General features: G+C 69.4%; 50 protein-coding genes and 1 pseudogene (2 of these 51 only partly in view). 18 read left to right on the top strand and 33 right to left on the bottom strand.

Annotated features, from left to right (window positions below):
* The 5 genes and pseudogenes from ACTWQR_RS01530 to ACTWQR_RS01510 all read right to left on the bottom strand — a co-directional run.
* A protein-coding gene (locus tag ACTWQR_RS01530; RefSeq protein ID WP_443225010.1) for a CU044_5270 family protein crosses the window boundary here: on the bottom strand, window positions 1-953 show its 5' portion. The gene continues 7 nt to the left of window position 1, outside the view; the window shows 953 of its 960 coding nt (coding positions 1-953); it begins with the start codon at window positions 951-953; its stop codon lies off the left edge, out of view.
* 10 nt (window positions 954-963) lie between these two features.
* Window positions 964-1,557 (bottom strand): RNA polymerase sigma factor, encoded by a 594-nt coding sequence (locus ACTWQR_RS01525; RefSeq protein WP_443224993.1) that lies wholly within the window; start codon window positions 1,555-1,557, stop codon window positions 964-966.
* Between the two features lie 127 nt (window positions 1,558-1,684).
* Window positions 1,685-2,221, bottom strand: coding sequence for a TetR/AcrR family transcriptional regulator (locus ACTWQR_RS01520; RefSeq protein ID WP_443224992.1), 537 nt, complete (start codon window positions 2,219-2,221; stop codon window positions 1,685-1,687).
* A 26-nt stretch (window positions 2,222-2,247) separates the two neighbouring features.
* Complete coding sequence (locus ACTWQR_RS01515) at window positions 2,248-2,568, bottom strand: DMT family transporter (RefSeq protein WP_443224991.1); 321 nt, start codon at window positions 2,566-2,568, stop codon at window positions 2,248-2,250.
* Between the two features lie 53 nt (window positions 2,569-2,621).
* Window positions 2,622-3,025 (bottom strand): annotated as a pseudogene (locus ACTWQR_RS01510) (VOC family protein).
* A gap of 194 nt (window positions 3,026-3,219) precedes the next feature.
* Here ACTWQR_RS01510 and ACTWQR_RS01505 point away from each other — a divergent pair.
* Entirely contained in the window at window positions 3,220-4,983 is a 1,764-nt protein-coding gene (locus ACTWQR_RS01505; RefSeq protein WP_443224990.1) for a hypothetical protein, read from the top strand.
* Between the two features lie 331 nt (window positions 4,984-5,314).
* Entirely contained in the window at window positions 5,315-6,166 is an 852-nt protein-coding gene (locus tag ACTWQR_RS01500) for an AbfB domain-containing protein (protein ID WP_443224989.1), read from the top strand.
* Between the two features lie 76 nt (window positions 6,167-6,242).
* Here the strand turns inward: ACTWQR_RS01500 and ACTWQR_RS01495 are convergent, their stop codons facing one another.
* The 8 genes from ACTWQR_RS01495 to ACTWQR_RS01460 form a co-directional block, all read right to left on the bottom strand.
* Window positions 6,243-6,575 carry a metal-sulfur cluster assembly factor gene (locus ACTWQR_RS01495; RefSeq protein WP_443224988.1) on the bottom strand — a complete coding sequence of 111 codons (333 nt, stop codon included), beginning with the start codon at window positions 6,573-6,575 and terminating at the stop codon, window positions 6,243-6,245.
* Entirely contained in the window at window positions 6,572-7,039 is a 468-nt protein-coding gene (sufU, locus tag ACTWQR_RS01490; RefSeq protein WP_443224987.1) for a Fe-S cluster assembly sulfur transfer protein SufU, read from the bottom strand. The genes ACTWQR_RS01495 and sufU overlap by 4 nt, the downstream gene beginning before the upstream one ends.
* Window positions 7,040-7,055: 16 nt before the next feature.
* The gene (locus ACTWQR_RS01485; RefSeq protein WP_443224986.1) at window positions 7,056-8,312 is read right to left on the bottom strand and encodes a cysteine desulfurase; all 1,257 of its coding nucleotides are present in this window, start codon (window positions 8,310-8,312) and stop codon (window positions 7,056-7,058) included.
* A complete protein-coding gene (sufC, locus tag ACTWQR_RS01480; protein WP_443224985.1) occupies window positions 8,309-9,073 on the bottom strand; it encodes a Fe-S cluster assembly ATPase SufC in 765 nt (254 codons plus the stop codon). Before sufC ends, ACTWQR_RS01485 begins: the two co-directional genes overlap by 4 nt.
* Window positions 9,074-9,080: 7 nt before the next feature.
* Entirely contained in the window at window positions 9,081-9,398 is a 318-nt protein-coding gene (locus ACTWQR_RS01475) for a non-heme iron oxygenase ferredoxin subunit (protein WP_048585098.1), read from the bottom strand.
* Entirely contained in the window at window positions 9,398-10,579 is a 1,182-nt protein-coding gene (sufD, locus tag ACTWQR_RS01470; protein WP_443224984.1) for a Fe-S cluster assembly protein SufD, read from the bottom strand. The genes ACTWQR_RS01475 and sufD overlap by 1 nt, the downstream gene beginning before the upstream one ends.
* 88 nt (window positions 10,580-10,667) lie before the next feature.
* Window positions 10,668-12,089, bottom strand: coding sequence for a Fe-S cluster assembly protein SufB (gene sufB, locus ACTWQR_RS01465; protein WP_443224983.1), 1,422 nt, complete (start codon window positions 12,087-12,089; stop codon window positions 10,668-10,670).
* Window positions 12,086-12,826, bottom strand: a complete 741-nt coding sequence (locus ACTWQR_RS01460) for a helix-turn-helix transcriptional regulator (protein WP_443224982.1) — start codon at window positions 12,824-12,826, stop codon at window positions 12,086-12,088. Before ACTWQR_RS01460 ends, sufB begins: the two co-directional genes overlap by 4 nt.
* A 160-nt stretch (window positions 12,827-12,986) precedes the next feature.
* Between ACTWQR_RS01460 and ACTWQR_RS01455 the strand changes: the two genes are divergently transcribed.
* The 4 genes from ACTWQR_RS01455 (at window position 12,987) to ACTWQR_RS01440 (ending at window position 16,661) form a co-directional block, all read left to right on the top strand.
* Window positions 12,987-13,826 carry an aminoglycoside N(3)-acetyltransferase gene (locus ACTWQR_RS01455; protein WP_443224981.1) on the top strand — a complete coding sequence of 280 codons (840 nt, stop codon included), beginning with the start codon at window positions 12,987-12,989 and terminating at the stop codon, window positions 13,824-13,826.
* A gap of 80 nt (window positions 13,827-13,906) precedes the next feature.
* Window positions 13,907-14,830 (top strand): ABC transporter ATP-binding protein, encoded by a 924-nt coding sequence (locus ACTWQR_RS01450; protein WP_443224980.1) that lies wholly within the window; start codon window positions 13,907-13,909, stop codon window positions 14,828-14,830.
* Window positions 14,827-15,597 (top strand): ABC transporter permease, encoded by a 771-nt coding sequence (locus tag ACTWQR_RS01445; protein WP_443224979.1) that lies wholly within the window; start codon window positions 14,827-14,829, stop codon window positions 15,595-15,597. Before ACTWQR_RS01450 ends, ACTWQR_RS01445 begins: the two co-directional genes overlap by 4 nt.
* A 56-nt stretch (window positions 15,598-15,653) precedes the next feature.
* Window positions 15,654-16,661 (top strand): COX15/CtaA family protein, encoded by a 1,008-nt coding sequence (locus ACTWQR_RS01440; RefSeq protein ID WP_443224978.1) that lies wholly within the window; start codon window positions 15,654-15,656, stop codon window positions 16,659-16,661.
* A gap of 69 nt (window positions 16,662-16,730) precedes the next feature.
* On the opposite strand, the gene ACTWQR_RS01435 is transcribed toward ACTWQR_RS01440, so the two are convergent.
* From ACTWQR_RS01435 to ACTWQR_RS01425, 3 genes are all read right to left on the bottom strand, one after another.
* The gene (locus tag ACTWQR_RS01435) at window positions 16,731-17,837 is read right to left on the bottom strand and encodes an amidohydrolase family protein (protein WP_443224977.1); all 1,107 of its coding nucleotides are present in this window, start codon (window positions 17,835-17,837) and stop codon (window positions 16,731-16,733) included.
* Between the two features lie 149 nt (window positions 17,838-17,986).
* On the bottom strand, window positions 17,987-18,355 hold the full coding sequence (locus ACTWQR_RS01430; protein WP_443224976.1) for a hypothetical protein: 369 nt from the start codon (window positions 18,353-18,355) through the stop codon (window positions 17,987-17,989).
* Between the two features lie 108 nt (window positions 18,356-18,463).
* Window positions 18,464-19,417 (bottom strand): heme o synthase, encoded by a 954-nt coding sequence (locus ACTWQR_RS01425; RefSeq protein WP_443225009.1) that lies wholly within the window; start codon window positions 19,415-19,417, stop codon window positions 18,464-18,466.
* Between the two features lie 355 nt (window positions 19,418-19,772).
* Between ACTWQR_RS01425 and tkt the strand changes: the two genes are divergently transcribed.
* Genes tkt through pgl form a run of 5 tightly spaced genes read left to right on the top strand, consistent with a single transcriptional unit; the run spans window position 19,773 to window position 26,447 of the window.
* Window positions 19,773-21,875, top strand: a complete 2,103-nt coding sequence (gene tkt, locus ACTWQR_RS01420; protein ID WP_443224975.1) for a transketolase — start codon at window positions 19,773-19,775, stop codon at window positions 21,873-21,875.
* Between the two features lie 34 nt (window positions 21,876-21,909).
* Complete coding sequence (tal, locus tag ACTWQR_RS01415; RefSeq protein WP_443224974.1) at window positions 21,910-23,028, top strand: transaldolase; 1,119 nt, start codon at window positions 21,910-21,912, stop codon at window positions 23,026-23,028.
* A 1-nt stretch (window position 23,029) separates the two neighbouring features.
* A complete protein-coding gene (gene zwf, locus ACTWQR_RS01410; protein ID WP_443225008.1) occupies window positions 23,030-24,556 on the top strand; it encodes a glucose-6-phosphate dehydrogenase in 1,527 nt (508 codons plus the stop codon).
* Window positions 24,553-25,668: a glucose-6-phosphate dehydrogenase assembly protein OpcA gene (gene opcA, locus ACTWQR_RS01405; RefSeq protein WP_443224973.1), complete on the top strand. Its 1,116-nt coding sequence runs from the start codon at window positions 24,553-24,555 to the stop codon at window positions 25,666-25,668. The genes zwf and opcA overlap by 4 nt, the downstream gene beginning before the upstream one ends.
* Window positions 25,665-26,447, top strand: a complete 783-nt coding sequence (gene pgl, locus ACTWQR_RS01400) for a 6-phosphogluconolactonase (protein WP_443224972.1) — start codon at window positions 25,665-25,667, stop codon at window positions 26,445-26,447. The genes opcA and pgl overlap by 4 nt, the downstream gene beginning before the upstream one ends.
* Window positions 26,448-26,558: 111 nt before the next feature.
* Here pgl and pgi read toward each other — a convergent pair whose 3' ends face one another.
* From pgi to ACTWQR_RS01335, 13 genes are all read right to left on the bottom strand, one after another.
* Window positions 26,559-28,211: a glucose-6-phosphate isomerase gene (gene pgi / locus ACTWQR_RS01395; protein ID WP_443224971.1), complete on the bottom strand. Its 1,653-nt coding sequence runs from the start codon at window positions 28,209-28,211 to the stop codon at window positions 26,559-26,561.
* Window positions 28,212-28,283: 72 nt separating this feature from the next.
* Entirely contained in the window at window positions 28,284-29,552 is a 1,269-nt protein-coding gene (locus tag ACTWQR_RS01390) for an MFS transporter (protein WP_443224970.1), read from the bottom strand.
* Window positions 29,553-29,732: 180 nt separating this feature from the next.
* Complete coding sequence (locus tag ACTWQR_RS01385) at window positions 29,733-30,068, bottom strand: RNA polymerase-binding protein RbpA (protein WP_003957010.1); 336 nt, start codon at window positions 30,066-30,068, stop codon at window positions 29,733-29,735.
* Window positions 30,069-30,303: 235 nt separating this feature from the next.
* Window positions 30,304-30,534, bottom strand: coding sequence for a preprotein translocase subunit SecG (gene secG, locus ACTWQR_RS01380; protein WP_443224969.1), 231 nt, complete (start codon window positions 30,532-30,534; stop codon window positions 30,304-30,306).
* Between the two features lie 135 nt (window positions 30,535-30,669).
* On the bottom strand, window positions 30,670-31,446 hold the full coding sequence (tpiA, locus tag ACTWQR_RS01375) for a triose-phosphate isomerase (RefSeq protein WP_443224968.1): 777 nt from the start codon (window positions 31,444-31,446) through the stop codon (window positions 30,670-30,672).
* Between the two features lie 6 nt (window positions 31,447-31,452).
* Window positions 31,453-32,664, bottom strand: coding sequence for a phosphoglycerate kinase (locus ACTWQR_RS01370; protein WP_443224967.1), 1,212 nt, complete (start codon window positions 32,662-32,664; stop codon window positions 31,453-31,455).
* Between the two features lie 127 nt (window positions 32,665-32,791).
* Window positions 32,792-33,802 carry a type I glyceraldehyde-3-phosphate dehydrogenase gene (gene gap / locus ACTWQR_RS01365; protein ID WP_443224966.1) on the bottom strand — a complete coding sequence of 337 codons (1,011 nt, stop codon included), beginning with the start codon at window positions 33,800-33,802 and terminating at the stop codon, window positions 32,792-32,794.
* A 190-nt stretch (window positions 33,803-33,992) separates the two neighbouring features.
* Window positions 33,993-36,944, bottom strand: coding sequence for a M14 family zinc carboxypeptidase (locus ACTWQR_RS01360; RefSeq protein WP_443224965.1), 2,952 nt, complete (start codon window positions 36,942-36,944; stop codon window positions 33,993-33,995).
* A 173-nt stretch (window positions 36,945-37,117) separates the two neighbouring features.
* Entirely contained in the window at window positions 37,118-38,107 is a 990-nt protein-coding gene (gene whiA, locus ACTWQR_RS01355) for a DNA-binding protein WhiA (RefSeq protein ID WP_443224964.1), read from the bottom strand.
* Complete coding sequence (locus ACTWQR_RS01350; RefSeq protein WP_443224963.1) at window positions 38,098-39,141, bottom strand: gluconeogenesis factor YvcK family protein; 1,044 nt, start codon at window positions 39,139-39,141, stop codon at window positions 38,098-38,100. Before ACTWQR_RS01350 ends, whiA begins: the two co-directional genes overlap by 10 nt.
* Window positions 39,138-40,217 carry an RNase adapter RapZ gene (gene rapZ / locus ACTWQR_RS01345; protein WP_443224962.1) on the bottom strand — a complete coding sequence of 360 codons (1,080 nt, stop codon included), beginning with the start codon at window positions 40,215-40,217 and terminating at the stop codon, window positions 39,138-39,140. Before rapZ ends, ACTWQR_RS01350 begins: the two co-directional genes overlap by 4 nt.
* A complete protein-coding gene (gene uvrC, locus ACTWQR_RS01340; protein ID WP_443224961.1) occupies window positions 40,214-42,259 on the bottom strand; it encodes an excinuclease ABC subunit UvrC in 2,046 nt (681 codons plus the stop codon). The genes rapZ and uvrC overlap by 4 nt, the downstream gene beginning before the upstream one ends.
* A 90-nt stretch (window positions 42,260-42,349) precedes the next feature.
* A complete protein-coding gene (locus ACTWQR_RS01335) occupies window positions 42,350-43,021 on the bottom strand; it encodes a response regulator transcription factor (RefSeq protein WP_443224960.1) in 672 nt (223 codons plus the stop codon).
* Window positions 43,022-43,172: 151 nt separating this feature from the next.
* On the opposite strand from ACTWQR_RS01335, the gene ACTWQR_RS01330 reads away from it, so the two are divergent.
* The gene (locus ACTWQR_RS01330; protein WP_443224959.1) at window positions 43,173-43,424 is read left to right on the top strand and encodes a hypothetical protein; all 252 of its coding nucleotides are present in this window, start codon (window positions 43,173-43,175) and stop codon (window positions 43,422-43,424) included.
* A gap of 113 nt (window positions 43,425-43,537) precedes the next feature.
* Here the strand turns inward: ACTWQR_RS01330 and ACTWQR_RS01325 are convergent, their stop codons facing one another.
* The gene (locus ACTWQR_RS01325) at window positions 43,538-46,360 is read right to left on the bottom strand and encodes a PAS domain S-box protein (protein ID WP_443224958.1); all 2,823 of its coding nucleotides are present in this window, start codon (window positions 46,358-46,360) and stop codon (window positions 43,538-43,540) included.
* On the bottom strand, window positions 46,357-47,748 hold the full coding sequence (locus tag ACTWQR_RS01320; RefSeq protein WP_443224957.1) for an extracellular solute-binding protein: 1,392 nt from the start codon (window positions 47,746-47,748) through the stop codon (window positions 46,357-46,359). Before ACTWQR_RS01320 ends, ACTWQR_RS01325 begins: the two co-directional genes overlap by 4 nt.
* Before the next feature lie 159 nt (window positions 47,749-47,907).
* On the opposite strand from ACTWQR_RS01320, the gene ACTWQR_RS01315 reads away from it, so the two are divergent.
* The 4 genes from ACTWQR_RS01315 to ACTWQR_RS01300 all read left to right on the top strand — a co-directional run bounded on the left by ACTWQR_RS01315 (window position 47,908) and on the right by ACTWQR_RS01300 (window position 51,528).
* Window positions 47,908-48,258 (top strand): response regulator, encoded by a 351-nt coding sequence (locus ACTWQR_RS01315; RefSeq protein ID WP_443224956.1) that lies wholly within the window; start codon window positions 47,908-47,910, stop codon window positions 48,256-48,258.
* A gap of 251 nt (window positions 48,259-48,509) precedes the next feature.
* On the top strand, window positions 48,510-49,457 hold the full coding sequence (locus ACTWQR_RS01310; RefSeq protein ID WP_443224955.1) for a hypothetical protein: 948 nt from the start codon (window positions 48,510-48,512) through the stop codon (window positions 49,455-49,457).
* Between the two features lie 131 nt (window positions 49,458-49,588).
* Entirely contained in the window at window positions 49,589-50,620 is a 1,032-nt protein-coding gene (locus ACTWQR_RS01305) for a LacI family DNA-binding transcriptional regulator (protein ID WP_443224954.1), read from the top strand.
* The gene (locus ACTWQR_RS01300; RefSeq protein WP_443224953.1) at window positions 50,617-51,528 is read left to right on the top strand and encodes a carbohydrate kinase family protein; all 912 of its coding nucleotides are present in this window, start codon (window positions 50,617-50,619) and stop codon (window positions 51,526-51,528) included. Before ACTWQR_RS01305 ends, ACTWQR_RS01300 begins: the two co-directional genes overlap by 4 nt.
* 56 nt (window positions 51,529-51,584) lie before the next feature.
* Here the strand turns inward: ACTWQR_RS01300 and ACTWQR_RS01295 are convergent, their stop codons facing one another.
* Window positions 51,585-52,439: a helix-turn-helix domain-containing protein gene (locus ACTWQR_RS01295; RefSeq protein ID WP_443224952.1), complete on the bottom strand. Its 855-nt coding sequence runs from the start codon at window positions 52,437-52,439 to the stop codon at window positions 51,585-51,587.
* 101 nt (window positions 52,440-52,540) lie between these two features.
* Here ACTWQR_RS01295 and ACTWQR_RS01290 point away from each other — a divergent pair, with 101 nt between their 5' ends.
* Window positions 52,541-53,110 carry a YceI family protein gene (locus ACTWQR_RS01290; RefSeq protein WP_443224951.1) on the top strand — a complete coding sequence of 190 codons (570 nt, stop codon included), beginning with the start codon at window positions 52,541-52,543 and terminating at the stop codon, window positions 53,108-53,110.
* A 131-nt stretch (window positions 53,111-53,241) separates the two neighbouring features.
* Here the strand turns inward: ACTWQR_RS01290 and uvrA are convergent, their stop codons facing one another.
* On the bottom strand, window positions 53,242-56,307 hold the full coding sequence (uvrA, locus tag ACTWQR_RS01285) for an excinuclease ABC subunit UvrA (protein ID WP_443224950.1): 3,066 nt from the start codon (window positions 56,305-56,307) through the stop codon (window positions 53,242-53,244).
* A 223-nt stretch (window positions 56,308-56,530) separates the two neighbouring features.
* Here uvrA and ACTWQR_RS01280 point away from each other — a divergent pair, with 223 nt between their 5' ends.
* Window positions 56,531-57,234 carry the 5' portion of a maleylpyruvate isomerase family mycothiol-dependent enzyme gene (locus ACTWQR_RS01280; RefSeq protein ID WP_443224949.1) on the top strand. The gene runs 25 nt beyond the window's last position, so 704 of the gene's 729 nt are visible here — the first part of the coding sequence; its start codon is at window positions 56,531-56,533; its stop codon lies beyond the right edge, outside the window.

Genomic DNA, 57,234 nt, shown 5'->3' with positions numbered 1-57,234 from the left:
CGCTGCCCCTTGGCGTCGACGACGGCCGCGTCGAGCCGGGCGGACTGGAGGACGATGTCCCCCGCCTTCCACGGCCGGGGCGGGGTCTCGCCGTCGTCGGGGTACTGCTCCTCGTAGTCACGAATGACGACCCAGCGCTGCCCCACGGTCTCGTAGGTGCTCGGGGCGATGAGGATCTCGGTGCGCTCGTTCGCCCGGGCGTTCTCGTCCCGGTACACCGCGATCGCGTCACGTCCGGCGACATCCTGGACCAACTGGTGGCGGACCTCCACACCCGGCACCGTGGCAAGCGCCCGGTACAGCTTGGCGAGCCCCTCCGGGGGCATGGGGTACGTGTCGAGGAGCACACCCAGGGCGCGGAAGTCGTGCTGGGCCCGCGCCTCCTTGTTTCCTTCGCCGGACGGGTAGAACTCGCGCGCCTTCTTCAGAAGCTGTGCCGGGTCGTCCGGCAGCTGCTGAATGAACCGGAACCGCTCCCGGGGCGAGTGGTCGTCGCCCTCCTTCCAGTTCTCGAAGCGCGGGTCCGCGTACTTCACCCAGCCTTCGTTGGTCCGCGGGGGCTCGGTCTCGCCGCCGGGCCAGCCGCCGGCCGACTGCTGCACCGTCTTCTCGTAGATCCACTGGCTGGTGCCGGGCGCGCTGACGGGCTCGTACCCCTCGACGGTGTCCGCGGCCTGGCCGAGGACCTCCTTCGCACTGCCCAGCGCCGTCTGCGAGGTGCCCGGCGTCACCCTGCCCGGCGAGCCGTCGCCACCGACCGTGCCGGCGACGAACAGCGCGGCGGCCGTGACGGCGACGGCCGCTCCGGCCGCGGCGAGCCGCCAGTCGGCGCGCAGGCGGCTGGACCGGCCCTGTCCCCGCGCGGCCGCCTCCATGAGCCGCGTCCGCCCCGGAGCGAGCCGCGCCCGATCGGGAGCGGGCGCATCGGCGCGGAAGTCCCGTACCTGGGTCATCTCGTCCACGTCAGATCACCTCCTGGGTGTCGGGCACGAACGCGGGGTCGGCACCCAGCGACGTACGCACTTTGCGCCGGGCCCTGCTGAGCCGGGAGCGGACCGTCCCGATCGGGATGTCCAGCGCCTCCGCGACCTCCTGGTAGCTGAGGTCGGCCCAGGCGACGAGCAGCAGTACATGCCGGTCACCGGCCGGCAGCGCGGCCAGGGCGCCGGCGAGCGGTGCCTGCGCGGCGACCCGGCTCTCGGTCTCCTCGACCCATGACTCGGCGACAGGATCGTGCCCGGTGCGGGCCAGCGCCTTGAGCGTCCGCACCTCCTTGCGGCGCTGCTTGCCGATGAGGTTGCCCGCGATGCCGTACAGCCAGGGGCGCGCGTTGTCGCGCGTGGGGTCGTAGCGCCCACGGATGCGGAACGCCGTGAGGAAGGTGTCCGCGGTGATGTCGTCGGCCGCGCCCTCCCCGAGACGCCTGGTGACATACCGGTGGATGTCGTGTGCGTACCGGTCGTAGAGCCGGGCGAACAGCTCCGGTTGCTCGAGCGACTGGGCGACGACGTCCGCGTCGTCGTGCACCTCGGCCTCCGGTGGCGGTGGTCCGCTCACAAGTCCTCCCCCTGCTGCGTCCTGCCGAGCCTTCCACCCCTGTTCCCCGCAGGCCCACAGAAAGTTCACAGTTCACGAGAAGCGCGCAGCGGGCGGAGAGGAGAGCGGAGAGCGGAGAGCGGATGGTTCAGGGGATCACCCGCGCCAGCACCTCACGCGCGTACTCCTCGTCGTACTCCGTCCCCGTCAGCAGCACCTGCAGACAGATCCCGTCCACCAGCGCGACGAGCGCCCGCGCGGTGACCGGGTCCGTACGGCGGCCGAGCTGCTCGGCGAAGTCGTGGCCGCACTCGGCGGCGACGGGGCGCAGCACCGGGCGCCGGAGAGCGGCGAGGTACAGCTCGTACTCGAGCTCCACCCCCGTACGGTCACCCGCGAGCCACTCGCCGATCAGGCCGGCGAGTTCGTCGGCGAGGTCGGTCCGGCTGTCATCGAGCGCGCTCCGTGCGGCGACGACCTTGGCGAAGCCCTCGTTGGCCTGGCGCAGCGCCGCGACCAACAGCTCGTCGAGGGTCTTGAAGTGGTACGTCGTCGAGCCCAGCGGCACATCCGCCTCGGCCGCGACCGAGCGATGGCTCAGCCCGCCGATGCCCTTGGCGGCCACGACCCGGATCGCCGCGTCGATGATCCGCTGCCGCCGCTCGGGGTCGTAACGCCGGGCCATCGGCTGTCCTCCTCGTGCGGTGCTCATCAGTGCGCCCCGCCCAGGTTGAGCAGCACGACCCCGCCGATGATCAGCACGATCCCGGCCAGCTTCGCGACACCCAGCCCCTCCCCGAGGAAGACCGTCCCGATGGCCGCGATGGCCGCGGTGCCGACCCCGGCCCAGATCGCGTACGCCGTCCCGACCTGCACGGTCTTCAGCGTCTGCGCGAGCAGCGCGAAGGCGACGAGGTATCCGAGACCGGTCACCAGCGAGGGCCACAGCTTACTGAAGCCCTCGCTGTACTTCATCGCGGTCGTGGCGGCCACCTCGGCGGCGATGGCTCCGGTGAGCAGCAAATATCCCATGTGTACGAGTGTACGCATCGATGCGTACGACCGTACACACAAGGGCCGACGGATCAGTCGAGCAGCGACGTCTTCGGCCGCAGCACGCAGAATTCGTTCCCCTCGGGATCGGCGAGGACGACCCAGGTGACGTCCTCGCCCTGGCCGACGTCCACCCGGCGAGCCCCGAGCGCCAGGATCCTCCCCCAGCCTCCGGCCGGGGGGACCCCCACCTCGCTTCGCTCGCCTCCGCGGCCTGGTCGTCCGGCGTGAGGTCGATGTGCAGCCGGTTCTTGAGCGTCTTGCGCTCACCGACCGGCACGAAGCAGATGCCGGGCAGTGCGTTCGGATCGGAGCCGATGACGATCTCGTGCTCGGTCTCGAACAGCACGCGCCAGTCGAGGACTTGGCACCAGAAGCGGGCGAGCGACGGCAGATCGTGTGCGTCCACGGCGACTTGATAGAAGGAGACAGCCATGCTCCGCAGTCTTCCCACGCATGCCGGGCTCCGTCACCGGACAGAGCCGCACGACGCACGAGGGACCCTGGCGACCCGCTGTCCAGATGTGCGCGGAAGACCGCCCCAGTCTGCTCATTTTCCTTATGGCCCACGGAAGTTACCGCTGCTTACAGTGCGGAACCCCGGACCGCCGTCGTCTCGATGGAGAGATCATGAGCACAGGAGTCCCCCGCCGCCGCAGCCGGTGGCCGCGCGCGCTGGCCGCAGGAGCGCTCGCCTCGGCCGCGCTGACCGTGGCGCCCTCGGCCGACGGAGCGCCGACGTCCTCGACCGACGGGACACCGGCCCGTACCGAGAGGCCGGTGGCCTCCGACTCCCCGGTGAAGGGCGTCGCCGAGACCGAGGTCTCCGTACGGATCCCGCTGCCCGCCTCCGTCGGGAGCCACCCGGCGCGCTGCGACCGGCTGTCGTATCTGCGGTACCGCTCTTCGGACGGGCCGTCGAGGTCCGCCGACGCCGACCGGATCCTGGTCGCCCAGCCCGGCATCCTGGAGGGCGCGGGCGCCTTCGACAGCGTGGCCCGCAACACCGTGCGGGCGGCGGCCGACAAGGGTGAGCACATCGAGTTCTGGGCCTTGGACCGGCGCTCCAACTGCCTTGAGGACAACGCCGGGATCGCGACGGGCAGCGCGGAGAAGGCCGTCGACTACTACTACGAGGGCAGGCAGGTCAACGGCCGTTCCTTTGACGGCTTCCTGACGAGCGATCAGGTGGGCTGGCTCGCCGAGGTCGGCCTGGAGCAGACGGTCCGCGACCAGTACGACCTGCTGACCGCCGAACTGCCCGACCAGAAGCTGCGCAAGGAGAAGTTGCTGTGCGGCGGGCACTCCCTCGGCGGCGTACTCACCGGCATCTTCGCCACCTGGGACTTCGACGGCGACAAGGCGACGACGGCGGACGCGGGCTTCAACCAGTGCGGTGGCTACTTCGCGCTGGACACGACGATTTCCACGTCACTGGACGACCTGAACGGCGGCTCGTCCGGCTCCCAGGGGCCGTTGGACGGACTCGTCCCCAACACGGGCATCGGTTACGCCGCCGTACAGGCCGGACTGCGCCTGGGCACCCTGCGCCGCTTCCTCGCGCTCCCCGCGGTGATCAACCCGGAGACGATGAACCTCCTGGCGGTCAACGGCCTGGCCGCCCGCAACGCGCCGGACGCCGAGGCCACGATCCCGGACCGGCTGCCCACCAGCCCCAACATCGAGACGACGGTCCGCACGCTGTTCTCCAAGAACACGGACGTGTTCCTCGCCGGCAGCCCCACGCTCCGCGACTTCCGGCTCACCAACGCGGCGATCCTCGGCACCTTCATGGACGACAACTCGGCGCCCCTGGCGTTCATCCAGGCCAGCGTGGGTTTCTACGACTCCCCCGGCGGCGGCCGCGTCGTCGACAAGAACTTCCCCTTCCCGAACGATGCCGAGGGCTCACCGGCCGCGTCCGGTACGGAACTCAAGGCGATCCCGGACGAGCCGGGCGGCCCGCTCTACACGTGGCGCAACTTCGACCGTGTGGGCGCCGCCGACGACCCGGTGCACCGCTCCGCCGACGGCACTCCGTTCACCACGGCCGCCAAGGAGGTCACGGACATCCACGAGCTCGCCCGCAGCCTCTCCGACCACCCACTGGACTTCACCGAGGACTACTTCCCGACCAAGCTGGTGACGGACATACAGCTGGTGAACGACCCGCAGATCGCACAGCACATGGCGCACCCCGGCGGCCTGACCGCGAACCCCTCGATCACCTTCGTCGCGGGCGACGGCATCCTGGCGGACCACATCCCCGCGGACAAGAACCCCGTGGTCCTGCCCGGCTACCAGCACCTGGACGTGCTCACGGCGGCTCCGGTCCAGAACGACGGCACCCGTGAGCGGATCGCCGCGCGCCTGTCGGCCTTCGCGACGCGCTGAACCCCGAAACGCCCCTCTCGGGCCCTGAGCTCGATTTCTTAAGCCTTAAACTACTTTCTCGGGGCCCGAGTTCCAAGATCGTCCCCAACTGGCCGGTAAACGCCTCGTGTTCCCTGATGAGACCGCTCTCAGAAACGCCTACGCGCAGACCACGGGGTCCACTACTGTTTCACCCGTCGCACACGCGGATCCCCCGGCCACAGCCGTCCCGCGCGTCCGCGACCTCCGCTTCTTTTTGTGCCCAGGCCCATGACCGACAACTGTCGTGCCGAAGCACATGACCAATCCGCGTGCGCCTCGGGCGACTTGGGCGACGCTGGGGGAACCACGCATGTCAGAGAGAAAACCCGGGACCGAGCTCGAACTGTCCACCCGCCCCCAGAAGGTGTGGGAAACCGGCGAGGCCCTGGACGAGACCCGGATACCCGGGACACGCAGGCTATGGCTGGCCGGAGCGCTCCTCCTGGTGGTACTCACCGCCACCGTGACGGCGGTCGCCGTACTGGAGAGCGGTACGGACACTTCGTCGGAGGACCGGACGGAGAACATCACCTCCGCCGCGAACCAGCCCGTCCTGCCCAGCCCGCCCCCGGCCGCGCCGCCCACGGGGAAGAGCGGTTGGGCCTCCCCGGAACCGTCCGGTACCACCGGGGACGGTTCCACCGCGCCCGAGGCGCAGCAGCAGGGCGGCTCCAAGCCCGATCCGAGCCCTCGGCCGTCGAAGCCGGCCGCCCCCGAGAAGCCCCCCGCGTCCACGCCCTCCTCCTCGCGGAAGTCCGTCCAGGCGGTCAACTACCCCGACCGCTACTGGCACGTGGCCGACGGCCTGGTGAAGCTCGATCCGGTCCGCGGCTCGGAGTCCCGCGAGGACTCCACCTTCGCCGTGGCCAAGGGGCTGTCCAACAGTTCCTGCTACTCGTTCAAGACGCACGACGGCAAGTACCTGCGCCACAGGAACTTCATCCTGCGCGCCGAACGCAACGACGGCTCCTCGCTGTTCAAGCAGGACGCCACCTTCTGCCCCGGGTACTCGGGGCATTCGGGCGCGGTGATGCTCCAGTCGGTGAACTACCCCAACTACGTGCTGCGCCACAGGAACTTCCAGCTGCGCCTGGACCCGTACGGCTACAACACGACCAACCGGGAGGACTTCTCCTTCCGCCTGGTGGACCCGCTGGGCTGAGACGCACACGAAAGCGGCGGCACCCCGGACAGGGTGCCGCCGCTTTCGTGTGCGGTGCGGTGCGCGGAAGAGGACCTCAGACGTTGAAGCCGAGCGCCCGAAGCTGCTCGCGACCGTCGTCCGTGATCTTGTCGGGGCCCCACGGCGGCATCCACACCCAGTTGATGCGGAGCTCGTTGACGATGCCGTCCGTCGCGGACTTGGCCTGGTCCTCGATGACATCGGTCAGCGGACAGGCCGCCGACGTCAGGGTCATGTCGATCGTCGCGATGTTCGCGTCGTCGATCGTGATGCCGTAGATGAGGCCGAGGTTGACGACGTCGATACCCAGCTCGGGGTCGACGACGTCGTACAGCGCCTCGCGGACTTCTTCCTCCGAGGCCGGCTTCATCTCAATGGTCTCGCTCATGCGGTCTTCCTTTCGGCTTCGGCTTCGCCCAGAGCCTGGGCCGTCGCGTCCTTCCACGCCATCCAGCTCAGCAGCGCGCACTTCACACGGGCGGGGTACTTGGAGACCCCGGCGAACGCGACCGCGTCCTCCAGGACCTCCTCCATCGCGTCGTCCGGCTCGATACGGCCCTTGGACTGCATCAGCACCAGGAAGGTCTCCTGGATCTTCTGGGCCTCGGCGAGCTCCTTGCCGACGAGCAGGTCGTTCAGCACGGAGGCCGAGGCCTGGCTGATCGAGCAGCCCTGGCCCTCGTACGAGACATCACTGATCGTCGTGCCGTCGTACTTCACGCGCAGCGTGATCTCGTCGCCGCACGTCGGGTTGACGTGGTGCACCTCGGCGTCGCCATCCCGGAGACCGCGCCCGTGCGGGTGCTTGTAGTGGTCCAGGATGACTTCCTGGTACATCGAATCCAGCTTCACGATCCCAGCCAGCCCCTCAGCCGAAGAAGTTCCGTACGTGCTCCAGTCCGTCGACCAGAGCGTCGATCTCGGCCGGCGTGGAGTACAGATAGAACGACGCTCGCGTGGTCGCAGGAATTCCGTACCGCAGGCAGACCGGGCGTGCGCAGTGGTGTCCGACCCGGACCGCTATGCCCTGCTCGTCCAGCACCTGGCCGACGTCGTGCGGGTGGATGTCTCCGAGTGTGAAGGAGATCGCGGCGCCCCGCTCCTCGGCCGTGGTCGGGCCGATGATGCGCAGGCCGGGGACGTCGTTGAGCTTCTTCACCGCGTACTCGGTGAGCGCGTGCTCGTGGGCGAGGATCTTGTCCATGCCGATCGCGCTCAGATAGTCGATCGCCGCGCCGAGGCCGACCGCCTGCGCGATCGGCGGAGTGCCCGCCTCGAACTTGTGGGGCGCCGGTGCGTACGTCGACGAGTGCATCGACACCGTCTCGATCATCTCGCCGCCGCCCAGGAACGGGGGCAGGTCCTCGAGCAGCTCCTGGCGGCCCCAGAGGACGCCGATGCCGGTCGGGCCGCACATCTTGTGGCCGGTGAACGCCACGAAGTCGGCCTGCAGGGCCTGCACGTCCATCGGCATGTGCGGGGCGGCCTGGGAGGCGTCGATGCAGACCAGCGCGCCGACTTCCTGCGCGCGGCGCACTATCGCCTCGACCGGGTTGACCGTGCCCAGGATGTTCGACACCAGCACGAAGGAGACGATCTTCGTCTTCTCGGTGATGATCTCGTTGATGTTGGACAGGTCGAGCCGGCCGTCGTCCGTGAGGCCGAACCACTTCAGCTTCGCGCCCGTGCGCTGCGACAGCAGCTGCCAGGGAACGATGTTGGAGTGGTGCTCCATCTCGGTGATGACGATCTCGGTCTCGTGGTCGACCCGGTAGGGCTCGTCGGCCCAGCCGAGCATGTTGGCCACGAGGTTGAGCGACTCGGAGGCGTTCTTGGTGAAGATCACCTCGTCGCGGCTCGGCGCGTTGATGAACGCGGCGACCTTGTCGCGCGCGCCCTCGTACAGCGCCGTGGCCTCCTCGGCGAGCACATGCACACCGCGGTGGACGTTGGCGTTGTACTGCTCGTAGTAACCGCTGAGTGCGTCCAGCACCTGGCGCGGCTTCTGTGAAGTCGCCGCGTTGTCCAGGTACACGAGCTTCTTACCGTCGTGGACCTGACGGTCCAGGATGGGGAAGTCCTTGCGGATCGCCTCGGTGTCGAGGAGGCCCGACAGCTGTGTCACGCGGATGCGCCACCCTTCGTGTAACCCTCGTAGCCCTCGTTCTCCAGCTTGTCGGCGAGCTCGGCGCCGCCGGACTCGACGATGCGGCCCGCGGAGAAGACGTGGACGTAGTCGGGCTTGATGTAGCGCAGGATGCGCGTGTAGTGCGTGATGAGCATGGTGCCCACCTCGCCGCTCTCGCGGACGCGGTTGACGCCCTCGGAGACGACGCGCAGGGCGTCGACGTCCAGGCCGGAGTCGGTCTCGTCGAGGATCGCGACCTTCGGCTTGAGGAGCTCCAGCTGAAGGATCTCGTGGCGCTTCTTCTCACCGCCGGAGAAGCCCTCGTTGACGTTGCGCTCGGCGAAGGCCGGGTCCATGTTGAGACGCTCCATGGTCTCCTTGACCTCCTTCACCCACGTCCGCAGCTTGGGAGCCTCACCACGGATGGCGGTGGCGGACGTACGGAGGAAGTTGGAGACCGAGACGCCGGGGACCTCGACCGGGTACTGCATCGCCAGGAACAGGCCCGCGCGGGCGCGCTCGTCGACGGACATCTCCAGGACGTCCTCGCCGTCGAGGGTGACGGTGCCGCTGGTGATCGTGTACTTCGGGTGACCCGCGAGCGAGTAGGCGAGCGTCGACTTGCCGGAGCCGTTCGGGCCCATGATGGCGTGCGTCTCGCCCTGCTTCACGGTCAGGTCGACACCCTTGAGGATCTCCTTCGTGGAGTTGTCCGCCTCGACGGTGACGTGCAGGTCTCGGATTTCAAGCGTTGCCATGGGTGCCTCAGGACTCCTGGGTGAGGGAGACGAGCACATCGTCCCCTTCGATCTTTACGGGATATACGGGGACGGGGCGCGTCGCGGGAAGGCCGGACGGCTTGCCGGTGCGGAGGTCGAAGCTGGAGCCGTGCAGCCAGCACTCGATCTGACAGTCCTCCACCTCGCCCTCGGAGAGCGAGACGTTCGCGTGCGAGCAGATGTCATGGATCGCGAACACCTCCCCCTCGGTCTGCACGACCGAGACCGGCGTGCCGTCGAGTTCCACCCGTTTCGGGGTGTCCTCCTCCAGCTCGCTCAGCCCACAGGCGCGTACGAACGTCATCAGACCGACGCCTCCAGCTCCTCGTCGATCTTCACGAGAAGGCGCTCTTCGATGTCGTCGACACCGATCTGCTGGACCAGTTCGGCGAAGAAGCCGCGGACGACGAGCCGACGGGCCTCGTCGGCCGGGATGCCGCGGGCCATCAGGTAGAAGAGCTGCTCGTCGTCGAAGCGGCCGGTGGCGCTGGCGTGGCCGGCGCCGACGATCTCGCCGGTCTCGATCTCGAGGTTCGGCACGGAGTCGACGCGGGCACCGTCTGTCAGAACCAGGTTCCGGTTCATCTCGTACGTGTCCGTGCCCTCGGCCTTGGCCTCGATGAGGACGTCGCCGATCCATACGGCGTGGGCGTCCTGGCCCTGGAGCGCGCCCTTGTAGGCCACGTTCGACTTGCAGTGCGGGGTGTTGTGGTCGACCAGGAGGCGGTGCTCCTGGTGCTGGCCCGCGTCGGTGAAGTACAGGCCGAAGAGCTCGGCCTCGCCGCCGGGGCCCGCGTAGGCGACGCGCGGGTGGAGACGTACGACATCGCCGCCGAAGGTGACCACGAACGACTTGAAGGTGGCGTCGCGGCCGATCAGCGCGTTGTGCTGGCCCACGTGCACGGCCTTGTCGTCCCAGTCCTGGACGGAGATGACGGTCAGCTTGGCGCCGTCGCCCAGGATGTAGTCGACGTTGGCGGCGAGCACGGCGTCACCGGTGTGGTCGATGACGACGACTGCCTCGGCGAAGGCTCCCAGCTCGACGACCTGGTGGCCGTAGGCGATCCCGCCCTCGCCGTGGACGGCGATGCGGATCGGCTCGGTGAGCACCGCCTCCTTGGGGACGGTGACGACACCGGCCTTCTCGAACGACGAGTACGCCTGGGCGGCGATGCGGTCCACCGGGGTGCCGGCCTTGCCGATCCGGGCGTCGTCACGGCCGACGGTCTCGACGATGACGCCCGCGGGGGCCTCGACGTCGACCTTCACGCCGTCGCCGGTGGCGACCGCGGTGCCGTCGTGCAGCCCGCGCAGTCGCTCCAGCGGCGTGAACCGCCACTCCTCCTCACGGCCGTGCGGGACCGGGAAGTCCCGCACGTCGAAGGACGGGGGCGCACTCATGCGCGTGGCGACGGTCGACTCGGCGGCCACCGCGATCTGGCCGGCGGTGGTGGACCCCACCGGGATGTTCTGAGCCTCAGCCATGGCTGTCGGTCTGCTCTCTTTCCTGCGTCAGTTGCGATCCTCGGCCCGCCCGGAGGGGCGGGCCGTCAGCTGCTGGAACGGGCGGCGGTCAGCCGACCGCGCCTTCCATCTGCAGCTCGATCAGCCGGTTGAGCTCAAGCGCGTACTCCATGGGCAGCTCCTTCGCGATGGGCTCGACGAAGCCGCGCACGATCATGGCCATCGCCTCGAACTCGGAGAGACCGCGGCTCATCAGGTAGAAGAGCTGGTCCTCGGAGACCTTGGAGACGGTCGCCTCGTGGCCCATGGAGACGTCGTCCTCACGGACGTCCACATAGGGGTACGTGTCGGAGCGGGAGATGGTGTCGACCAGCAGCGCGTCGCACAGCACGTTGGACTTCGAGCCGTGCGCACCCTCGCCGATCTCCACCAGACCACGGTAGGAGGTACGGCCGCCACCGCGGGCGACGGACTTCGACACGATGTTGGACGAGGTGTTGGGCGCCATGTGGACCATCTTGGAGCCGGCGTCCTGGTGCTGCCCCTCGCCCGCGAAGGCGATGGACAGGGTCTCGCCCTTGGCGTGCTCGCCCATCAGGTAGACGGCCGGGTACTTCATCGTCACCTTGGAGCCGATGTTGCCGTCGATCCACTCCATGGTCGCGCCCTCGTACGCCACGGCGCGCTTGGTGACCAGGTTGTAGACGTTGTTCGACCAGTTCTGGATGGTCGTGTAACGGCAGCGGGCGCCCTTCTTGACGATGATCTCGACCACCGCGCTGTGCAGCGAGTCGCTCTTGTAGATCGGCGCCGTGCAGCCCTCGACGTAGTGCACGTAGGCGCCCTCGTCGACGATGATCAGGGTCCGCTCGAACTGGCCCATGTTCTCCGTGTTGATACGGAAGTAGGCCTGGAGCGGAATCTCGACGTGCACGCCCTTCGGCACGTAGATGAAGGACCCGCCTGACCACACGGCGGTGTTCAGCGACGCGAACTTGTTGTCGCCGACCGGGATGACGGTCCCGAAGTACTCCTTGAAGAGCTCCGGGTGCTCCTTCAGGGCCGTGTCGGTGTCCAGGAAGATGACGCCCTGCTCCTCCAGGTCCTCGCGGATCTGGTGGTAGACGACCTCGGACTCGTACTGGGCCGCGACGCCGGCGACGAGGCGCTGCTTCTCCGCCTCCGGGATGCCGAGCCTGTCGTACGTGTTCTTGATGTCCTCGGGCAGGTCCTCCCAGGACTCCGCCTGCTTCTCCGTGGAACGCACGAAGTACTTGATGTTGTTGAAGTCGATGCCCGACAGGTCAGAACCCCAGTTGGGCATGGGCTTCTTCTCGAAGAGGCGCAGCCCCTTGAGACGGAGCTTGGTCATCCACTCCGGCTCGGACTTCTTCGCGGAGATGTCCCGGACGACGTCCTCGTCGATGCCGCGCCTCGCAGAGGCACCGGCCGTGTCGGAGTCGGCCCAGCCGTATTCGTACGTACCCAGGCCCTCGAGTTCGGGGTGAGCAGTCTCCGTGGGGAGAGTCATGCGGGGTTCCTCCCGGCCGTGCTTGCAGATGCGTTATCGGTATTGATATCGGTGTGAGTCTGGTGTGTCGCCTTGGGGATGAACGTCGTGCAGACGCCGTCGCCGTGGGCGATGGTCGCCAGTCGCTGCACATGAGTGCCGAGCAACTGGGAGAAGATCTCGGTCTCCGCCTCGCACAGCTGCGGAAACTGCTCGGCGACATGGGCGACCGGGCAGTGGTGCTGGCAGAGCTGCTCGCCGACCGGTGCGTTACGCGCCGTTGCAGCGTACCCGTCCACGCTCAGGGCCTTGGCCAGCGCTTCGGTGCGCTTGTCGGGGGTGGCGGCCTCGATCGCCTTGCGGTACGCGGCGGCCTGGGCTGCCATGCGGGCGCGGGCGAAAGCCACGACGGCCTCGTCCCCACCCTCACGCTCCGCGATCCAGCGCAGGGCGTCGGCGGCGAGCTTGTCGTAGGACTGGTCGAAGGCGTCCCGGCCACAGTCGGTCAGGGCGAACACCTTGGCGGGCCGACCGCGCGTACGAGCGCCGTAGACCCGCTGCTCGCGGGCCTCCACGACGTCGTCGGAGGCGAGCGCGTCAAGGTGCCGTCGCACGGCGGCCTGGGTGAGTCCCAGCCGTCCCGCGAGGTCGGCCACGGTCGACGGGCCGTGGTCCAGGATGGAGCGCGCGACGCGGTTGCGCGTGGAGCGCTCACCGGTCGCGAGTTCCTCCTGCGGAGCCTCGCCAACGTTTTTCACAACACCATTGTTGCGTAATTCCTCAGAGTCTGACAAGCCGCGTCCATGCCACCCGGGGTGCGGTGCGTCACTTAGGTAAAGCTAACCTGACCTGCGGGAATGATCTTTGATCGATCAATTGGGTGGCGCCTCCGCGCGTTCTCCGAGAGACTGCCCAACCATGCCGATACCCCCTCCGACCGGCCCTCTCGTCACGCGAGCCACTCTCGCCGCGGACCTGCGCGCTGTTGGCGTACACCCCGGCGAGACCCTCCTCGCACACTCCTCGCTCAGCTCACTCGGCTGGGTCAACGGCGGCGCGGTCGCCGTCGTCCAGGCACTGCTCGACGCGCTCGGTCCGGACGGCACGCTCGTGGTCCCGACGCAGTCCGGCGACCTCTCCGACCCGGCACTGTGGAGCAATCCGCCCGTGCCCGAGGAGTGGTGGGAGACGATTCGCGCCACGATGCCGGCGTACGACCCGCTCATCACGCCCTCCCGCGGCGTGGGCGTGATCCCGGAGACCGTACGCACCTGGCCTGGCGCCCTGCGCAGCGCGCATCCGCAGACCTCGTTCGCGGCCCTCGGAGCAAGTGCTGCGGCGATCACCGAGGGGCACGCTGCGGACTGCCGGCTGGGCGAGCACAGCCCGCTGGCCCGCCTGGAGGAGCTGGGCGCCCGGGTGCTGCTCCTGGGCGCGGGCTATGACACCTGCACGAGTTTCCACCTGGCCGAGTACCGGATTCCGTCACCGCGCTCCGAGGTGGGACGACCGGTCCCAACCCCGGAGGGGCCCCGCTGGGAGGCCATGACGGAGGTGTCGATCAGCTCGGAGCGGTTCGACGAGCTGGGCGCCGATTTCGAGCGGGACCGTCCCGTCGTACGGGGCAGGGTGGGCGCGGCCGACGTGCGGCTGTTCCCCGTCGCCGACGCGGTGGCGTACGCGGAGAGGTGGCTGGGGCTGCATCGCTCGCGCGAGGAGTGGATCGCGGACGACGCGCCCGCCTCACGCCACTCGTGAATCCGCTCGTGACTCGACCCGCCCTCAGGAGCCCGCTCGGCCGTCCCTAGACTTGGCGCCCATGCGAAGTGAGGCCGCCCATGCGCAGTGAGCCCGTCGTCCGGGTCCAGGACCTCAGGAAGCGGTACGGCACCAAAACCGCGGTGGACGGCCTCGATCTGGAGGCCCGGGCAGGCATCACCGCCGTGCTCGGCCCCAACGGAGCGGGCAAGACGACCACGGTCGAGACCTGCGAGGGCTACCGCAAAGCGGACTCCGGAACGGTCCGCGTGCTCGGCCTCGACCCGATACGCGAGGCCTCGGCCCTGCGCCCCCGCATCGGCGTGATGCTCCAGTCCGGCGGTGTCTACTCGGGCGCCCGAGCCGACGAGATGCTCCGCCATGTGGCCAAGCTGCACGCGCACCCGCTGGACGTGGACGCGCTGATCGAGCGCCTCGGGCTGGGCAGTTGCGGCCGGACGACCTACCGCCGGCTCTCCGGCGGCCAGCAGCAGCGCCTCGCGCTGGCGATGGCCGTGGTCGGCCGCCCGGAGCTGGTCTTCCTGGACGAGCCGACCGCGGGCCTCGACCCGCAGGCGCGCCGGGCCACCTGGGATCTCATAGGCGATCTCCGCGCTGACGGTGTCTCGGTCATCCTCACCACGCACTACATGGACGAGGCCGAGCAGCTCGCCGACGACGTGGCGATCATCGACGCGGGCCGGGTCATCGCCCAGGGCTCCCCCGAGGAGCTGTGCCGCGGCGGCGCCGAGAACACCCTGCGCTTCAGCGGCCGCCCGGGCCTCGACGTGGCCTCGCTCCTCAAGGCCCTCCCGGCGGACAGCACGGCGGCCGAGCTGACACCGGGCTCGTACCGAGTGGGCGGCAAGATCGACCCACAGCTGCTCGCGACCGTCACCACCTGGTGTGCCCAGCACGGAGTGATGCCGGAGAAGATCTCGGTGGAACGGCACACGCTGGAAGACGTCTTCCTGGAACTCACCGGCAAGGAGCTGCGCGGATGACCGCCACCGGTACGTACACCCCGCGCCCCGGGGCCGCGCCGCTGACCCGGATGATCGGCGCGCAGGCCGTCCTGGAGACGAAGATGCTGCTGCGCAACGGCGAGCAGCTCCTCCTCACGGTCGTCATCCCGACGCTGCTGCTGGTGCTGTTCAGCGCGGTGGACATCGTCGACACGGGCGAGGGGAAGGCGGTCGACTTCCTGACCCCCGGCATCCTCGCGCTCGCCGTGATGTCGACGGCGTTCACGGGCCAGGCGATCGCGACGGGCTTCGAGCGGCGGTACGGCGTGCTGAAGCGGCTCGCCTCCTCGCCGCTGCCGCGGTGGGGGCTGATGACGGCCAAGACCCTCTCCGTACTGGTCACCGAGGTCCTCCAGGTGATCCTCGTGACGGTGATCGCCTTCTCGCTGGGCTGGTCGCCGGAGGGCAACCCCTTCGCCGTACTGCTGCTCCTGGTCCTGGGCACGGCGGCGTTCTCGGGCCTCGGTCTGCTGATGGCGGGCACGCTGAAGGCGGAGGCCACACTGGCCGCGGCGAACCTGGTCTTCCTGCTGCTGCTCGTCGGCGGCGGGGTGATCGTCCCGCTGGACAAGTTCCCGTCCGGCGCCCAGGACGTGCTCGGCCTGCTGCCGATCTCGGCGCTCTCGGACGGGCTGCGGGACGTGCTCCAGCACGGGGCCGGGATGCCGTGGGGCGACCTCGGGATCCTCGCCGCCTGGGCGGTCGTGGGCCTGGGAGCCGCCGGGACGTTCTTCCGCTGGGAGTGAGCGGGAACAACACCGGGCGGGACCCTCGTGAAAGCGTGCACAAGCGGCCCCCTACGATGGAACCCGTGCCAAACGTGACCCGAGCCGACGCCGCTCAAGCCGTGCGCAACCCGCTCGCCTTCATCGCCGAACGCTGGACGCCGTCATCCCGGACCGTTCAGCGCGCCGCCCTCGCCGCGCTCGTCATGGCGGTGGCCATCGTGGTCACCGGCGGCGCCGTGCGGCTGACCGGCTCGGGTCTGGGCTGCCCGACCTGGCCCAAGTGCACCGACGACTCGATCACCGCCACGAGCGCGATGGGCGTGCACGGCGTCATCGAGTTCGGCAACCGCATGCTGACGTACGTCCTGTCCGCCGCGGTCGGCTGGGCGATCATCGCCGCGCGCTCGCAGAAGCCGCGGCGGCATAGCCTCACGCGGCTCGGCTGGGCACAGTTCTGGATCGTCATGAGCAACGCGGTCCTCGGTGGCATCGTCGTCCTGGTGGGCCTCAACCCGTACACGGTCGCCGCCCACTTCCTCCTCTCCACCGCCTTGATCGCCGCCGCCACGGTGATGTGGCAGCGGACCCGCGAGGGCGACGACGTCCCGCGTCCGCTGGTCGGCAAGTCCGTGCGGCAACTCGTGTGGTTCCTGGTCACCGCCACCCTCCTGCTGATCGCGGTGGGCACGGTCGTCACCGGCGCGGGCCCGCACGCCGGCGACTCGAGCGAGGTCAAGCGCATCCCGTTGAACTGGGAGAACGTCACCAAGCTGCACGCCGTCCTGGCCTGGATCGTGGTGACGCTCGCCTTCGCCCTTTGGTTCGTCCTGAAGGCCGTCGACGCTCCCAAGGGCCCCCTGCACCGCACCCGCGACCTCTTCCTGGTGCTCCTCGGGCAGGGCGTCATCGGTTACGTCCAGTACTTCACCGATCTGCCGGAGGTCCTGGTCGGCCTCCACATGTTCGGCTCCTGCCTGGTGTGGATCGCCACGCTCCGCGTCCTGCTGTCACTGCGGGAACGAGCGGAGATCGTGACGAACCTGCCGGGCCAGTCGACGGAGTCGGCACTCACACGCGCGTGAGTCACGTAAGTCCTCACGAGTCCCTCTGTCTCCCCTGATTCAGGGGTATCCAGGGGTATTCAGGGGACCTCACTCCACCCCGTACACCCGTCGCGCGTTCCCCGCCGCGATCAACCCCGCCACCCGCTGGGCGTCCGCCAGCGACCACGCCCCCTCGGCCACCCACGTGCCGAGCACCCGGCTCAGGGATTCACGGAAGAGGCGTGCGCCCACCACATGAAGTTCCGGCAGACCGTGGGCGCCACTGGAGAAGAGGAGCTTGCCGAAGGGGGCGAGTTCCAGGATCTCGGAGAGTACGGCGGACGCGCGGGCTCCGGTGCGGACGAGGGCGGCGCCCAGGTCGGCGTAGACATGGGGGAAGACCCCGGCGAGGTGCGCCGCGTGCCGGTGGTACGGATAGCCGTGCAGCAGGACGAGGTCGGTGCCGAGCCCGGCCGTGGCACGGGCGAAGTCGGTGAGCAGGACAGGGTCGGTACGGTCGATGCGCAGGCCGGGTTCACCGAGGCCGGCGTGGAGCTGGAGCGGCAGGCCGGAGGCGACCGCGATCCACAGCAAGTGCCTGAGCAGGACCGGATCGCTCAACGCCCCGCCCACCCGGCGGCCCGCCAGCCACCGACCCGCCGCGCCGCGCACCTCCCCCGGCCCGGGCGGCTCCGGCGCGAGCGCCAGACCGTGCCGCACGCCCGCCACGGACGTGAATGCCACGGCGTTCGCGGCCGCCCCGTGCACCGACTCGGCGAGGTTGGCGAGAAACGACTCGACGGTCCCGGAGGTGTCGGCGACCTGTTCGGCGAGCAGCTCCAGGCGGACGATCTCGTGGGCGTCGGCGGCCCCGCTGGAGGCCATCTCGCCGGGACCGGTCAGATCGCCCGGCAGACCGGTGTCCACCAGATACGTCGTGATGCCGCTCCCCCGGAGCAGTCTGCGCCCCGACTCCAGCACGCCGAGTTCCCGGCGCCGCGCGAGATAACGGGACGGCGGACAGTGCGGCTCCAGTCCGAGGAGCGGCGGACACCAGCGGCGTACGGCGAACCCGGTCTGCGTGTCGAAGAACGTGGTGCCGGGGGCGGGTGGACCCTCCCCCCGGGCCAGGTGGGCCTCGAAGGTGCCGAGGCCCAGCTCCGTCCGCAGCACCCCGTGACAGTACTGGTCCACCAGCGACGGCGTTTCGATCATCCGGACTCCCCACGGGTGGGCCCTGCCATTTACAGGGCCTAACGGGTGAGCCGGGTGTCAGGTGTTGGGGCGGGATGGTGCGGGTTGTTCTGATGCCGCGGGTTCGCGGTGGCTGGCCGCGCGGTTCCCCGCGCCCCTTCGGGGGCGCGTCAGTCGTTGCTTGGGCCGCCGAGCTGGATGCCCGCCATGCGGGTCCACTCGTACGGGCCCGTCTTCACCTTGGCCGCGAAGTCGCCGTCGAACGTCTCGTGGACGGTGATGCCGGCCTCCCGCACCGCCTGTTCGGCGATCGCGTGGGTCGGCGCCATGAGGTCGCCCCAGCCGCCGTCCTCGCCCACGAGCACGATCCGGGCGCCCTTCTGGCCGATGTACGCGATCTGTCCCTCGGCCCCGCCGTGCGCCTGGGCGAAGGAGGAGATCTGCTTGGCGAGCCTCGCCACGCGGCGCTCGACCTTGGCGTCCGGCTTGGCGGCCTGCTGGGGGTCCGCGCCCTCGTCAACCTGCTGGGTGTCTGCCATGGTCAGGATGCTACCGACGGGTAGATCAAACGGCGACGGCCGCGGTGAGTGGCCTTGCCCACGCACCCGCGGCCGACGAACCACCGCCGATCACCCCTTCACAGGACGTCAGCGCAAGAACGGGTCCACAGCCACGGCCACGAACAGCAGCGACACGTACGTAATGGACCAGTGGAAGAGCCGCATCTCCTTGAGCTTGGCGCCTACGGCGCCATCCTTCGCACGGCTCTGCAGCCCGTGCGCCTCCCAGAGCCAGAAGCCGCCGGTGACCAGCGCGACCACGGTGTAGAACCAGCCGGTGTAGCCGAGCGGTGTCAGAAGCAGGGAGACCGCGACCATCGCCCAGCTGTAGAGGACGATCTGCCGCGCGACGACCTTGTTGGAGGCGATGACCGGCAGCATCGGCACGCCCACGCGCGCGTAGTCCTCTCTCACCTTCATCGACAGCGGCCAGTAGTGCGGCGGCGTCCAGAAGAACATGACGAGGAAGAGGATGACCGGGGCCCACGACATGGAGTTGGTGACCGACGACCAGCCGATGAGGACAGGCATACAGCCGGCGATGCCGCCCCACACGATGTTCTGCGACGTACGCCGTTTGAGGATCATCGTGTAGACGACGACGTAGAAGAGCAGCGCTCCCAGCGACAGCCATGCGGACAGCCAGTTGACGGTCAGGCCGAACAGCAGCGTGGAGACCACGGCGAGCATGATGCCGAAGGCGAGGCACTCGCGCGGGCTGACCATGCCGGTGACCAGCGGCCGCTGCGAGGTGCGGTCCATGAGCGCGTCGATGTCACGGTCGATGTACATGTTGAGCGCGTTGGCACCGCCCGCGGAGAGGAAGCCGCCGACGCAGGTGAGAAGCACCAGCGTCAGGTCGGGCACTCCCTGCTGCGCGAGGAACATCACCGGAACGGTGGTGATCAACAGCAGCTCGATGATCCGTGGCTTGGTAAGAGCGACGAACGACTTGACCCGGGCCCCGAACGGCCGGTGGTTCGTGCCCTGAGTCGTCCCGAGCACTCCCGCAGGACGGGATTCAACGGCCGTCACGCACACCCCTGACAGAGACATCCCAGCAAGCCCCCGGTGTGAACACCCGGTAAAGGCTCGCGCGTACCACGCCACTGTAGACGTTGCCCAGACCCCGGCCTTCGCGGGGGTCGGCTCGTGTTGAAAGGCCCCCGTGAAGAGCTGAACAGCATGGGATTGAGCAGTCAGATGAGCGGCTCCGTATTCACTTGCCAAATACGGAACGTGCCGGTCGGGGGGCGGAGGGCGGACAGTCCCGGCAGTCTGTAATGACTCGAAAAATTGCGCGTTCCTACGGGGGTAGGCTCGACAGCGAGCCGGTGGGCGCGACGTGCACCGGCATTCGACATGTGGAACATGTGGAGAGGAGCCCTGACTCAGGGTGAGCACCAAGCCGACCACCACAGACCTCGAGTGGACCGAATTGGATCAGCGGGCCGTGGATACCGCCCGCGTCCTGGCCGCCGATGCCGTACAGAGGGTCGGTAACGGCCATCCGGGTACGGCGATGAGCCTGGCGCCCGCCGCCTACACCCTCTTCCAGAAGGTGATGCGGCACGACCCGGCGGATGCCGACTGGACCGGCCGCGACCGGTTCGTGCTGTCCGCGGGCCACTCGTCCCTGACCCTCTACACCCAGCTGTACCTGGCCGGCTTCGGCCTGGAGCTGGACGACCTGAAGGCCTTCCGCACCTGGGGCTCGAAGACTCCCGGCCATCCCGAGTACGGGCACACCACCGGCGTGGAGACCACCACCGGCCCGCTGGGCCAGGGTGTGGCCAACGCGGTGGGCATGGCGATGGCCGCCCGCTACGAGCGCGGCCTCTTCGACCCGGACGCGGCCACCGGTGAATCTCCCTTCGACCACTTCATCTACGCGATCGCCGGGGACGGCTGCCTGCAGGAGGGCATCTCCGCCGAGGCGTCCTCGATGGCCGGCCACCAGAAGCTCGGCAACCTGATCCTGTTGTGGGACGACAACCACATCTCGATCGAGGGCGACACCGAGACCGCCGTCTCCGAAGACACGGTCAAGCGGTACGAGGCGTACGGCTGGCATGTGCAGCGGGTGGCGCCGAAGCCGGACGGTGACCTCGACCCCGAGGCGCTCTTCAACGCCATCCAGGCGGCGAAGGCGGTCACCGACAAGCCGTCGTTCATCGCGATGCGTTCGATCATCGCCTGGCCGGCGCCGAACGCGCAGAACACCGAGGCCGCGCACGGCTCGGCGCTCGGCGCGGAGGAAGTGGCCGCCACCAAGCGCGTGCTGGGCTTCGACCCGGAGCAGTCCTTCGAGGTCTCCGACGCGGTTCTCAACCACACCCGCGGTGCGCTGGAGCGCGGCCGGCAGGCCAAGGCTCAGTGGGAGAAGTCGTTCCAGGAGTGGCGCAACAGCAACGCCGAGCGCGCGGCCGAGTTCGACCGGATCGCCGCCGGTGAGCTGCCCACCGGCTGGGAGGAGAAGCTCCCGGTCTTCGAGGCGGGCAAGGGCGTCGCGACGCGGGCCGCGTCCGGCAAGGTGCTGCAGGCGCTGGGCGGGGTGATTCCCGAGCTGTGGGGCGGCTCCGCCGACCTCGCGGGCTCGAACAACACCACCATCGACAAGACGTCGTCGTTCCTGCCTGCGGACAATCCGCTGGCGGAGGCCGACCCTTACGGCCGCACGATCCACTTCGGTATCCGCGAGCACTCGATGGCCGCGGAGATGAACGGCATCGCGCTGCACGGCAACACCCGTATCTACGGCGGCACCTTCCTGGTGTTCTCCGACTACATGCGCAACGCGGTGCGCCTGTCCGCACTGATGCACCTGCCGGTGACGTACGTGTGGACGCACGACTCGATCGGCCTGGGCGAGGACGGCCCCACGCACCAGCCCGTCGAGCACATCGCCTCGCTGCGCGCGATCCCCGGTCTCAACGTGGTCCGCCCGGCGGACGCGAACGAGACCGCGATCGCCTGGCGCGAGATCCTCAAGCGGTACACCAAGGTCTTTGGCAAGGGTGCCCCGCACGGGCTCGCGCTGACCCGTCAGGGCGTGCCGACGTACGAGCCCAACGAGGATGCGGCGAAGGGCGGTTACATCCTCTTCGAGGCCGAAGGGCCCGAAGGGCGGAGCGCGGTGCCCGAGGTCATCCTCATCGGCACCGGTTCCGAGGTGCACGTTGCCGTGGAGGCGCGCGAGCAGCTCCAGGCCGCCGGTGTGCCGACGCGGGTGGTGTCCATGCTGTCCGTGGAATGGTTCGAGGAGCAGGACCAGGGGTACCGCGAGAGCGTGCTGCCGCCGTCCGTGAAGGCGCGGGTCGCGGTCGAGGCCGGGATCGGCCTGACGTGGCACCGGTATGTAGGGGACGCTGGTCGCATCGTTTCCCTGGAGCACTTCGGGGCTTCGGCCGACGGCAAGGTCCTCTTCCGCGAGTTCGGCTTCACTGCCGAGAACGTCGCCTCCGTCGCCCGGGAATCGATCGCCGCAGCCCAGCGCTGACGCTGACATACGACACGTAGGAGATGCATTTTCCATGACAGACGCACTGAAGCGCCTCTCCGAGGAAGGCGTCGCGATCTGGCTGGACGACCTGTCGCGCAAGCGGATCACGTCCGGCAACCTCGCCGAACTGATCGACCAGCAGCACGTCGTCGGCGTCACCACCAACCCCTCCATCTTCCAGAAGGCGATCAGCGGCGGCGACGGGTACGAGCAGCAGCTCACCGACCTCGCCGCCCGCAAGGTCACCGTCGAGGAGGCCGTCCGCATGATCACGACGGCGGACGTCCGTGACGCCGCCGACATCCTGCGTCCGGTCTTCGACGCCACGCAGGGCCAGGACGGCCGGGTCTCCATCGAGGTCGACCCGCGCCTGGCGCACAACACGACGGCCACCATCGCCGAGGCCAAGCAGCTGGCCTGGCTGGTGGACCGGCCCAACACGCTCATCAAGATCCCGGCGACCAAGGCGGGTCTGCCCGCGATCACCGAGACGATCGGCCGGGGCATCAGCGTCAACGTCACGCTGATCTTCTCGCTGGAGCGCTACCGCGAGGTCATGGACGCCTACCTGGCGGGCCTGGAGAAGGCCAAGGCCGCGGGCCTCGACCTCTCCACCATCCACTCGGTGGCGTCCTTCTTCGTGTCCCGTGTGGACACCGAGATCGACAAGCGGATCGACGCTCTGGGCACGGACGAGGCCAAGGCCGCCCGCGGCAAGGCGGGTCTGGCCAACGCGCGGCTCGCCTACCAGGCGTACGAGGAGGTCTTCTCCTCCGACCGCTGGGCCGCTCTGGACAAGGCGCAGGCCAACAAGCAGCGTCCCCTGTGGGCCTCGACCGGCGTCAAGGACCCGGCCTACAAGGACACCCTGTACGTCGACGACCTGGTCGCGCCGAACACGGTGAACACCATGCCGGAGGCGACCCTCTTCGCCGCCGAGGACCACGGCAAGATCACGGGCAACACCATCGCCGGCACCTACGAGCAGGCCCGTGCCGAGCTCGACGCCGTCGAGAAGCTCGGCATCGCGTACAACGACGTGGTCCAGCTCCTGGAGGACGAGGGCGTCGAGAAGTTCGAGGCGTCCTGGAACGACCTGCTCAAGTCGACCGAGGCAGAGCTCCAGCGCCTCGCCCCCTCGGAGGGCTGAAATCTTGTCAAGCAGCAACCCGCTGCGTGACCCGGCGGACCGACGGCTCCCGCGTATCGCGGGGCCGTCGGGCCTCGTCATCTTCGGGGTCACGGGTGATTTGTCCCGTAAGAAGCTGATGCCTGCCGTTTACGACCTCGCCAACCGCGGTCTGCTGCCACCGGGCTTCTCGCTCGTCGGCTTCGCCCGCCGCGAGTGGGCGAACGAGGACTTCGCGCAGGAGGTCCACGACGCCGTCAAGGAGCACGCCCGGACGCCGTTCCGCGAGGAGGTCTGGCAGCAGCTCATCCAGGGGATGCGCTTCGTCCAGGGCACCTTCGACGACGACGACGCCTTCGAGCGGCTGCGCGAGACGATCGGGGAGCTGGACAAGGCGCAGGGCACGGGCGGCAACTTCGCCTTCTACCTCTCCGTACCGCCGTCCGCCTTCCCCGTGGTCATCCAGCAGCTGAAGAAGCACGGCCTGGCCGACCAGTCGAGCGGCTCCTGGCGGCGCGCGGTCATCGAGAAGCCGTTCGGCCACGACCTCAAGTCGGCCGAGGAGCTCAACGCGACCGTCGAGGAGGTCTTCGCCCCGGACCAGGTCTTCCGTATCGACCACTACCTGGGCAAGGAGACGGTCCAGAACATCCTGGCGCTGCGCTTCGCCAACCAGATGTTCGAGCCGATCTGGAACCGGTCGTTCGTCGACCACGTACAGATCACGATGGCCGAGGACATCGGCATCGGCGGCCGCGCCGGCTACTACGACGGCATCGGCGCCGCCCGTGACGTCATCCAGAACCACCTGCTCCAGCTGATGGCGCTGACCGCGATGGAGGAGCCGGCCTCCTTCGACGCGGACGCTCTCGCCGCCGAGAAGACCAAGGTGCTCGGCGCGGTGAAGCTGCCGAAGGACCTGGGCCGTAGCACGGTCCGCGGGCAGTACGCGGCCGGCTGGCAGGGCGGCGAGAAGGCCGTCGGCTACCTCGACGAGGACGGCATCGACCCCAAGTCGAAGACCGACACGTACGCGGCCATCAAGTTGGAGGTGGACAACCGCCGTTGGGCGGGTGTCCCCTTCTATCTCCGTACGGGCAAGCGACTTGGCCGCCGCGTCACCGAGATCGCCGTCGTCTTCCAGCGCGCCCCGCACTCCCCCTTCGACCACACGGCGACCGAGGAGCTGGGCCAGAACGCGATCGTCATCCGCGTCCAGCCCGACGAGGGCATCACGGTCCGCTTCGGCTCCAAGGTGCCCGGCACCTCGATGGAGATCCGCGACGTCTCGATGGACTTCGCGTACGGCGAGTCGTTCACCGAGTCCAGCCCCGAGGCGTACGAGCGGCTGATCCTCGACGTGCTGCTCGGCGACTCGAACCTCTTCCCGCGCACCGAGGAGGTCGAGCTCTCCTGGGAGATCCTCGACCCGATCGAGGAGTACTGGGACAGACACGGCAAGCCCGCGCAGTACCCGTCCGGCACGTGGGGGCCCGTCGAGGCGGACGAAATGCTCGAGCGAGACGGACGGAGCTGGCGTCGCCCATGAAGATAGATCTCACGGACACCACGTCCAGCAAGATCAACAAGGCGCTCGTGCAGGGCCGTCGGGCCATCGGCACACCGGCCGTCGGCATGGTCCTGACCCTCGTCATCGTCACCGACGAGGAGAACGCCTACGACGCCCTCAAGGCCGCAAACGAGGCGTCCCGCGAGCACCCTTCACGCACCCTCGTGGTCGTCAAGCGCGTCTCCCGCTCGCCCCGCGACCGCACGAAGTCACGCCTCGACGCCGAGGTACGGGTGGGCGCGGACGCGGGCACCGGCGAGACGGTCGTCCTGCGGCTGTACGGCGAGGTCATCAACCACGCCCAGTCGGTCGTCCTGCCGCTGCTGCTGCCGGACGCGCCGGTCGTGGTCTGGTGGTCGGTGGACGCCCCGCGCGACCCGGCCAACGACCCACTGGGCGCCCTTGGCCAGCGCCGTGTCACCGACAGCTTCGCGGCCGAGAAGCCCGTCGGCGAACTGCGGGCCCGCGCCGAGAGCTACGAGCCGGGCGACACCGACCTGGCATGGGCCCGGATCACCCCGTGGCGCTCGATGCTGGCCGCTGCCCTCGACCAGATCAGCTGCGAGGTCGTCTCCGCCGAAGTGGCGGGCGAGGAGTTCAACCCGAGCGTCGAACTGCTCGCCATGTGGCTCGCCGACCGGCTCCATGTACACGTCCGGCGCTCGATCTCCGCCGGTCCCGGCCTGACCCAGGTACGGATGGAGACGACCGGCGGCCCCATCACGCTGCACCGGTCGGACGGAACGATGGCCACGCTGGCGCTGCCGGGCCAGCCGGACCGCGCGGTGGCGCTCAAGCGCCGCGAGACGTCCGAGCTGCTCGCGGAGGAGCTGCGAAGGCTCGATCCGGACGACACGTACGCATCGGCGCTGCGGTTCGGAGTGGACCGGCTGGGCGGGGTGCAATCGGCCTCGCAGCGGGCCGAGACGCCCGCTCGGGTCATGGCGCCCCTCCCGGTACGGACGGTGCCGGACTCGGCAGTCACGGAGCGGACGTCCGCGCCGGCTCCGATGCCGGCGTCGCCGTCGGGCGACGGCGACCGGCCCTCTCCTGCACAGATGCCCCCGGTCAAGAAGGCAGACCCGCAGTGAGCACTCCCCAACTGGTCGTCCACCACGACAAGGAACTGATGGCCCAGGCTGCCGCGGCCCGGCTCATCACGAAGATCGTGGACGCACAGGCCTCGCGCGGCCACGCCTCGATCGTCCTGACCGGTGGCCGCAACGGCAATGGCCTGCTGGCCGCGCTCGCGGCCGCGCCCGCCCGGGATGCCATCGACTGGGGCCGCCTCGACCTGTGGTGGGGCGACGAGCGGTTCGTGCCCGAGGGCGACCCGGAGCGCAATATCACCCAGGCCCGCGAGGCGCTCCTCGACTCGGTGCCACTGGACCCGAAGCGCGTGCACCCCATGCCCGCGTCGGACGGCCCGTACGGCAAGGACGCGGACGCGGCGGCGGAGGCCTACGCGGCCGAACTCGCCGAGGCCGCCGGGCCGGAGAACCATGGCCCGGTTCCGTCCTTCGACGTGCTGATGCTGGGCGTCGGCCCGGACACCCACGTGGCGTCGCTCTTCCCGGAGCTGCCCGCGGTCCGCGAGACGGAGCGGACGGTGGTGGGCGTGCACGGTGCGCCGAAGCCTCCGCCGACCCGTGTCACCCTGACCCTGCCCGCGATCCGGGCGGCCCGTGAGGTGTGGCTGCTCGCGGCGGGCGAGGACAAGGCACAGGCCGCGGCCATCGCGCTGTCGGGCGCGGGCGAGATCCAGGCTCCGGCCGCCGGGGCGTACGGCCGGTCGCGCACCCTGTGGCTGCTGGACGATGCGGCGGCTTCCCAGCTGCCACGCTCGCTGTATCCGCCGGCTTCGCCGTAACGCACCTTGTCCTGACAGCAGTTGATGCCGGGTCCCGCGCCACCGCGGGGCCCGGCATTTCCATCAGGAACCGGGCCGGCCGCTCAGGAACACCGGGGCGGCCGTCATCCGTCAACGGCCGCGCAGCTCCCGGTACTTGGCGACCAGCGCCCGCGTCGACTCGTCCAGACCCGGCACCTCCGCACCCTCGGTCAGCGCGGGCTCGACGCGCTTCGCCAGAACCTTGCCCAGCTCGACGCCCCACTGGTCGAAGGAATCGATGTTCCAGACAGCACCCTGGACGAACACCTTGTGCTCGTAGAGGGCGATCAGCTGGCCGAGCACCGACGGGGTCAGCTCGCGGGCGAGGATCGTCGTCGTCGGGTGGTTGCCCTTGAACGTCTTGTGCGGCACCAGCTCCTCGGGCGCCCCCTCCGCCCGCACCTCGTCCGGCGTCTTGCCGAACGCCAGCGCCTGCGTCTGCGCGAAGAAGTTGGCCATCAGCAGATCGTGCTGGGCCTTGAGCCCGTCGCTGAGCTCGGCGACCGGCTCGGCGAAGCCGATGAAGTCCGCCGGGATCAACTTCGTGCCCTGATGGATGAGTTGGTAGTACGCGTGCTGCCCGTTGGTCCCCGGCGTGCCCCACACGACCGGCCCGGTCTCCCACTCCACGGGAACGCCGTCCCGGCCCACGTACTTGCCGTTGGACTCCATGTCCAGCTGCTGCAAGTACGCGGTGAACTTGCCGAGGTAGTGCGAGTACGGCAGCACCGCGTGCGACTGCGCGCCATGGAAGTTGCCGTACCAGATGCCCAACAGGCCCAGCAGCAAAGGCACATTGGATTCGGCAGGCGCGGTCCTGAAGTGCTCGTCGACCAGCCGGAAGCCGTCCAGCATCTCCCGGAACCGGTCCGGACCGATCGCGATCATCAGGGACAGGCCGATCGCGGAGTCGTACGAGTAGCGCCCGCCGACCCAGTCCCAGAACTCGAACATGTTGGCCGTGTCGATACCGAAGTCCGCGACCTTCTCGGAGTTCGTCGACAGCGCCACGAAGTGCTTGGCCACGGCCTCCTGACCTGCCTTCAGCCCGGTCAGCAGCCAGTCGCGGGCCGAGGTCGCGTTGGTGATCGTCTCAATGGTGGTGAAGGTCTTCGAGGCGATCACGAACAGCGTCTCGGCCGGGTCCAGGTCCCGTACGGCCTCGTGCAGGTCGGCCCCGTCGACGTTCGACACGAAGCGGACCGTCAGTTCGCGGTCGGTGAAGGACCGCAGCACCTCGTACGCCATCGCCGGGCCGAGGTCGGAGCCGCCGATGCCGACGTTGACCACATTCCTGATGCGCTTGCCCGTGTGCCCGGTCCACTCGCCCGAGCGCACGCGCTCGGAGAAACCGGCCATCTTGTCGAGGACGGCGTGCACGCCCGGCACGACGTTCTCGCCGTCGACCTCGACCACCGCGTCACGCGGGGCGCGCAGCGCGGTGTGCAGCACCGCGCGGTCCTCGGTGGTGTTGATCTTCTCGCCGCGGAACATGGCGTCCCGCAGCCCGAACACGTCCGTGGCGGCGGCCAGTTCGCGCAGCAGCCGCAGCGTCTCGTCGGTGACCAGATGCTTGGAGTAGTCGACGTGCAGGTCCCCGACCTGAAGCGTGTATCCGGCGCCGCGCGCGGAATCACCGGCGAAGAGCTCACGGAGCTGCACCTCGCCGAGTTCCTCCCGGTGCTTGGCCAGAGCGGTCCACTCGGGAGTCTGGTTGAGCCTGGTACGGCTGTCTGCGTTCATCTCGGACTTCAGCCCTCTTTCATACCTGTCCTGCTGCGTACCTTGCCCCGCTGCCGGTCCCAACCTAATTGATCAGCGCGTGACGTGAGCTGTCGTCGCGCCGTCGGCCGGCTCAACAACAGATACGTCCGGCTTGAGCGCGGGTATCAGCGCGGTGACGGACAGGACGAAGAACGCGGCCGCGAGCAACGGCGGCGCGTTCAGCCCCCAGACCGTGGCCACGAGCCCGCCCAGCAGGGCACCCAGCGGCGCCCCCGCGACGGCCAGGGTCCGGTAGGCCGAGCTGATGCGGCCGAGCATGTCGGTCGGGCCCCGCTGCTGCATCAGTGTCGTCGTGTTGACGTTCCACACCATCCCCATGAGCCCGAACACGGCCATGCTCACGACGAGCGCGGCCAGACTGCGCACCGAACCCATCACGACGAGCGCACCGATCTGCACCACTCCGGCCAGCAGCACGCCGCGTATCCGGCCGACGCGGTCCACGAGCCGGCGGTTCGCCACTCCCCCGACCAGACTGCCGACCGTGTACGCCGTCATAGCCGCCGCGTACCCCGCGTTGCCCGCGTCCAGCCAGCCCGTCACGAGCAGCACCATCGTGGCGATGAGGGCGCCCATCCCGACGTTGCACAACGCGGTGGCCGCGCACAGCCCACGCAGTGCTCTGTCGTGCCACAACGCGCGCAGCCCGGCGGCGATCTCCCCTCGGAGGGTGCTGCCCGCGGGTCTTGGCTCTCGCTCGGGCGCCGCGATCCGCAGCGAGGCCACCAGCGCGGCCCCCACCAGGAAGGTCACCGCGTCGACGGCGAAGGGTGCGGCGGCCCCCGCGACGATCAGCAGCGGCACCAGGGGACCGGCCAGCAGACCGCCCGCCATCCGCTGACCGGTCATCAGACGGGCGTTGGCGCTGCCCAGCGCCTCTTGGTCGACCAGGGCCGGCAGCAGGGCCGTGGAGGCGTTGTCGAAAAGCGTCTGGAGCGTGGTCAGCGCGACGGCCAGCACGATCAGCAGGGCGATCGAGGCGTGCCCCAGAGCCACGGCCACCGCGAAGCCCGCCATCAGCAGGCCCCTTGCCAGGTCCACGGTCCACATGGCGCGCCGCTGGTCCACACGGTCGGCGACGGCCCCGCCCAGCAGCCCGAAGACGATCCAGGGAAGATAGCCGCAGGCGGTGACGGACGCGATGAGCAACGGCTCGTCGGTCAGCGTCGCGGCCAGCAGCGGCAGCGCGGCAGTACGCAGCGCGTCACCGAAGCTGGAGAGCACGGCGGCGCTCCACAGCCGCCCGAACCCTCCACGCCACGCGGGCGCACCCACGTCCCTCGCCTCGACCGTCGCCACAACGCCCCCTCCGATTCCGTCGATACAAGAACCGTAGAGGGCACCACTGACAATCGACCTCGGGCAGTGCGTCCCGGGCGTGCGGAGCGCTGCGTTCCGGGCGTACGAGAAATACGTCAGCCCCGGCCCACGAAACAGGTCCGGTCGGACACCTCTCGGTGTCCGACCGGACCTCAACTCCTAGATTTCGCCTCGCAGTTTGGCGAGCGCCTCGGCGAGGATGGCCTCGCCGTCCGCATCGCTGCGCCGCTCCCGTACATACGCGAGGTGCGTTTTGTACGGTTCGGTGCGCGGCGGGTCCGGCGGGTTGTCCCGGTCCTGTCCGGCCGGAAAGCCGCAGCGCGGGCAGTCCCAGGTGTCGGGAACCTGCGCGTCGCTGGCGAAGCTGGGCTGCGTCTCGTGCCCGTTGGAGCACCAGAAGGAGATGCGCAGCCGCGGCGCGGACTCGCCACGCTCGGCCTCGCCCATCGGCCCCGCCCCGACCCGGCTTCCTCGGATCGCGTTGCCACTTGCCACGGTCGTAACTCCCTGCGTGATGGTGCCGCGAAGCGAGTCGGCGTGACGCTTCGCTGCGAGCGCCTCAGTCTACGTAAGGCCCAACGCGCGTCCAGTGATTGGAGTTACACCCCGCCCACAGACGCAAGCCCCATGATAGGCCGCGCCTGCGGGCGCGTACCGGACATGGGGCCTTACGTGCGGAATGTGCTTGCGTAATGTGCGGTTGTGCTGCTGTGCCGATGCCGGCCACTGATCAGTCGGTGACCTTCATCAGGATGCCCAGCACCACAATGCACGCGAACCACATCAGACCGACCACCACGGTGATGCGGTCGAGGTTGCGCTCGGCGACCGAGGAGCCGCCGACGGACGACTGCATGCCGCCACCGAACATGTCGGAGAGGCCGCCGCCCTTCCCCTTGTGCATCAGCACCAGCAGCATCAGCAACAGGCTGAAGACGATCAGGGCGATCGAGAACCCCATAACCACGGCTGGACCAACTTCCTCGGACTTAGACGGACGACGGGGGCCGGTGCTTCAGGAACGAAGCCACCCGGCCCCCGCAAGGGTACGACGTATCCCCGCTACCGCATACTCACTGGTCGCGGAACCGGGTCCTCACTGGTCGCGGAACCGGACGATCTTGACGAACTCCTCGGCGTCGAGGGAAGCGCCGCCGACGAGGGCACCGTCGATGTCGGGCTTCGCCATGATCTCCGCGACGTTCCCGGCCTTCACCGAGCCGCCGTACTGGATGCGGACCTGGTCGGCCAGCTCCTGGGAGTACAGCTCGGCGAGCTTGCCGCGGATCGCCCCGCAGACCTCCTGGGCGTCGTCGGAGCCGCAGACCTTGCCGGTTCCGATCGCCCAGACCGGCTCGTACGCGATCACGATGGACTCGGCCTGCTCGGCCGGGACGTCCTTGAGGCCGCCGTCGATCTGCGCGAGCGTGTGGGCGACGTGGCCGCCCTCCTCGCGGACCTCCAACTCCTCGCCGACGCACAGGATCGGGGTGAGGCCATGCTTGAACGCGGCTTTGACCTTGGCGTTGACGATCTCGTCGGTCTCGTTGTGGTACTGCCGGCGCTCGGAGTGGCCGATCGCCACATACGTGCATTTGAGCTTGGACAGCATCAGCCCGGAGATCTCGCCGGTGTAAGCACCGGAGTCCTGGGCCGAGATGTCCTGGGCGCCGTACTTGATCTTGAGCTTGTCGCCGTCGACCAGGGTCTGCACGGAGCGCAGGTCGGTGAAGGGCGGCAGGACCGCGACCTCACAGGCCTCGTAGTCCTTGTCGGCCAGGGCGAAGGCGAGCTTCTGGACGTGGGCGATGGCCTCGAGGTGGTTGAGGTTCATCTTCCAGTTGCCCGCCATCAGCGGCGTGCGAGTGGTCATGCGGGGTCAGTCCTCCAGTGCGGCGAGGCCGGGGAGCGTCTTGCCCTCGAGGTACTCGAGGGAGGCGCCGCCGCCGGTCGAGATGTGGCCGAATGCCGTCTCGTCGAAGCCCAGGATGCGGACGGCCGCGGCGGAGTCGCCACCGCCGACGACCGTGAACGCCGGGGAGTCGAGGAGAGCCTGGGCGACCGTCTTGGTGCCCTCGGCGTAGTCGGGGTGCTCGAAGACGCCCATCGGACCGTTCCAGAAGACGGTGGCCGCGTCGGCGAGCTTGGATGCGTACAGCTTGCGGGACTCGGGACCGATGTCGAGACCCATCTGGTCGGCCGGGAGGGCGTCCGCGGCGACGTTGGTGGGGTTGGCCGGTGCCTTCGTCTTCAGATCCGGGAACTCTGTGGAGACCAGGACGTCGACGGGCAGGACCAGCTCGACGCCGCTCTTCTCCGCGCGCTCGATGTACTCCTTGACGACCGGGATCTGGTCCTCCTGGAGGAGGGACGCGCCTACTTCGTAGCCCTTGGCCTTGAGGAAGGTGTAGACCATGCCGCCGCCGATCACCAGCCGGTCGGCCTTGCCGAGCAGCTGGTCGATGACGGCGAGCTTGTCGGAGACCTTGGCACCGCCGAGCGCGACGACATAGGGACGCCGGACGTCCGTGGTGAGCTTCTCCAGGACACCGACCTCGGTGGCGATGAGGTAGCCCGCGTAGTGCGGGAGCCGCGCCGGGAGGTCGAAGACCGAGGCGTGCTTGCGGTGCACGGCGCCGAAACCGTCGCCCACGTAGACATCGGCCAGGGCGGCGAGCCGGTCGGCGAACTCACCGCGCTCGGCGTCGTCCTTGGACGTCTCGCCGGCATTGAAGCGCAGGTTCTCGACGACCGCGACCTGGCCGGGCTGCAGGCCGTTCACGGCGTCGTGGGCGGCGGGGCCCACGGTGTCCTGGGCGAACGCCACGGGGGCGTCCAGGAGTTCACCGAGGCGCTCGGCGGCGGGCAGCAGGGAGAAAGCCGGGTCCGGGGCGCCCTTGGGGCGGCCCAGGTGGGAGGCTACGACCACCTTGGCGCCCGCCTCCGCGAGTGCCTTGACGGTCGGTAGGACGGCTCGGATGCGGCCGTCGTCCGTGATGCGGCCGTCGGCCAGCGGCACGTTCAGGTCGGCGCGGACGAAGACCCGCTTGCCGTCCACGCCTTCGGCGAGAAGTTCGTCGATCGTCTTCATAAGTGGACTCCTAGGAGAGCTCTGTTGTCCTGGGCGGCTGATCGATCAATACGTGAGACAGGGCTCGGGCAGCGCGGCCTTGCGCTGCCCGAGCCCTGTGCTCACATCGAGGTGCCTGCTCTGGGACTCAGAGCTGGCCGCCGACGAAGACCGTGAGGTCCACGAGGCGGTTGGAGTAGCCCCACTCGTTGTCGTACCAGCCGAGGATCTTCACCGAGTTGCCCTCCTGGACCATGGTCAGGGAGGAGTCGAAGGTGCAGGAGGCCGGGTCGCCGACGATGTCCGAGGAGACGATCGGGTCCTCGGTGTAGGTCAGGTAGCCCTTGAGGTCGCCGTCGTCGGAGGCCTTCTTGAACGCGGCGTTGACCTCGTCCTTGGTGACCTCGCGCGACAGCGTCACGACCAGGTCGGTGGCCGAGCCGGTCGGGACCGGGACACGCATCGCGATGCCGTCGAGCTTGCCCTTGAGCTGCGGGAGCACCAGCGCGGTGGCCTTCGCGGCACCGGTGGTGGTCGGGATGATGTTCTCGGCGGCGGCGCGGGCGCGGCGCAGGTCCGAGTGCGGGAAGTCCAGGATGCGCTGGTCGTTCGTGTACGCGTGCACCGTCGTCATCAGGCCCTTGACGATGCCGAAGTTCTCGTCCAGAACCTTGGCCATCGGCGCCACACAGTTGGTGGTGCAGGAGGCGTTCGAGATGACGTGGTGGTTCGCCGGGTCGTACTTGTCCTGGTTGACGCCCATCACGATCGTGATGTCCTCTTCCTTGGCCGGAGCCGAGATGAGGACCTTCTTGGCGCCGCCCGCGATGTGCTTCTCGGCGTCGGCCTTCTTGGTGAAGATGCCGGTCGACTCGATGACGATGTCGACGCCCAGCTCGCCCCACGGGATGTCGGCGGGGTTGCGCTCGGAGAGAACCTTGATCGTCTTGCCGTCGACGGTGATCGTGTCGGCGGTGTGCGACACCTCGGCCTTGAGGCGGCCCAGGATGGTGTCGTACTTGAGCAGGTGAGCGGTGGTCGCGGTGTCACCCAGGTCGTTGACAGCCACGATCTCGATGTCTGCACCCTGCTCCAGCAGCGCGCGGAAGTAGTTACGACCGATGCGGCCAAAGCCGTTGATGCCTACGCGGATCGTCACGAAACCGATCTCCTCGTTGGTACGCCGGCTTTCGACGCCGGCGAGTTGTATGGGATGTCCCCGACCGCCTACGACCCTACCTCCCTGAGGCTCCCGGAGTGACATCGAGACACCCCATACACGGCAGGGCGGTCCGTACCCACCAGTAGAGGTACGGACCGCCCGGGCTTGACGCCCTGTGTTGTGCGTGTCAGCTCCGCAGAGCCGCCAGCGCCTTGCCGAGCAGAGCCGTGCGGTCGGCCGCCGCGGTGACGTGCTCCAGACCGAACCCGAGCAGCACGGTGTCACGCGTGGTGACCGCTCCGTACGTCTTGAAGAGCTCGCCCGAGCGTCCCCAGTCCTTGACCACGGCGGGGCTGCCCGCGGGCGGTCCGGGTACGGTCCAGGCTCCGAGCGACGACTCGAAGCCCTCGGTCTCGCCTGCCGTGCCGCCGATGACCACGGAGGCGTTGTCGGCGAGGACTCCGTGGCCGCCCGTACCCGGGTCGGAGATGTAGCTCAGGGAGATCTCCACTGTCTTTCCGGCGTACGCGGAGAGGTCGAAGTTGACCTCCTGCCAGCCTTCTGAGGCTCCGGTGAAGCTGTTCCAGGAGCCGCTCGTGCCGGTGGGGGTGCAGCCGGCCGAACCCTCGGTGAGATAGCGCTTGAGGGCGGGGTGCGCCTGGATGAAGTACCCGGCCTCGCACTCGGCGGGCACGGCGGTGCCGGTGGCGCCGCCCTTCTCCGGGAGCGTGGTCCAGTCGTCGGCCCCGGCCGTGTGCGCTTCGAGCACCGCGTGGTCGTAGCCCTCCTCCGTGTCCCACAGGAGCCTCGTACGCAGGGCGGGCGCGTCGGCCGCGCTCACTCCGGTGAGGTCGATGGTGCGGGTGAGGCGGTTCCAGGCGTAGTCGGAGTGCGTGACGGCCGCCATGGCCGCGCCCGCGTACGGGCCGTACGGATTGACGGTCCCCGGGTACTGTCCCGCTCCCGCACTCGCGAACTGCGGGAACCTGTCGGCGGGCAGCGTGTCCGAGGTGACGCTGTACGCGCCTGCCGCGTTCAGCGGGTTGCCGGGCGCGTCGCCGAGTGCTCCCGCGGCGCCCGCGAGCTTGCCCGAGCCGTCGAAGGCCGCGGTGCCCGGCGTCGTCGTACGGGAGTAGGCGCCGAGGTAGTACTGGCTGAAGTCGTTCGTGGTGGCGCCCGGCAGAGCGACGGTGCCGCCCGCCTGCTCGCCCGCCTCGATCAGCTTGCCGCCCTCGTTGAGGTAGGCGCGCAGCTGGAGCTGGGTGGCCGATCCGGGGCGGTCGGCGCCTGTGTAGTGGACGACCGTCTTGAAGTGGCCGAGGACGCCGAGGGCGTCCGGTACGCCCTGTGCGGCGACGTCCCAGACCAGTGGCTTGCGGCCGTTGGCCTTCAGGGCGTCGACGTACGTCTGGGCCTGCGTCGCGGTGGCACCCTCCTCGGCGATCACCAGCGTGTCGGCGCGCGGCCGTTCGGCGATCGTGTACGTGAAGTGCTCACTGGAGGTGGGCTTTCCGCTTCGGGTCTCGCCGGTGAACCACACCTCGACCTTGTCACCCGGCTCTCCGTCCTGCACGGGCGCGCGGTACTCGTCGAAGTAGAGGTTGTCCTCGCCGCCGAAGGTCTCGCCGCCGTCCCAGGCCTCGAGCGCCTGGTCCTCCGTACGGCCGCCGTTGACGCGGTACCTGAGCTCCTTGTCGCGGACGGACTTTCGGGCGACGACGGAGATCTCCTGGTCGGCGCCGCGGGAGTACGAGGTCGTGAAGGTGGCCGGGTTGAAGTCGGGGGCGTCGATGCCGACCGGGGACTTCGGCTGGTCGGGCTTGGCAGCGGCCTCGGCGACGGAGAGCGCGAACGGGATGTTCTTCTCGAACTCCTGCTGGATCAGCTTCTCGTCGTCCGGGAAGGTGAAGATCGACTCGCAGTCCGCCGCGTTCCAGGCGTCGTTCGGGTCGACGTTCGACGCGGTCTGGCAGGTCGACATCTCGGGTGTGAACATCGAGGTGCCGTTGACGTTGGACGCGTGCCCGTCGGCCTCGCCGTTGGTCGTGTAGAGCTCGGAGGAGACCTGCGGGCGGTAGCCGGGGATCGCCGGGTTCTCGGGCGTACCGGCCAGGGACTTGTAGACCACGTCGTCGGGGGACGGCGTCGCCACCTGCCAGCCGACTCCGTAGAGGATCAGTTCGGCGGCGGAGTGGTAGTTGATGCCGTACTCGAAGTCGATGCGCTTCTGGAAGGCGTCCAGAGCCTTGGTCTCGGGCTCGGAGCCGGGGCTCGCGCCGCGGTAGGTCTGGCTGGTGGGGTACGGGGACGAGCCTTCGTCGTCGTAGCCCCACTTGTAGGCGAAGTTGCGGTTGAGGTCGACGCCGTCGCCCACCGTCCAGGCGCCGTCGCCATTGACGTCCCGCATGTTCTTGCGCCACTGGCGGTCGCCGTCGGCGTCGAACGTGAAGTCGTAGCCGTCGGGGTTGGCCGAGAGGACGAACCACAGCTCCGTGGAGTCCACGAGCTTGGTGATGCGCTTGTCCTTGCCGTAGTTGTCCAGGTAGTGGTGCATCAGGCGCCGCGTCATCTCGGGCGTTATCCACTCACGGGCGTGCTGGTTGGACAGGTACAGCACGGAGGGTTTGGCGCCGTCCTTGGTCTTCTTGGCGCCCTTGGTGAGCTTCAGGGCCAGGATGTCCTGTCCTTTGAGGGTCTTGCCGATGGAGACGACCTTCGTCAGGGACGGGTGCGCCTGGCCCGTCTTGACGATCTCCTCCTGGAGGTTGCCCTCCCCGCTGTACTGCCGGTAGACGCCGTCCCCCGCGGCGGCCACGCGCGCGCGTGCCTTCGTCGACAGCTTGTGCTCGGTGAGGTCGACGCCCTTCTTCTCCAGCGCTTCGGCCTGCTTGTCGGTGAGGTAGACCTCGACCGTGGCCGTGCCCTTCTCCGGGGCCTGTTCGCCCAGTTCGTGGCCGTCCTGGCCCGCCGCGAGGAGCAGGGGTACCTGTTCCTTCGTGACGTCGGCGCGGAACACCTTGACCTCGTCCGTGTTCGGGTCGGGCGCGGCGCCTGGCTCCGCCTGTGCCATGGGCGCGATGGCCACTCCGCTGAGCAGGAGTGCGCCGGCAGCGAGGATCGATCTCGCTCTTCGTCTCATGAGCCCCCCTTGCAGTAGTTCGCCACAGCAGCGAACAGATGCCAGGCTCATGACACATCATGATCAAGTCAAGAGCGCGTCGCGGACAGCCAAACGCCGGTGCGGTCGCCCCAAGTGGGCGTGCGCACCGGCGTGTTGAGGTTGTCGAAGGCAGCTGACGGGGTGTCCGAGGATCAGCCGGCGAGGTTGTCGGCCATCTCCTCGGTGAGGGTGGACTCCGTGCCCGGGATGCCGAGGTCCTGGGCGCGCTTGTCGGCCATGGCGAGCAGCCGGCGGATGCGGCCCGCGACGGCGTCCTTGGTCAGCGGCGGGTCGGCGAGCGCGCCCAGCTCCTCCAGGGACGCCTGCTTGTGCTCGATGCGCAGCCGTCCGGCGGCGGCCAGGTGCTCCGGGACCTCCTCGCCGAGGATCTCCAGGGCGCGCTGCACGCGGGCTCCGGCGGCGACGGCGGCGCGGGCCGAGCGGCGCAGGTTGGCGTCGTCGAAGTTGGCGAGCCGGTTGGCGGTGGCGCGGACCTCGCGGCGCATCCGCCGCTCCTCCCAGGCCAGCACGGACTCGTGCGCGCCGAGGCGGGTGAGGAGGGCGCCGATCGCGTCACCGTCGCGGACGACAACCCGGTCGACGCCGCGCACTTCGCGGGCCTTGCTGGCGATCTGGAGCCTGCGCGCCGCGCCGACCAGCGCGAGCGCCGCCTCGGGGCCGGGGCACGTCACCTCCAACGAGCACGACCGGCCCGGCTCTGTCAGCGAGCCGTGCGCCAGGAACGCCCCTCGCCAGGCCGCCTCCGCGTCGCAGGTGGCCCCCGAGACCACCTGCGGCGGCAGACCCCTGATCGGGCGTCCGCGGCCGTCCACGAGCCCGGTCTGGCGGGCCAGCTGGTCGCCGCCCGCGACGACCCGTACGACATAACGGGAGCCGCGGCGCAGACCGCCGGGCGCCATCACGATCAGCTCCGAACTGTGGCCGAAGATCTCCAGGATGTCCCGCTTCAGCCGACGCGCCGCCATCGCGGTGTCCAGCTCCGCCTCGATCACGATGCGGCCGCTCACCAGGTGAAGGCCGCCCGCGAACCGCAGAATGGCGGAAACCTCCGCCTTTCTGCAGCAGGTCCGGGTGACGGGAAGCCGGGAGATTTCGTCCTTCACCGCTGCCGTCATCGCCATGGGCCGATCCTTCCATGCATCCGAAAAATACGGTCGTACGCGGCGGCCAACAGCTCCGGATCGTGCCTCGGAGACCCGTCGGTCCGGGCCACCGGCGCCAGCTCGACCGCGGCGCCGAACCGCTGGGCGGCATCGGTGAGTAAATCGCGGTCGGGCACGGCGGCCTCGTCGGCCAGCACCACGTCCAGGGCGAGTTTAGGGGCGTGTCGTCCCAAAACCTCCAAATGACGCTGCGGAGAGAAGCCTTCGGTTTCTCCCGGCTGCGGGGCGAGGTTCAGGGAGAGGACCCGGCGTGCCTTCGTCTCGATGAGGGCGTCGAGCAGCTCGGGCACGAGCAGATGCGGGATCACCGAGGAGAACCAGGAGCCTGGGCCGAGGACCACCCAGTCGGCGTCGCGGACCGCGGCGACGGCCTCGGGGACGGCGGGCGGGTCGTGCGGCACGACGTGCACGGACTGCACCTCGCCGGGCGTGAGCGCGACGGTGGCCTGGCCGCGGACGGTGTCGATGTCGTCGGGCCGCTCCGGGTCGTGGCCCTTGACCAGCGCCTGGAGCTCCAGCGGTACGGCGGACATGGGCAGCACACGGCCGTGCGCGCCCAGTAGCCTGCCGACCAGGTCCAGGGCCTGGACGTGGTCGCCGAGCTGCTCCCACAGGGCGACGATCAGCAGGTTGCCGACCGCGTGCTCGTGCAGCTCGCCCTTGGACTGGAAGCGGTGCTGGATGACGCGGGCCCAGGTCTGGCCCCAGTCGTCGTCGCCGCACAGCGCGGCCAGGGCCTTGCGCAGGTCGCCGGGCGGGAGTACGCCCAGCTCGTCGCGCAGGCGTCCGCTGGAGCCGCCGTCGTCGGCGACCGTGACGACCGCGGTGAGGTCGCCGGTGATGCGGCGCAGGGCAGTGAGCGACGCGGACAGGCCCATGCCGCCGCCGAGCGCGACGACCTTGGGCTGCGCACCGCGGGCACGCACCTTGCCGCCGCGGCCCTCGGGACCGATCCGCCGCAGCCTGCTCAGCCGCAGAGTGCGTCCGGTCATTCGCGGCCCATGTCCCGGTGGACGACGACCGTCTCCACTCCCTCGGCCACCAGGCGGGCGGCGAGCTTCTCCGACGTGGCGACGGAGCGGTGCTTGCCGCCGGTGCAGCCGACGGCGATGGTCACGTAACGCTTGCCCTCGCGGCGGTAGCCGGTCTGGATGAGGCGCAGCAGCTCGGCGTACCGGTCGAGGAACTCCTTGGCGCCGGGCTGGTTGAAGACGTACGCCGCCACTTCCTCGTTGAGGCCCGTGTACTGGCGCAGCTCCGGCACCCAGTGCGGGTTGGGCAGGAAGCGCATGTCCACGACCAGGTCGGCGTCGACCGGCAGCCCGTACTTGAAGCCGAAGGACATCACGGTGGCCCGCAGTTCGGGCTCCTCCTCGCCGGCGAACTGGGCGTCCATCTTGGCCCGCAGCTCATGCACGTTCAGGCTGGAGGTGTCGATCACCAGGTCGGCGTCGCCGCGCAGCTCGCGCAGCAGCTCGCGCTCGGCGGCGATGCCGTCGACGATCCGGCCGTCGCCCTGGAGGGGGTGCGGGCGGCGCACCGACTCGAACCGGCGCACCAGGGCGTCGTCGGAGGACTCCAGGAAGACGATCCGCCGGGTGACGTGCTTGGCCTCGAGGTCGGCGAGGGACTCGCGGAGGTTGTCGAAGAAGCGGCGGCCCCGTACGTCCACGACGACCGCGATCCTGGCCACGTTGCCCTGGGAGCGGGCGCCGAGTTCCACCATGGTGGGGATCAGCGCCGGCGGCAGGTTGTCGACGACGAACCAGCCGAGGTCCTCCAGACACTTGGCGGCGGTGGACCGGCCCGCGCCCGACATCCCGGAGATGATCACCAGCTCCGGGATGGCCGCCTCTGGGACGCCGGCCGCCGTCTCGATGGTCGTGCCCGTGTTCACTTGCTCTCCGTCTTTCCCAGCCGCTTCGTCGGCCGCGTTTTTTTGCGCGTGATCTTCTGATCCTCGTCGTACGTGATCTTCGCGTGCTTCCTTGTGCGCTTCCTCGGCTTCCGCGGTGTGCTCTGCCGCCTGCTCTGCCGAGGGTTCTTGCTGGTGCGCGTGCTCGGTCATCTCTCCTGCCCCCGTCGATCGTCCGAGGCGCCCGCGGACACGGGCTCCCCTGAGGAACCCTCCATCGTTTCGGGTACCCCGTCTTCCACGTCTTCCATGATCTCTCCAGTCGCCGTGTTCACGGCGGGTGCGGCCGGGGCCGCCTGGGCAAGGGCCACCGCGATCGCCTCGGCCGTCTTGCGGCCTATGCCGGGAACCTCGCAGATCTGGTCGATCGTCGCGGACCGCAGCTTTTTCACCGAACCGAAGTGCTTGATCAGCGTCTGCTTGCGCGTCTCGCCGAGGCCCGGCACGTCGTCCAGCGGGCTCGCCTTGAAGCGCCGGGCCCGCTTGGCGCGCTGGTAGGTGATCGCGAAGCGGTGCGCCTCGTCGCGTACACGCTGAAGAAGATAGAGCCCCTCGCTGGTGCGTGGCAGCACCACCGGGTCGTCGTCGCCGGGCAGCCAGACCTCTTCGAGTCGCTTGGCGAGGCCGCAGACGGCGATGTCGTCGATGCCGAGCTCGTCGAGGGCTTTCTGGGCGGCGGCGACCTGCGGCTGTCCGCCGTCGACGACGACGAGCTGCGGCGGGTACGCGAACCGCTTGGGCCGCCCGTCCTCCTCGGTGAACCCGGTCTCGCCGTCGGCCCACTCACCGGTCTTCTCCTTGTCGGCGAGGTAGCGCTTGAAGCGGCGCGTGATCACCTCGTGCATGGACCGGACGTCGTCCTGGCCCTCGAAGCCCTTGATCTGAAAGCGCCGGTACTCGCCCTTGCGCTGCAGCCCGTCCTCGAAGACCACCATCGACGCCACCACGTCGTCGCCCTGGAGGTGCGAGATGTCGTAGCACTCGATCCGCAGCGGCGCGCTGTCCAGGTCGAGTGCCTCGGCGATCTCCTCCAGGGCCCGTGAACGGGTGGTCAGGTCGGAGGCGCGTTTGGTCTTGTGCAGCCCGAGCGCCTGGAACGCGTTGCGCTGCACGGTCTCCATGAGGGACTTCTTGTCGCCGCGCTGCGGGATCCGTAGCGACACGTTCGAACCGCGCCGCTCGGTGAGCCACTCCTGGACGGGCTCCACGGGGTCGGGCAGCGCCGGGACGAGCACCTCCTTGGGCACGGAGTCGCCGGTCTCCTCCCCGTACAGCTGCTGGAGCGCGTGCTCGACGAGGTCCCCCGTGGTGACCGCCTCGACCTTGTCGGTGACCCAGCCGCGCTGACCGCGCACCCGGCCGCCCCGTACGTGGAAGATCTGCACGGCGGCTTCCAGCTCGTCCTCGGCGAGCGCGATCAGATCGGCGTCCGTCGCGTCGGCGAGCACGACCGCGCTCTTCTCCATGGCCTTCTTCAGGGCTTCGATGTCGTCGCGCAGGCGGGCCGCCCGCTCGTACTCCATCTCCTCGGCCGCGTCCGTCATCTGCCGCTCCAGACGGCGGATGTACGTCCCCGTGCGGCCGGCCATGAAGTCGCTGAACTCCTCGGCGAGTTCGCGGTGGTCCTCGGCGGAGATCCGCTCGACGCAGGGGGCGGAGCACTTGCCGATGTAGCCGAGAAGGCAGGGGCGGCCGGTGCGCGCGGCGTTCTTGAAGACGCCGGCCGAGCACGTCCGTACGGGAAAGACGCGCAGCAGGAGGTCCACGGTGTCGCGGATCGCCCACGCGTGCCCGTACGGACCGAAGTAGCGCACGCCCTTCTTCTTCTGGCCGCGCATCACCTGCACGCGGGGGAACTGCTCGTTCATGGTGACCGCGAGATACGGATAGCTCTTGTCGTCGCGGTACTTGACGTTGAACCGGGGGTCGTACTCCTTGATCCAGGAGTACTCCAGCTGCAGCGCCTCGACCTCCGTGGACACCACTGTCCACTCCACCGCCGCGGCCGTGGTGACCATCGTGCGCGTACGCGGGTGGAGGTTCGCCAGGTCCTGGAAGTAGCTGGCCAGGCGCTGGCGCAGGCTCTTCGCCTTCCCGACGTAGATCACCCGGCGGTGCTCGTCGCGGAATTTGTAGACCCCGGGCGAGTCGGGGATCTGTCCCGGCTTGGGGCGGTAGCTGGAGGGGTCGGCCATGTCTCACACCCTACTGGCGGGGTGTGACAGAGCGACGGCCTGTCAGCCCCATCGCCCGGGCTTGATCCGGGTCAGGTCCGTCCTTCCCTCCTATCGCGTCTCCAGGAAGGTGAGGACGGCCAGCACGCGGCGGTGGTCGTCGGCGGCCTCCGGGAGGTGCAGTTTGCCCAGGATGCTGCGGACGTGCTTCTCGACGGTGCCCTCGGTCACCCACAGGCGGCGGCCGATGCCGGCGTTGGAGCGGCCCTCGGCCATGAGCTCCAGGACCTCCCGCTCGCGGGTGCTGAGGAAGGACAGCGGGTCGTCGCGGCGCTGGGCCGAGACCAGCTCGTGCACCAGGGAGGGATCGACGACCGAGCCGCCCTTGCTGATCCGGTCAACGGCCTCGATGAACTCGTCCACGACCGTGACCCGGCTCTTGAGCAGATAGCCGATCCGGCGGCCGCCGGCCAGCAGCTCCAGGGCGTCCTCGACCTCGACGAAGGCGGACAGGACGAGGATGCCGAGCTCCGGATGGCGCTCGCGGATGCTGCGGGCCGCCTTGAGTCCCTCGGTGGAGTGGGTCGGGGGCATCCTTATGTCGACGATCACCAGGTCCGGGAGGTGTTCGGCGACCAGCTCCAGGAGGGCGCCCGCGTCGCCGGCCTGGCCCACCACCTCGTATCCGAGACGTTCGCAGAGGCTGGCCAGACCCTCCCTGAGCAGGACGTCGTCATCGGCCAGGACGACCTTCCCGCGCGCGGGCCGCTGTGCTGCGTCCATCGTTTTCCCCGTCCGCTCGCCCGTCCGGTGCGGTACGCGTCCAACAGCCTGCCGGACGTGGCCGGTTACGGCTAGCTGGAGGTGGGCAGTGGTGGATGACCGGAACCCGTTTCGGGGGCTGGCCGTGACGACACGGAGACAGTTCGGGGCAATGCTCGTACCAGTGCAGATGCAGGTGGACCGGCCGCCCCGAGCGAGGGGCGGCGGGTCGATGACCGAAGGGCTGCGAGAGATGCGACAGACGCGGATCGAAAAACGACGGCGGCCGGTCCGCGCCCGCCGCTACGCGGACGAGGAGCGGCACGCCGACGGCCTGCTGTCCGGCCTCGACCCCCGAGACCCCGACGTCGTGCGCGCCAAACGCCTGCAGTCGGAACAGCACGGCGGGACCCCCCGCCCCTGAAGCTGAAGCCGGACGGTTGCCTCACCGTCCGTGAAAGACCGCCCGGGGCGCACGCGGTCACCGAGTCCGGGACTCCCCCTCGTTGGACCCTCCGCCGCGTACGCTCCGGGCCCTCACCTGTCCGGCGACGGCCCACCGCTCGCGTCCGGCAAGAACTCCGGCAGCGGCAGCCGTACGGTCATCGTCGTGCCATCGCCCGGCGGGCTGCTGACGCTCAGCCTGCCGCCGGTCGCCTCGACCCGGTCGGTGAGCCCGACCAGTCCTGAGCCGCCTCCCGGCTCCGCTCCCCCGACCCCGTCGTCACCGATGACCACCTCCAGGACATCGTCGTACGTCCGCGCCCGCACCTCGACCACGCTCGCGCGCGCGTGCTTGGCGGCGTTGGTGAGGCACTCGGACGTCACGTAGTAGACGGCCACCTCGATCTGTTCCGGGAGGCGACTCGACGGCAGTTCCAGGTCCAGCTCGACGGGGACGGCGGACCGCCGGGCCAGGGCACGCAGGGCCGGGCCCAGGCCGCCCTTGGAGAGGATGGCCGGGTGGATGCCCCGGGAGATCTGCAGCAGATCCTCGAAGGCGTCGTCCAGGCCCTTGCTGATGTGCGCCAGCTGCTCGACGAGTTCGGCCGGCTGGTCCGCAGTCATGGACTCGGCCGTCCGCAGGTCCAGTTGGAGCGAGACCATGCGCTGTTGGACGCCGTCGTGCAGGTCGCGCTCGATCCGCCGCCGGGACGCGTCGCCGGTGGCCACCACGCGCGCGCGTGAAGCGGCCAGTTGGGCGCGGCTGTCGGCGTTGGCGATGGCGGTGGCGATCAGTTCGGTGAAGTCGGCGAGGTGTGACTCGGTTCCGCTGGGCAGCGGTTCGGGGCGCGAGGCGGACACGACGACGGCACCCCACAGGCGGTCGTCGACGACGATCGGCGCTCCCACGGAGCGGCCGACGCGGGCCGCCCGCCGTGTCCCGGCCACCGCCGTCGCCGCCTCCTGGCCCTCCGTCGCGGTCGTGCGGGCGGAGCCCAGGACGGTGGCGGTGCCGTCGGCCTCGTACCGCAGGACGGCCGCGGAACTCGTGCTCAGCAGCAGCCCCACCTCGCGCGCGACGGCGGTGAACACCTCGTGCGGCGGGACGCCGCGGGCCACCAGGGTGGCGACGCTGCGCAGCGCCGCCTGTTCCCGGGCGGCGCGGCGGCTCTCGGTGACGTCCCGTGCGGCGGCGTAGATGAGGCCCTCGTCGAGAACCGGACGGCAGCTCCACTGGAGCCAGCACTCCGTGCCGTCGCCGCGCACATAGCGGTTCTCGAACTCCGCGACTTCGACGCCGGTCGCCAGCCGGTCGACGATGGCGCGGGTGCGTTCCCGGTCCTCCTTGTGCACGAATTCGAGGTACGGCCGGGACAGCAGCGTCTCGCCGGGGTAGCCGAGTGTCCTCTCGAACGCCGGATTCACCCGCTTGAAGTAGCCGTCGAGACCACTGATGCCCAACAGGTCGAGGGAGAGGTTGAAGATGCTCTCCAGCTCCTGTTCGGCCTTGTGGCGCCGCCCGTGGGCCGCGGCGAACGACGCCATGGTGCCGTTCATGCCGCGCAGGAGCTGCGCCCAGGTCCCGTCGAAGGCGGCGACGTCGGCGCGGTGACCGAGCCGGTTGTCGTCAATCGCCGTGTTCATGGTGCGGATCTCGGCGGCGAGCCGCTCGCTGGTCACGTGGAGTTCGCGGAAGGTGTCGGCCACGTCGCCGATCTCGTCGCGGCCCGCGTAGCGGATGTCGTACGACAGGTCGCCGTCGGAGAGGGCCTTGGCGCCCTCGGAGACCTCGGTGAGGGGGCGGGTGATCGAGCGGCGCAGGGCCAGGGCGAGGACGGTGACGGCGAAAAGGACCACTACGGAGAGGGCCAGTTCGCTTTCTCCGCGGTCCTTCGCGGCCTCCAGGTCGTGGTCGGCGACCGCGGCCAGCTCGTCGGCGGCGCTGTCCGCGATGCCGCGCAGGGCGGTGAGGCGGTCGGTCGACGCGGCCAGCCAGCGGTCCAAGGAGGGCAGTTTCTCGGTGGCATCCGCGATGAGGGCTTCGCGTGTGGCGCGGACGGTGCGGCCCGCGGGCTGGAGCAGCACGCTCGACAGCCTCACCTGGAGCTGCCCCGACACGTTCTGCCGGAACCTGTCGAGATGGGCGTCCTCCAAGGTCTCCCAGCGGTCGGCGGTGGTCCGGCCGTTCGCTCCCGCGGCCGCCGACGCGAACAGGACGGCCAGTTCGACGCGTTCGCGCTCGGCGGCCTCGATGGCCTCCTGGGCGGCCAGGTAGCCGTCCGCGGACTGGCCGGAGTCCCGGGAGGGGCGGCTCGAGTCGAGGTCGTGGACGGTGTCCAGGAGGTCGTTGGTGATGCTCGCGTACTTCCGCTCGATCTGTGTTCCGGTGAACGAGCCGCTGCTCGACTCCAGTCTGGTCGCGAAGAGTTGCCGGCCTTTCGCGTCGAGCAGGCCCTGGACGTCGAGCCGCCCGGTGCGGCCGCGGGCGGCACTGTCGCCCGCGTCGGTGAGTGCCCGGTCCGTGGCCAGCCGGGCCGCGGCGCGTTCCTCCGACACGCCCGGCCGGTCCGGGCGTACCTCCACGAGGACCTCGGCGAGGCGCTCGCGGGCCAGGGCCTCGGTGAGCTCGGCGATGCCGAAGGAGACGCGCGTGGCGGACCCGAAGTCCCGCAGGGTGCGCGCCTCCCGCCACTGCGCCACGGCCGCGAAGACCGTGAAGGCGAGCAGTCCGGAGACCGGCAGCAGGACCAGCAGCAGGAGCTTGGTACCGACGCGCAGCCGGGCGAGCAGCGGCGGCCCGGCAGGCCCTCCCGCGGTTCTGCCCGGTACGGCTCCCCCGTGCCCCGGGCCGCCACGCCCCGTGCCGCCAGGCCTGGTTCTGTCGAGTACCCGTATGCCGGGTATGCGGGTTCTCATCGCCCGGTCGACGGATAACCCTGGTGGTCGGCCAGGTCCTTGTCGATGCGCCGGACCGCCTCGTCCAGGGCGGCCCTGACGGGAGCACCGTCCACCATGATCTCGGCGTAGGCCCGCGAGAAGGCCTCGGTGATCGCCGGATAGGCCGGGGTCTGCGACCGCGGCCGTGCGACGCCGCTCTTCAACTGCTCGATGAACAGGTGCTCGGCGCCGCCCTCGGCGAACCTCGGCGAGAGCGCGACGGCGCTGTCGGTCGCCGGGATCGCGCCGTTGGCCCGGCTCATGCGCAGAACCTCCCGCGGCTTCAGGAGGTACGCGAGGAACCGCCACACCGCGTCCCCGTCCACGGAACCCGCCGTGACACCCCACTGCCAGGAGCCCATCCCGGTGACAGTCCCCTCGCCGAAGTCGGGCAGCGGAACGATCTTCACATCCCCCGGGAACGCCTCGGTGTACTCGCCGTACACCCAGTGGCCCAGCCAGGAAATGGGACTGCGCCCTTTGGTGAACGCCTTGTCGTCCTCGTTCGGGTCGATCAGCCCCTCCAGGGCCCAGCCCTGCATGGCGGTCATCGCCCTGACCGCCTCGGGCCCGTTGAGGAAGCCCTCCGCCGTCCGAAAGCTTCCCGGGGCGATGAGGTCACCGCCGGCCGACCAGACGGCGGGCGCGAAGCCGTACGTGTTCCACTCGTCGCCCCCGGCCGAGTTGTTGATGAACAGGTCGAGAGGTTTTTCATAGCCCTCCTTGCGCAGCTTTCGCAGGATTCCGGTCAGCTCGGTGGCCGTCCAGGCGTCGTCCGGGCCACTCGGGACGCGGATACCGGCTTGCTTCAGGACGGAAGGGCGTACGTAGAGGCCGAGCCCGGAGTCGAAGGTGCCGACGCCCCACAACCGGCCCGCGTAGGTGCCCTGTTCGCGGATCGAGGGCAGCAGATCGGACTTCACGCTCTCTGGCACACAGGAGTCGATCGGCTTCAACTTGCCCGACCATGCGTAGTTGTAGAGGTTCGGGCCGTCGAAGTCGAGCAGGTCCGGCAGTTCGCCGCTGGCGGCCGCGGACTCGACGAGATCCGTGTACGGGCGCTCCTCGGGCAGCGTGATCAGCTCGACCCGGACGGCCTTCTGCGTGGCGTTGAAGTCCTTGACCTGACTGCGCAGCGTGTCGACTTCACCGCTCTGGCCGGTGTGGAACCACACGGTGATGTCGGTGGTGCCTGCGAGCTTGCCGTCGCACGTCGTGTCGGCACGCTCCTCGGAGCGCTTGCCGTCGTCCCGCCCCCGCCGCAGCCGCCGACGAACAGGAGCGCGGACATCACCGCCGCGAGGAACACGCGGCGCGTCCGGAGCGTCCCGGTATTCCTGTCCAGCAAGTTCATCGCGCACCCCCACCCGACCGACAGGACACGGTCACTTCAGGGCAGCGTCATGCTACCGCCCGTGACCCGTCGCTGCGCTCCGTAAGCACGAACGAACTTTCCCGGCACAGGACGTCAGCACTTTCCGGCTAGCAGGAAAGCCAATGCGGCAGCCGGTTGACATGCTGTCCGCATGTCCATGCGCTGTCTCCTCGTCGATGACAGCACCCGTTTCCTGGAAGCCGCGCGCGTCCTGCTGGAGCGTGGCGGGATTCAGGTCGTCGGCGTCGCCTCAACGGGCGCGGAGGCGGTCGCGCGGGCACTGGAACTCGCCCCGGACGTCGCCCTCGTCGATCTCGATCTGGACGGCGAGAACGGCATCGACGTGGTGAGGCGACTCGCGAACAGCGTGCCCGCGGTGATCCTCGTTTCCACCCACTGCCTGGAGGACTTCCAGGAACTGGTGGCCGCCAGCCCCGCCCGCGGCTTCCTGCCCAAGTCGGCGCTGTCCGCGGGGGCGATCCGGGACCTGCTCGGTTCGTGAGACGGGCGCCGAAGGCCCCGGCGGCGTGGACTGGAGGAGCGCGTTCGGACAACGAGGTGCGCTTCAGGTGTTGTCGGTTGCGCATCAGGTGTTGTCCGGGCCTGGTCAACACGCTTCAATGCGGGGTGACTTGGACCGGGAACCACGGCGTACGGATGTGAACATCCTCCGCACGCCGACCAGGTGCCCCCCTCCGAACTGCGCGAACGGCCCGACCGGCCGTTGTGGACATTCACAGAAAGGCCCCCTGCATGCGGCACGGCACACAGCACGCGGACGTCGCCACGGCGGAGCTGGAGACGGCCCTGCGGGGCGGTCCCTTCCATGTCGCCCTGCGCGCCGCGATCGCCGCCCGTGGACTGCCGCTGCAGCGCGTACAGCACCATCTGACGCGGTACGGGGTCAAGGTCGGTGTGACGAGCCTCAGTTACTGGCAGCAGGGCGCCCGGCGCCCACAGCGCCCCGAGTCTCTGCGGGCCGTACGCGCCCTGGAGGAGATCCTCCAGCTACCGGAGGAGTCGCTGATACGGCTGCTCGCCGAGGCCGACGAGCACCCCGAAACGGAACGCCCCGCGGCCCGTTCGTACCGCTCCCTGGTCGAGGCCTCGGGCGCCCTGGAGAAGCTGCTGGCCGAACTGAACTCACCGCCCGACGGCGGACTGCACACCATCGGCCACCACGAACGCGTGCGCATCGGCTCCCGGCGCGAGCTGCTCGGGCGCGACTCGCACCACATCGTGCGCGCCGACAAGGACGGCATCGACCGCTATGTGGCCATCCACCACGGTGACCCGGGGTGCGCTCCGGACCGCATGACGGTGCACGCCCTGGAGAACTGCCGTACGGGACGCGTCCGTTGGCACGACGGCACCGGAGTACTCGTGGCCGAGTTGCTCTTCGACACGCGGCTGCGCACGGGCGACACGTTCCTGTTCCGCTATGACATCGAGGACGGCACGGCCGGCGCGTCCAGCGAGTACGTTCGCGGGTTCAGCCTCTCGGGCGGGCAGTACGCCCTCCAGGTGCGGTTCGCCGAGGACGCGCTGCCCGTACGCTGCCACCGGTTCACCCAGCACTCGGCGGCGGCACCCCGGATCGGCCGCCAGGAACTGGCCGTGAGCGGCCATCACCGGTCCGTGCACATGGTCGAGCCGCGGGTGCGGTCGGGGATCGTGGGGATCGGGTGGGACTGGGAATGACAGGGAGCGACGGGGACGAGCTCCACTGCCGACGGGAGACGTAAACGCTTGCGTAAGCGTTTACGTCTCGCTCGGAATCGGGTACCTTCCGACCCGGGACAACGCCTGGCGGGCAGAGAGGGGGCGCAACCATGGCGACCATGGTCGACGTCGCCCGGAGTGCGGGCGTATCCGTCGCGACGGTCTCGCATGTACTCAACGACACGCGCCCGGTGCGGCCGGCCACACGCCAGGCCGTGCTCGACGCCATCGACGAACTCGGCTACACGCCCAACACGCTGGCCAGATCCCTGGTCACCTCGCGCACGCGGTCCATCGGGCTCGCGGTGTCGGCAATCAGCAACCCGTACTTCACGGAGATCCTGCAAGGGGTCGAGGCCGGTGCGCTGGAGCGCGGCTACAGCCTCCTCATCGCCGACCCGCACGACGAGCCCGAGCACGAGCGCAAGATCGTCCAGCTGCTCCACGAGCGACGCGTCGACGGGATGATCGTGGCGCCCTCCGCGACCCCGCACGACCTCATCGGCTACCTCGCGAGACATGACGTACCGACCGTCATCCTGGACCGACTGGTCGACGGCGGTCTCGCGCCCGGCTTCACGTTCGACCAGGTCTGCGCGGAGAACATCGAGCCCGTCAAACGCCTGGTCACCCACCTCGCCGAGCTCGGTCACAAGCGGATCGGCCTGGTCGCCGGCCTGCCGGGGCTCAGCACCACGAGCGAGCGGATCTCCGGATACCGGCACGGTCTGGCGTACGCGGGACTCGCGTACGACGAACGTCTCGTGGTCCCCGGCAACTCCGAGGCGGCGGCCGCCGAGCGTGCGACCGACGCCCTGCTGTCCCTCCCGGCACCGCCGACGGCGCTGGTCACCGCCAACAACGCGATGACCATCGGAGCGCTCAGGGCCATGCGGGAGAGAGGCCTGTCCGTGCCCGGCGACCTGGCCCTGTGCTGCTTCGACGACTTCTCCTGGGCGGACCTCTTCTCGCCCCGGCTGACGGCGATCTCCCAGCCCAGCAAGGACATCGGAACCCAGGCCGTACGGCTGCTGCTGGACCGCCTGGACCACCCCGGCCGTACGGCCCGTACGGTCCGGCTGCCCTCCGACTTCGTTCACCGCACCTCGTGCGGCTGCCCCGAGAAAGGATCCGACTCGTGATCGTCGTCGCCGGTGAGGCCCTGATCGACCTGGTGCCCCGTGAGGCCGGCGCGCTCGCGGGGCTCGACCCGCGCCGCGGCGGAGGCCCGTACAACACGGCGGTGGCGCTGGGCCGGCTCGGTTCTCCCGCGGCCTTCTGCTCCCGGATCTCGTCCGACGCCTTCGGCGAGGCCCTGCTCGGCGGGCTGCGCGAGGCGGGCGTCGACGTGGCGTCCGTGCAGCGCGGCACCGAGCCGACGACCCTCGCCGTCGCGTCGATCGGCACGGACGGTTCGGCCGCCTACTCCTTCTATGTCGAGGGCACGGCGGACCGGCTGTTCTCGGCTCCGGACCAACTCCCGGACGGGACGAGGGCGGTGTCCTTCGGCACCTGTTCGCTCGTTCTGGAGCCGGGTGCGAGCGCGTACGAGGAGCTGATGCGGATCGCGTCCGCGCGGGGCGTGTTCACCGCGCTCGACCCGAACATCCGCGCAGGGCTGATCCCGGACGCGGACGCCTACCGGGCCCGGTTCAAGAGCTGGCTGCCGTCGGTGTCACTGCTCAAGCTGTCCGAGGAGGACGCGTCCTGGCTGGGCGGCACTCCGCGCGAGTGGCTGGCCTCGGGGCCCGAGGCCGTCGTCGTCACCCGCGGCGGCGACGGACTGGCCGTCTTCACCCGCGACGGCGCGGAGTACGCGGTACCGGGCGAACCGGTCGACGTGGTGGACACGATCGGCGCGGGCGACACGGTGAACGCGGCGCTGCTGCACGGTCTCGCCGCCCGCGACGCGCTGTCCGGGCCCGCGCTGGCGGGCCTGGGCGCCGAGGGCTGGACCGAGTTGCTGCGGTTCGCCGCGCGGGCCGCGGCGATCACCTGCTCACGGGCGGGCGCCGAGCCGCCGTACGCCCATGAGCTGGGCGCCTTCTAGAGGGCGCGCGAGCTGGACCGGGGAAGCTGTCCAGTTCGGGTGGGCCCTGCGGGCCGTCAGCCGTTGACGGCTCGAAGTGCGCCGGGCTGGCGGCCGTTGAGGCGGTCCAGTGCGGTGGCCGTGGTGTCGTCGGCGGGCAGGTACACCACCATGCGCTGGCCGTCGTCGGGCAGGGCGAGTGTCTCGTAGGCGAGCCGCAGGGAGCCGGCTTCGGGGTGGGTGATGAGGTCGGCCCCGGCGCGCCGGGGCATCACGGGTACGGCCGCGAGCCGGTCGGCGAACAGAGCTCCGGCGGTGATGGTCAACTCGTCGGTCAGCGTGGTCACATAGGGGTCGTTGGGCGGGGCTTCGTGCCTGAGGACGGCGATCTGCTCGTCGGCCACGCGATCCCAGTCCGCGTAGGCGGTGCGAGCCCGCTGGTCGGTGAACAGGTACCGGAGGACATTGGGGTGCGTGCCGTCGAGCAGCCCCAAGGGGGCCGCGATCCGCTGATACCCGGTCGTGTACACGAGGATCTCGCCGAGCCAGTTCAACAGCACGGCGGGAGCGGGCTCCAGCCGGTCGAACAGGGCGCGCGTAGTGGGACGGACCGCGCGGCTCGGGGTCATGCCAGCGGTGCACAACACCGCGTCGGTGCCCGCTCCCTTCGTCAGGCGGCGCAGCAGGATCCGGTCGGGCACGGCCAGCCGCAGCGCGTCCGCCAGTGCGCCGAGGACCTGGGGCGACGGATTGCGGTCGCGGCCCTGTTCGAGGCGGGTGAGGTACTCGACGCTCACCCCGGCCAGCGTGGCCAGCTCGGCGCGGCGCAACCCCGGCGTGCGACGGCGGGACCCGGTGGGCAGCCCCACCTCGGCGGGAGTGACCGCCTCACGGCGGGTACGCAGGAAGGTGCCCAACTCGTTGTCGCTCACCCTCTGAACGTACCAACGCGTGAGCGCCGGATGGTGGCCCTGTCACTACCATCCTCCGCCCGGTCTCCCTCCCGTCCGGCGTCTCTCTGACAGTGGGACTCATGACAAACGACAACTCCCCGACCGCTGTGACCGCTTCTGCTCTGCCGCTTCTCTCAGGCGACTGGGAGCTCGACCCCCTCCATTCCGCCGTGAACTTCACGATCCGCCACCTCGGCATCGCCAAGGTGCGGGGCCGCTTCAGGGGGTTGAAGGCCGAGCTGTACGTGGGTGAGTCGGCCGAGGACACCAAGGTGAGCGCCGAGATCGACCTGGCCTCCATCGACACCGGCAACCCCGATCGTGACGCGCACACCTGCTCTCCCGATCTGCTCGACGTGGCGAGCCGCCCGACGATGACCTATCGGTCCACTCGCGTATCCGGGAAGGACGAGGAGTGGTCCATGGAGGGCGAGTTGACCATCGGCGGGGTGACCCGAGCGGTGGCGCTCGACGTGGAGTTCGGCGGCGTGGTGGACTCCGTCCTCGACAACCGCAGGCACGCGGGCTTCGAGGCGACCGGCGAGATCCGGCGCAGCGACTACGGTCTGGACTTCGGCGGCGGGATGCTCGGTGACGTGGTCAAGATTCACTTGGACATGCAGTTCGTCGAGCCGCGGGGGCAGAAGTAGAGGCAGAGCGCCAGAAGTAGAGGCAGAGCGGCTGACTGTGCAACGCGCCGCGTTCCACGGGGAGTTCCCGTGGAACGCGGCGCGTTCGTGCGTGCCGTGATGTGCGATGTACGACGTGGCGCGAACCCGCCTCAGACCTTCCTGGCGCGTGTCGTCTTCTTCGCCGGGGTCGCCTTCTTCGTGACCGCGGCCGCCTTCTTGGTGGCCGTGTTGTTGGTGGTTCTGGCCGTCGTGGTCTTGGCCGTCGTGGTCTTGGCCGTCGCTGTCTTCTTCGCCGTCGACGTGGCGGCCACGGCCACCGTCTTCTTGGCCGCCGTCTTGCGCGGAGCCTTCACCTGCGTGCCGTCGCTGATCCGCTCGGCGCCCAGGACCTCACGCAGGAACTTGCCGGTGTGGCTGGCCGGGACCCCGGCGACCTGCTCGGGCGTGCCCTCGGCGATGACGAGGCCACCGCCGGCGCCGCCTTCGGGACCCATGTCGACGACCCAGTCGGCGGTCTTGATGACATCGAGGTTGTGCTCGATGACGATGACCGTGTTGCCCTTGTCGACCAGGCCGGAGAGTACGGTGAGCAGCTTGCTGATGTCCTCGAAGTGCAGGCCGGTGGTCGGCTCGTCGAGGACGTATACCGTGCGTCCGGTGGAGCGCCGCTGCAACTCGCTGGCGAGCTTCACGCGCTGGGCCTCACCGCCGGACAGGGTGGTCGCGGACTGGCCGAGTCGGACATAGCCGAGGCCGACGTCGCTCAGGGTCCTGAGGTAGCGGGAGATCGCGGGGACGGCCTCGAAGAAGTGGCGGGCCTCCTCGATCGGCATGTCCAGCACCTCGGCGATGGACTTGCCCTTGTAGTGGACCTCCAAGGTCTCCCGGTTGTAGCGCGCTCCGTGGCAGACCTCGCACGGGACGTACACGTCCGGGAGGAAGTTCATCTCGATCTTGATCGTGCCGTCGCCGGAGCAGTTCTCGCAGCGGCCGCCCTTGACGTTGAAGGAGAACCGGCCGGGCAGGTAGCCGCGGACCTTCGCCTCGGTCGTCTCGGCGAACAGCTTGCGGACGTGGTCGAAGACGCCGGTGTACGTCGCCGGGTTCGACCGGGGTGTGCGGCCGATGGGCGACTGGTCGACGTGCACGACCTTGTCGACGAGGTCGTCGCCGTCCACACGCGTGTGGCGGCCGGGAACGCTCCTGGCGCCGTTCAGTTCGCGGGCGAGGTGCGTGTAAAGGATGTCGTTGACCAGCGTCGACTTGCCGGAGCCCGACACGCCCGTGACGGCCGTGAGGACGCCCAGCGGGAACGACACGTCGATGTCCTGCAGGTTGTTCTCGCGCGCGCCGTGCACAGTCAGCTGCCGGGACGGGTCGCACGGGCGCCGGATGTCGGGCAGCGGGATGGCCTTCTTGCCGGACAGGTACTGCCCGGTCTGCGACTCCTCGTTGGCGAGCAGTTCCTTCAGTGAGCCGCTGTGCACGACCCTGCCGCCGTGCTCGCCCGCGCCGGGACCGATGTCTACGATCCAGTCGGCGACCTTGATGGTGTCCTCGTCGTGCTCGACGACGATGAGTGTGTTGCCCATGTCGCGCAGCCGGACCAGGGTCTCGATGAGGCGGTGGTTGTCGCGCTGGTGCAGGCCGATGGAGGGCTCGTCGAGCACGTAGAGGACGCCTACGAGGCCGGAGCCGATCTGGGTCGCAAGGCGGATGCGCTGGGCCTCGCCGCCGGAGAGGGTACCCGCCGCGCGGTTCAGCGACAGGTAGTCGAGGCCGACGTCGACGAGGAACCGCAGTCGCTCGTTGACCTCCTTCAGGACGCGCTCAGCGATCTTCTTGTCGCGCGCGTCGAGCTTCAGCTCACCCAGGAAGTCCGCGCAGTCGCTGATGGACATGCCGGAGACCGCGGCGATCGACTTCCCCATGACCGTGACCGCGAGGACGACCGGCTTGAGGCGGGTTCCCTCACAGGTGGGGCAGGGCACCTCGCGCATGTAGCCCTCGAAGCGCTCGCGGCTCGCGTCGCTCTCGGCCTCGCTGTGCCGCCGCTTCACGAAGGGGACGGCCCCTTCGAAGGGCGTGGTGTACACGCGCTCCCGGCCGTACCGGTTCCGGTAGCGGACCTCGATCTGCGTCTTGTGCCCGTACATCAGGGCCTTCTTGGCGCGCTGCGGGAGGCCCGCGAAGGGGATGTCGGTCCGGAATCCCAGCGCGTCCGCGAGGGCTCCGATGAGGCGCCCGAAGTAGTCCTTGGTGTGCCCGTGCGACCAGGGGTGGATGGCGCCCTCGTCGAGGGACTTGTCCTCGTCCGGGACGATCAGTTCGGGGTCGACCTCCATCCGCGTGCCAATGCCTGTGCACTCGGGGCAGGCGCCGAAGGGCGAGTTGAAGGAGAAGGAGCGCGGCTCCAGCTCTTCGAAGGAGAGGTCGTCGTACGAGCAGTACAGGTGCTCCGAGTACATGCGCTCGCGCTCGGGGTCGTCGGCGGGGAGGTCGACGAAGTCGAGCACGACCATGCCTCCGGAGAGGCCGAGGGCGGTCTCCACGGAGTCGGTCAGGCGGCGCTTGGCACCCTCCTTGACCGTGAGGCGGTCGACGACCACCTCGATGGTGTGCTTCTCCTGCTTCTTCAGCGTGGGCGGCTCGGTGAGCTGGATCGTCTCGCCGTCGACCCGGGCACGGCTGTACCCCTTGGTCTGGAGCTCGGCGAAGAGGTCGACGAACTCACCCTTGCGCTCGCGCACCAGCGGCGACAGCACCTGGAAGCGGCTTCCCTCGGGCAGCTCCAGGACCTTGTCGACAATGGCATGCGGCGACTGGCGCGTGATCGGGCGGCCGCACTCGGGGCAGTGCGGCTTGCCGATGCGCGCGAAGAGCAGACGGAGGTAGTCGTAGACCTCGGTGATGGTGCCGACCGTCGAGCGCGGGTTGCGCGAGGTCGACTTCTGGTCGATGGAGACGGCCGGCGACAGGCCCTCGATGAAGTCGACGTCCGGCTTGTCCATCTGCCCGAGGAACTGGCGGGCGTACGAGGAGAGCGACTCCACGTACCTCCGCTGACCCTCGGCGAAGATCGTGTCGAACGCAAGCGAGGACTTGCCCGACCCGGACAGCCCGGTGAAGACGATGAGCGAGTCGCGCGGGAGGTCGAGCGAGACATTCTTCAGGTTGTGCTCGCGCGCGCCACGGACGATGAGACGGTCGGCCACGCCGGTCCGCACCTTTCTTGAGAGAAGTGACAGGGGCGGGACCCCCGTCATTCACAGACTAGGGCGAGCCACTGACAGCGCCGGTCTGGTTTCCCTGGTTGGTAACAATCCCGGACCTCCAAGAATGCCTGACGCCACACCCGACCCTATAGCACGCACATTCGATTAGCGGGCCTGGTCCACCACCTTCACCCAAACGGGTGGCGGGACTATCGTCGGGCCCATGAACGATCATGTGCGCGACCTGGCGTCTGTACGTGACGCGACCGAACGGCTGCTCACCGCAGTCGCCAAATTGGACAACGCCTCGCTGGCCGAGCCGTCGCGACTGCCCGGCTGGAGCCGCGGCCACGTCCTGGCCCATCTCGCCCGCAACGCGGACGCACTCGTGAACGTCCTCGAAGGACGGCCGATGTACATCTCCGGGGACGCCCGGGACGCCGAGATCGAGCGGGACGCCCCACGGCCTCTCGACGTGCAGCTCGCCGACGTCCGCGAGAGCGCGGCCCGCTTCCAGGAGAAGGGAACCGCGCCCGCGGACTGGTCCCGCACGGTGGAACTGCGCAACGGAGTCACCGACTCGGCGTCCGGGGTGCCGTTCCGGCGGTGGATCGAGGTCGAGCTGCATCACGTGGATCTGGGGATCGGGTACGAGCTGGAGGACCTCTCGGAGGAGTTCACTCAGCGCGAGATCAACTTCCTTACCGAGCGATTCCGGGGCCACCCCGATGTACCGGCCCTGCTGATCAAGCAGGACGACGGCCGCATGATCCCCACCGGAGCCGTCGAGTCCCTCTCGAAGGAGCAGGTCGAGAGCGGCTACCAGCCGCCTCTTCCCGAGATCACGGTCAGCGGCCGCCGGGCGGACCTCCTCGGCTGGCTCTGCGGCCGTCGCGACGGTTCGGCCCTGCGTGTCGACGGCAGCCT

Origin of the sequence: Streptomyces sp. 2A115 (genome assembly GCF_052245575.1) — a bacterium.
In the GTDB taxonomy this organism is placed as follows: domain Bacteria; phylum Actinomycetota; class Actinomycetes; order Streptomycetales; family Streptomycetaceae; genus Streptomyces.
Note: the sequence above shows the minus strand (reverse complement) of the source record. Positions and strands in the feature narration are given on the sequence as shown.

Coding starts and splice junctions, on each gene's coding strand:
- ACTWQR_RS01520 (WP_443224992.1), bottom strand. CDS start 2,221: ATGGCCCGGCGTTACGACCCCGAGCGGCGGCAGCGGATCATCGACGCG.
- ACTWQR_RS01515 (WP_443224991.1), bottom strand. CDS start 2,568: ATGGGATATTTGCTGCTCACCGGAGCCATCGCCGCCGAGGTGGCCGCC.
- ACTWQR_RS01505 (WP_443224990.1), top strand. CDS start 3,220: ATGAGCACAGGAGTCCCCCGCCGCCGCAGCCGGTGGCCGCGCGCGCTG.
- ACTWQR_RS01500 (WP_443224989.1), top strand. CDS start 5,315: ATGTCAGAGAGAAAACCCGGGACCGAGCTCGAACTGTCCACCCGCCCC.
- ACTWQR_RS01495 (WP_443224988.1), bottom strand. CDS start 6,575: ATGAGCGAGACCATTGAGATGAAGCCGGCCTCGGAGGAAGAAGTCCGC.
- sufC (WP_443224985.1), bottom strand. CDS start 9,073: ATGGCAACGCTTGAAATCCGAGACCTGCACGTCACCGTCGAGGCGGAC.
- ACTWQR_RS01475 (WP_048585098.1), bottom strand. CDS start 9,398: ATGACGTTCGTACGCGCCTGTGGGCTGAGCGAGCTGGAGGAGGACACC.
- sufD (WP_443224984.1), bottom strand. CDS start 10,579: ATGGCTGAGGCTCAGAACATCCCGGTGGGGTCCACCACCGCCGGCCAG.
- sufB (WP_443224983.1), bottom strand. CDS start 12,089: ATGACTCTCCCCACGGAGACTGCTCACCCCGAACTCGAGGGCCTGGGT.
- ACTWQR_RS01455 (WP_443224981.1), top strand. CDS start 12,987: ATGCCGATACCCCCTCCGACCGGCCCTCTCGTCACGCGAGCCACTCTC.
- ACTWQR_RS01450 (WP_443224980.1), top strand. CDS start 13,907: ATGCGCAGTGAGCCCGTCGTCCGGGTCCAGGACCTCAGGAAGCGGTAC.
- ACTWQR_RS01445 (WP_443224979.1), top strand. CDS start 14,827: ATGACCGCCACCGGTACGTACACCCCGCGCCCCGGGGCCGCGCCGCTG.
- ACTWQR_RS01440 (WP_443224978.1), top strand. CDS start 15,654: ATGGAACCCGTGCCAAACGTGACCCGAGCCGACGCCGCTCAAGCCGTG.
- ACTWQR_RS01435 (WP_443224977.1), bottom strand. CDS start 17,837: ATGATCGAAACGCCGTCGCTGGTGGACCAGTACTGTCACGGGGTGCTG.
- ACTWQR_RS01430 (WP_443224976.1), bottom strand. CDS start 18,355: ATGGCAGACACCCAGCAGGTTGACGAGGGCGCGGACCCCCAGCAGGCC.
- tal (WP_443224974.1), top strand. CDS start 21,910: ATGACAGACGCACTGAAGCGCCTCTCCGAGGAAGGCGTCGCGATCTGG.
- opcA (WP_443224973.1), top strand. CDS start 24,553: ATGAAGATAGATCTCACGGACACCACGTCCAGCAAGATCAACAAGGCG.
- pgi (WP_443224971.1), bottom strand. CDS start 28,211: ATGAACGCAGACAGCCGTACCAGGCTCAACCAGACTCCCGAGTGGACC.
- secG (WP_443224969.1), bottom strand. CDS start 30,534: ATGGGGTTCTCGATCGCCCTGATCGTCTTCAGCCTGTTGCTGATGCTG.
- tpiA (WP_443224968.1), bottom strand. CDS start 31,446: ATGACCACTCGCACGCCGCTGATGGCGGGCAACTGGAAGATGAACCTC.
- ACTWQR_RS01370 (WP_443224967.1), bottom strand. CDS start 32,664: ATGAAGACGATCGACGAACTTCTCGCCGAAGGCGTGGACGGCAAGCGG.
- ACTWQR_RS01360 (WP_443224965.1), bottom strand. CDS start 36,944: ATGAGACGAAGAGCGAGATCGATCCTCGCTGCCGGCGCACTCCTGCTC.
- whiA (WP_443224964.1), bottom strand. CDS start 38,107: ATGGCGATGACGGCAGCGGTGAAGGACGAAATCTCCCGGCTTCCCGTC.
- ACTWQR_RS01350 (WP_443224963.1), bottom strand. CDS start 39,141: ATGACCGGACGCACTCTGCGGCTGAGCAGGCTGCGGCGGATCGGTCCC.
- rapZ (WP_443224962.1), bottom strand. CDS start 40,217: ATGACCGAGCACGCGCACCAGCAAGAACCCTCGGCAGAGCAGGCGGCA.
- uvrC (WP_443224961.1), bottom strand. CDS start 42,259: ATGGCCGACCCCTCCAGCTACCGCCCCAAGCCGGGACAGATCCCCGAC.
- ACTWQR_RS01335 (WP_443224960.1), bottom strand. CDS start 43,021: ATGGACGCAGCACAGCGGCCCGCGCGCGGGAAGGTCGTCCTGGCCGAT.
- ACTWQR_RS01330 (WP_443224959.1), top strand. CDS start 43,173: ATGCTCGTACCAGTGCAGATGCAGGTGGACCGGCCGCCCCGAGCGAGG.
- ACTWQR_RS01325 (WP_443224958.1), bottom strand. CDS start 46,360: ATGAGAACCCGCATACCCGGCATACGGGTACTCGACAGAACCAGGCCT.
- ACTWQR_RS01315 (WP_443224956.1), top strand. CDS start 47,908: ATGTCCATGCGCTGTCTCCTCGTCGATGACAGCACCCGTTTCCTGGAA.
- ACTWQR_RS01310 (WP_443224955.1), top strand. CDS start 48,510: ATGCGGCACGGCACACAGCACGCGGACGTCGCCACGGCGGAGCTGGAG.
- ACTWQR_RS01305 (WP_443224954.1), top strand. CDS start 49,589: ATGGCGACCATGGTCGACGTCGCCCGGAGTGCGGGCGTATCCGTCGCG.
- ACTWQR_RS01290 (WP_443224951.1), top strand. CDS start 52,541: ATGACAAACGACAACTCCCCGACCGCTGTGACCGCTTCTGCTCTGCCG.